This is a genomic window from Bradyrhizobium sp. 132 (assembly GCF_023074185.1).
Taxonomy (GTDB): Bacteria; Pseudomonadota; Alphaproteobacteria; order Rhizobiales; family Xanthobacteraceae; genus Bradyrhizobium.
In genome coordinates this window covers 402,213-459,883 of the sequence record NZ_JADPKY010000132.1, presented here as the reverse complement: position 1 = coordinate 459,883, position 57,671 = coordinate 402,213, and the positions used below count along the sequence as shown (strand labels likewise).

Here is a 57,671-nt window from a genome sequence, read left to right as displayed (position 1 = left end):
ACAGAGTCAATGTGCCAGCAGGCGTTATTGCCACAACGACCAACTTCCTTGGAGATAAGCATGGAAGGCGAGACCTTCCTCTGGCTGATGCGGCATGCGCCCGTCGACGGGATCGCCGGGACGATCCATGCAGCCGATGCGCCGGCCGATCTCGGCGATCGCGCGCAGTTGGAGGCGCTGCGGCAGCGTCTGCCGCAGAACGCCACGAGCTTTGCGAGCCCGTCGCGGCGCACCGTCGAGACGGCCCGCGCGCTGGGGCTAGAACCCGAGTTGGTGGGCGAATTCAGCGAGCAGGATTTCGGTGCCTGGACCGGTCGTCGGCATGAAGATCTCGCAGCGACCGGAGGAGACTCCTATGCGCAGTTCTGGAACGATCCAGGGCGCGGACGGCCGCCAGGCGGCGAAAGCTTTGAGGATCAGGTCACGCGCGTCCGGCTGGGGCTCTCGCGGATCGGAGCCGGATCGGCCACGCTCGTCGTGCATTCCGGCACCATCCGCGCGGCGCTGTGCATCGCGCTGGATCTGACGCCTCAAGCGGCCCTGCGCTTCGTCATCGATCCGCTGTCGCTGACCCGGATCGACCGGCTCACGACCGGCTGGCGCGTCGTCTCCGTCAACCAGCGGATGCTTTGATCAGGCCGGACGATCCGGCACATTGGCCTGCGCAAAGGTCGCCATGCCGTTGTGGAGAGCACAGGCGGATCGCACCAATGGCAGCGCGATGGCCCCGCCCGATCCTTCGCCGAGCCTGAGATCGAGGCTGATCAGCGGTTGCACGTTCAGCGCGCGCAGCACCAGCCGGTGCCCCTGCTCCGCCGATTGATGCGATGACAACAAGAATGGCTGGCAAGAGGGGTTGAGCCGCGTCGCCGCCAGCGCCGCCACCGACACGATGAAGCCATCGAGCAGCACAGGGATGCGGCGCTGCGCAGCCGCAATGATGGCGCCGCAGATGGCTGCGATTTCGAGGCCGCCGACGGCGCACAAGATTTTCTCGGGCGAAGCGCCCGCAACGCCATGGTGTGCAATCGCAGCGTTGATCACCCGCGCCTTGTGCGCACGGCCGGCCGCGTCGACGCCGGTTCCGCTGCCCGCGATCTCCTCGGCACCCATGCCGAGCAGGCTCGCCGCAATCGCCGCCGATGTCGTGGTATTGCCGATGCCCATCTCACCGAAGATCAGAAGATCGGGCTTGCTGGCCGCGGCGCGAGCAACTGCGCGCTGACCGGCTTCGAAGGCAAACGCCAGCTCCGCGGGGGTGAGCGCAGCTTCGACGCTGAAATCCCGCGTGCCGCTACGCGGCTTGTCGGTAACGATTCCCGCCATCTCCTGCTGCGCCAGCGTGCCGGCGTCGACGACCTCCAGGTTTGATCCCAGTTCACGCGCAAGCACCGAGATCGCGGCGCCGCCGGAGGCAAAATTCGCCAGCATCGCGATGGTCACTTGTTGCGGATAGGCCGAGACGCCCTGCGCGACAATGCCGTGATCGCCGGCGAAGATGATGATCGGCACCCGCGCCGCGCGCGGCTGCTCAGTTGCTTGCAGGCCCGCAAGCTCGATCGCGAGCTGCTCGAGCCGTCCGAGCGCGCCGGCCGGTTTCGTCAATTGCGCCTGCCGCGCGACCGCCGCCTCGCGATGGACTGCCGAAATATCGGGGCACTGTTGGTAGACCCATTCGGGGAGCATGTTGCCTCGCTTGCCTTACGGCCTGCGCTTGAGGATGTAACTGTCCATGATCCAGCCATGCCGCTCGCGCGCCTCTTGCCGCACGGCGACGATACGCGGGCCGATCTCGGCCAGCACGCCGGACATGATGACCTGATCCGGCATGCCGAGATAGGCGCCCCACCAGATGTGAAGCCCTTCCGGATCGAGCGACTGGAACGCCGTGCCGCCGTCGAGCATCACCACCACGGTATCGACACCTTGCGGCCAGCCGCCATCGCGCAAGCGGCGGCCCGTCGTCACCAGGAATGGCTCGCCGATATCATTGAGCGGTAGCGCATGCGCCGCGCACAGCGCCTGGATCGAGGTGATGCCGGGCACGACCTCGATCTCAGGCAAGGGATTGAGCCGCCGCGCAATGCGCAGCGAAGAATCATAAAGCGATGGATCGCCCCAGATCAGCAGCGCGACCTTGCCGTCAGCTTCGAGATGATCTGCGATGGCCTGCGACCAGGTCTCGGCCACGGCATCGTGCCAATCGTCCACGCCCTTGCGGTAGTCCGCTTCAGCCGCATCGCGCACGGGAAGATCGAACTCGGCGATGCGCGTCGTGTCGCTGGTGAGCACATCCGCGCAGATCGTCCGCCTGAGATCGGCGAGATCGAATTTTGCGGTCCCCTTGCGGGGGATCAGGACGAGATCGGCCGCGTTGATCGCAGCGATCGCGGCGCGCGTCAGCTGCTCGGGATTGCCGGGACCGATGCCTATCAGGGAGAGCGTGAACATCGAGGCTGCGAAGGGCGGCCATGACGGCCGCCCATTCGCTTGTCTCTCAGGCCGCGCTATGCAAACGCGGGGTGACGAGGCCGGGCGCGGTGACGCCGCGCAACGACTTTGCCAGCGCCAGCACGCCGAGATCGGCGAGCGGCTCGATCACGATGACCAGCGCGTAGGACGCCGCGAACGTCGCGATGTTGGCGAGGTTGGTCGCGCCGAAGCCGGAGCCATAGAGCGCCCAGAACGCCACCCAGGCGATGACGCCGAACTGATACGTCGTCGAAAGCGCCAGTGCCTGGCGGTACTTCAGATCGACATAGGCGGTGTTGCGCGAAATGATCCGCGTGGCGATCGCCTGGATCGCGAACAGCGGCACCAGGAGCGTGGTGACGTTCATGCCATATTGCGGCAGGTCGGGCGGCTCGAAGAAGATGCCCTGGAACAGCAGGCCGAACGCGAGGCCAAAGGCCGCTGGCGCAGCACCGAACAGCAGGAACAGGGTCGAGCCGAGGATGAAGTGCACTTCGGACACGCCGACCGGGAAGTGCGGCAGGATCTCGAAGAAGACGAACACGAGGCCCGTGGTGGCGAGCGTGCGCGCCGCGAACGACGTGATACCCTGCTCGCGCACGGTCTCGACCGCGAGCTTCAACGCAACGCCGCCGACGGCGATGCCGGTTGCGTAACTCAACACGAGCTTGGCGTCCGAGACTAGTCCGGGTTCGATATGCATGGCTCAGATCCTTCTTGCCGTCACACCCGACGGCCGTGGCCTAAAAACGTGCAGGGCCGGTCTCCTGGCTCGCGGTTCACTGGGAGTCTCCGGCCTTCCCGAACCCTGCGGCCCAGTGGCTGATCGAAGTCCCTCACCGCTTACAGTCGCGGGGGCGGCTGGGGTTTTGGGCGCCGCAACTGGGTCCGCCCATCCCCATTCCCGATTATGCTCCGGCGCTTTGCGCCGCGTCGAGCACCATGCGTCTCCTGTGTGCCCCTTTCGCAAGCCGGGCGTCAAGGGGCGAAGGGCGGCCGAGCCCGTCATGACCTATAATCCCCCGCCAGCGCGCCGAACAGGATCACGGCCGCCGTGGAGGCCGCCCCGCCCCGGGCAAGCTGCTCGCCAAGCTCCGAAATGGTGGTGCGGACCAATCGTTCATCGGGACGGCCGAGGGATTCGGCGAACAAGGCCGGCGTGGTTGGGGAGAGCCCATGCCCTATCAATTTTGCGACAAGCGCCGGAAACGTGCGGCGGCCCATATAGACCACGGTCGTCGCCTCCGGATCCGCCAGCGCCGCCCAGTTGAGGTCTGGCGGCAGCTCGCCCGTGACGTCCGCGCCGGTGATGAACTGCACCCGGCGCGAGGTATAGCGCCGGGTCAGGGGAATCCCGGCCTGGGCCGCAGCGACGCAGGCCGTGGTGACGCCCGGAATGATCTCATAGCCGATGCCCGCTTCGCGGAGCGTCTCGAGCTCCTCCTCGAGCCGGCCGAAGATACCGGCATCGCCCGACTTCAGGCGAACCACGCGCACACCGGTTGCGGCGTAGTCGACCAGGAGGCGGTTAACGTGGTGCTGCTTGGTCGAAGGCCGCCTTGCCCGCTTTCCCACCGCGACGAGATTGGCGCCGGGACGGGCCAGATCGAGGATCGCGCCCGAAGCAAGATCATCATAGAGCACGACGTCGGCCTCGCGCAGCCGCGCGGCACCCTTGAGCGTGAGGAGCTCGGGATCGCCGGGGCCGGCGGAGACGAAGGAGACAAAACCGCTCACCGGTCCTCCGCGATCAGATGAAAGAACGTGCCGGTGGCTTGTCCCCGCCGCGAGCCGGTCTCGATGATGACCGCACCTGTCGCGTCGTGCACGACCGCTAGCGGCGTGTCGGGCTGCGCGAGGATCGTCGAATAGTGGAATTCATGGCCACGCAGGCGTGCACCCGCCTGATGACCCGGCATCGGCGCTGTGAGTTCGGCCAAGCGATAGCCCAGATGCATGCGGCGTTTGGCAAAGCTCGTCTCCAGGCCGAGCAAGCCCGTCATCTCGTGGCGGATACCGTCGGCGTCGGTCAAAGCGGTACCCAGCACCATATAGCCTCCGCATTCGCCGTGCACCGGCCGCGTCGCTGCGAAGGCGCGTAATCCGCTGCGGAAGCGCGCATTGGCCGCGATCTTCCCGGCTTGGAGCTCGGGATAACCGCCGGGCAGCCAGCACACATCGGCGCCCGGATCAGGACCTTCGTCAGCCAGCGGCGAGAATGTCGATATCTCCGCACCCGCCGCGCGCCACGCTTCCAGCATATGCGGATAGACGAAGGAGAACGCAGCGTCACGGGCAAGCGCAATGCGCTGGCCGGGCGGCGTCGCGTTCACGCCGCTTGCGGCAGGTTGCGGCGACCAGCTGGCAGCCGATTGCAGCACCGCATCGAGATCGACATGCTCGGCGACGAAGCGGGCGGCCTCGTCGATCAACTTGCCGATCTCCGCTTGCTCCTCGGCCTGCACCAGTCCGAGATGCCGCTTCGGCAGGCTGATCTCGGCATGGCGCGGCAGCGCGCCGAACACGGCAATGCCGGCATCCAGCAGCGCACGCCGCACGAGGGCTTCATGGCGCGGGCTGGCAACGCGATTGAGCACGACGCCTGCAAGGCGCACGCCGGGACGATAGTCGCGAAGGCCTGCGGCGATGGCTGCCGCCGTCTGTGCCTGTCCCGAGGGATCGATCACCAGCAGCACCGGCCAGTCCAGCATCTCTGCAATGTCGGCGGTCGCCCCGGTACCGCAGACGCCCCGCGCGGCGACGCCGTCGAACAGGCCCATCGAGCCTTCGGCCAGCACGACATCGGCGTCAGTGCCGCGGCTGACGAGATGCGAGATCGTCCCGCGATCCATCGCCCAGCTGTCGACATTGACGGAGGCGCGTCCCGTAGCGGCCGCATGAAACGCAGGGTCGATATAGTCAGGCCCGCTCTTGAAGCACTGCACCCGCAATCCGCTATTGCGCCAAGCGCGAGCGAGCGCCAGCGTCAGCGTCGTCTTGCCGACGCCCGAGGCCGGCGCGGAGATGACGAGCCCTGCCGCCATCACGACACCTCCGGAAAACGCGGCTCTGCGCCCACGGGGCGATAGCGGCGGTCATAATCGGCGGCATAGAGACGGCTCTCGGAAAAATCCGCCGAGCCCAGCGTCTTGCCGACCAGGATCAATGCGGTGCGCTCCATCTCGCCGCCGACAGCGGCGTCGAGCGTTGCCAACGTGGCGCGGACGATGCGCTGGTCGGGCCAGCTCGCACGCCAGACGATCGCGACCGGGCAATCCGCGCCGTAATGCGGCGTCAGCTCGGCGACAATCTTGTCGAGCAAATGGATCGACAAATGGATCGCGAGCACCGCGCCGGTGGCGGCGAAGGCGGCGAGCTTCTCGCCTTCGGGCATTGCACTGGCACGGCCCGGCGTGCGCGTCAGCACCACGGTCTGGGCAAGGCCGGGCAGCGTCAGCTCGGCCTCCAATGCGGCTGCGGCGGCCGAGAAGGACGGCACGCCGGGCGTGACGGTGTAGGGAATGCCGAGCGCGCGCAGGCGGCGGAGCTGCTCACCCATCGCCGACCAGATCGAGAGGTCGCCCGAATGCAGCCGCGCGATGTCTTTGCCGTCAGCATGCGCGGCAGCGATCTCCGCGACGATCTCGTCGAGCGACAGCGGCGCGGTGTTGACGATGCGCGCGCCGGGCGGGCAATGCGCCAGCACGCCCTCCGGCACCAGCGAGCCGGCATAGAGGCAGACCGGGCACGTGGCGATCAGATCGCGGCCGCGCAGTGTCAGCAAATCGGGAGCGCCCGGTCCGGCGCCGATGAAATGCACCGTCATGCGCCGTCTCCTTCCGCGATCGCCGCGGTCGCGGTGCGATCCTGCGAGACCACCCGCGTCGCGATCAGTCGCGCGCGAGGTCCAGCTGCCACGAGCGCTGCGGCCTCGGCGACCGATCCCGTCCCGAACTTTTCTGCGACGAGTTCTGACTGTGTCGGCGTATCGATGCCGGCCAGCATTTCGGCGGCGATCGCCTTGATCGGCACGCCGCATTCATGCGCGAGCTGCTTCAGCACCTCCGCGTCGGCCTTGTCGCTGACAGTCGCCACCGCTGCGAGGCCCTCGGCACCACCGGCCGCCAGAAGCGCCTCGCGCAACGAAGCCAGCGTGACGCCCCGCTTGAATCCGAGCCCGGCGACCTTCATCGGACCGCACTCCATTGCACCACCGGCCGCGCCGCTTCCCAGGACCGGTAGCGGCCGAGCGGAGCGGCATGTGCGATCTCGACCCGCATCAAGTCGCCACCATGGCGCTGGTGCAGCTCACCGAGCAGCGCTTCCGTCTCCAGCGTCACCGCATGCGCAACGAGTCGCGTTCCGGGCGCGAGGCGCGACCAGGCGGCGTCGAACATCGCGACGTCGAGACCGCCACCGATGAAGACGGCATCCGGCACTTCCAGCGCAACCAGAGCTTCGGGCGCCTTTCCCGTGATGACTGTGATCCGATGTGCCAACCCGAACGCCGCAGCATTGTTGCGAATGTTCGCGGCACGATCCTCGCGCGCCTCGATCGCGATCACCGTACCGCCGCACAGCGCCCACTCAACCGAGATCGAGCCCGAACCGGCGCCGATGTCCCACAGCCGGTCACCGGGACGCGGCGCCAGCGCCGAAAGCGCGAGCGCACGGACCGGATGCTTGGTGATCTGGCCGTCATGGACGAAGAAATCGTCTGATAGTCCCGAGCTGCGAGGAAGGCCCTGCATGCCCGCCGCCTCAACGGCCACTGCAACCAGGCTCTCGGCAAGATCACCCGCAAAGCTATCGGCGCGATGCTCGTTGATACTTTCGCGCGGTCCGCCGAGCGCGGCGAGCGTCCAGAATGACGAGGCACCCCAACCGCGCGCCGTCAGCCATTTCGCGAGATCGCCGGCCGCCTTGCCGTCGCGTACGAGACAAATAATGCGCGCACCTCGCGCCAGATGCGGCACGAGACGCTCGAATGGTGCGGCGTGGAGACCGAGACAGGCAATTGCTTCGAGGCGCCAGCCTAGTCGCGCGGCGGCTAGCGAGAAGGTCGACGGCGCGGAATGCGCAATCCACTCGCCGGCATCGAGCTTCTCGGCAAGGCCCGCGCCAGCGCCGTACCAGAACGGATCGCCGGAGGCGAGCACCGCCGTCGGGCGGCCGCGGCGGCTCAGCACGACATCTGCATCGAACGGCACGGGCCATGGGCGACCCCGGCTGGTCACACCGGCAAGCGCGAGGTGCCGTTCCCCGCCGAAGACGGTTTCAGCATTGGCAAGCGCCTTTCGGCTTGCTTCGGACAGCCCGGCAAGGCCATCTTCGCCGATACCGATAATGGTCAGCCAGGGATCAGCCATGACGCGCGCGCTCGTTCTGGGCGGAACGGCCGATGCAAGCCTGCTTGCGGCGGAGATTGCGCGCGCAGGCATCGATGCCGTCTATTCCTATGGCGGCCGCACCCGTGCACCTGCCAATCAGCCGCTGCCGACCCGGATCGGCGGTTTTGGCGGCGTCAGCGGACTTGCTGACTACGTTCGCCGTGAAGGTATCACGCATGTGGTCGATGCGACGCACCCCTTCGCGGCCGGGATGAGCCGCAACGCGGTTGAGGCGTGCGCGGAAACCGGAACGCCGCTGATCGCTCTTGAGCGTGCGCCATGGACCAAGATTCCCGGCGACAACTGGATCGAGGTCGCAGATGTCAACGCAGCCGTCGCCGCGCTGCCCGACGCGCCGGCAAACATATTCCTCGCCATCGGCCGCCAGCACATCGCACCATTCGCGGCCAAGCCGCAGCACGCCTATACGCTGAGATTCGTTGATCCGCCCGAAGCGCCTCGGCCCTTCGCCGCGGACGTCATCGTGTCGCGTGGGCCGTTCACGCTTGAGGGCGAGCTGGAAATGATGCGCGCGCGAGGTATCACCCGGATCGTCGCCCGCAATTCGGGCGGCGACGGCGCGCGCGCCAAGATCGACGCAGCCCGGATGCTGGCCCTGCCCGTGATCGTGATCTCGCGGCCGGAACTCCCCGAGCGCCAACGGGTGGAGAGCGTGGCCGAGATCATGGCGTGGCTCGGTCATCGCACCTGCCTCGGCGCATAGACCCAGCGGCCGACGCGGCGGGTCTGCGAATTACCGACTATCACCAGCGTGCGCATGTCGGCCATCTCCGGCGTCGCCTCGTTCAGCCTGACGGTCTCGATGTTTTCGTCAGCAGCGCTGATGGCACGCGCGAAGATCACGAGGCGCTCGCCGCAGCCGGCCTCGTTCAGCACCGCAAGCGCACGGCCAAACCCTTCCGGCCGGTTCGCCGAGCGCGGATTGTACATCGCAATGGCAAAATCGGCATCCGCCGCGAGCCGCAGGCGCTTCTCGATCACGGCCCACGGCTTGAGATTGTCCGACAGGTTGATCGCACAGAAATCATGGCCAAGCGGCGCGCCGGCGCGCGCGGCAGCCGCCAGCATCGCAGTGATGCCGGGCAGCACACGGATCGGCAGCTCCTGCCATTGCGGCGCCTGTTCGAGCGCCTCGAACACGGCGGAGGCCATCGCGAAGACGCCGGGATCGCCGGAGGACACGACGACGACCTGGCCGCCTTCGGCCGCGAGCCGCAGCGCCTCGCTCGCACGCTGCAGCTCTTCGCGATTGTCGGACGGATGCAGCTTGAGCCCCGGCCGCGGTGGCACCCGCGCGACATAGGGCGCGTAGCCCAGAATGTCGGTCGCGGCGGCAAGCGCGGCGGAGACCTCGGGCGTCACCAGCGCATCACTGCCCGGCCCAAGACCCGCAATGGTCAGGGTTCCCGTCATTCGGCGGCGTCCGGATGCCGGCCCTTGCCGTGCACGAGCACGATCGCGAAATAGGGACAGTCGGCGGCATCGATCTCCGCGAGCCGCACCACGCGCTCTCCCGGCATGGTGCCGCGCTCGACCAACCAGGCATCGTCCAGCCGTCCGGCGGCAGCGAGCGCGCGGCGCACCTTTGCGAGATTGCGCCCGGTCTTCATGATCACAAGTGCATCGGAATCGCGCATGCGGCGTGCAAGCTCGTCCTCGGCGAGCGTGCCCATCAGCACCGTCGTCACGTCGTCGCCGAGCGCGATCGGCTGTCCCACGCCATTCCAGCAACCGACCATGCCGGGAATGCCCGCGATCACCACGATCTCGACGCGGGTTTGCAGGCGCGTGTGCAGATGCATGAAAGAGCCGTAGAAGTAAGGATCGCCCTCGCAGAGCACGACGACATCGACCCCGCGCGCCAGCCGCGCCAGGCGCTCCGCCCATTCGTCGTAGAAACCGGAAAGCAGCTGGACATATTCAGGCGCGTCGAAGGCGATCTCGGTCGTAACAGGATATTCCATGGGATATTCGGTGACGTCGGCAGCCAGCATGCCCTCGACGATGCGGCGCGCCTGGCCGGGCCGGCCCTTCTTGCGAAAATAGGCAACGTGTTTCGCGCCGCGCACCATGCGGTCGGCACGCACGCTCATCAGATCGGGATCACCGGGGCCGAGACCGCAGCAGATGATGCGTCCCATCGCTATTCGCTCCGGCTCGCCAGCGCGTTCACGGCGGCGACCGTGATCGCGGAACCGCCGAGGCGGCCCTCGACCGCGAGCGCCGGCGCCGGCGGATCGGCCATCAGCGCAGCCTTGGATTCGGTGGCGCCGACGAAGCCCACGGGACAGCCGATGATCGCCGCTGGCCGGGGACAGTCGCGGTGCTCCAGCATGTTGAGCAGATGAAACAATGCGGTCGGCGCGTTGCCGATCGCCACGATCGCGCCATCGAGATGCGGGCGCCACAATTCGAGAGCCGCAGCCGAACGGGTGTTGCGCATGGATTGCGCGAGCGCGGGAACGGTCTCGTCGCCCAACGTGCAGATGACAGCATTGGCCGCGGGAAGCCGCGCGCGCGTAATTCCTTCGGAGACCATGCGCGCGTCGCACAGGATCGGTGCGCCCTTCTGCAGGGCCGCGCGCGCGGCTGTCGCCATGCCGGGCGTGAAGCGGATATGCGCCTCCAGGCCGACCATGCCGGCGGCATGGATCATCCGCACCACCACCTGTTCCTCGTCCGGCGAAAAGCGCGCAAGATCCGTCTCAGCCCGGATAGTGGCGAAGGATTGCCGATAGATCGCAGCGCCGTCGGTCTCGTAGAGATGCGGCATCAATGCCCTCCCATCAGAATGGAGGGATCTCTGACGATATCGTCGCGGCTCAGCCCCCGCAGGATGGGCTCATCGCGTGTCGACCCAGCGCGCACGAGATCGAAGCCTGCGCCGGTCGCGACCAGAGTGATGGCGGCCGCACCGGAATGGGCGCAGCCCTTGGCGCAACCAGAGACGTGGAGCCGTGCGGCCGCGCCGATGTTCGGAGCCAGGGCCGCGGCCAGACCGCGGGTATCGGCATGCGCCTCGCGACAGCGTGGCGCGCCGCTGCAGGCTATCACGCGTAGCGCAGGATCGTAGGCCTCGGTGATCAGGCCAGTCGCGTTCGGCATCACCCGCTTGCCTTCGCTCAAAACCATCCGCCACGGCGTCATGCGCAGCGCATGTCCGAAACCGGCGAACTGGTCGAGCGTCGCATGCGCCATCTGTCCGAAGGCGACGCCGACCATCGCACCTTGCGAATAGAGGCCTGGACGCGCCGCGGCCATGATCGGCGCCGGCTCGGCATCGCCGAGCAATGCCGCCGGCAGGGTCGCACCGGCGGCCAGATGCGCCGCCATCCGCCCTCGCCCGCCCCTGGCGCCGCCTGAGATCACGAACCAGTTGGCGAGCGCGAGCGCGGTGGTCACGGCTTCGCCGCGCACGACGGAGCGGCCGAGTTTGTCGCCATCGGCCCGCACCAGCAGTCCGCCCGATCGATCGCGCTCCATTCGTACGTCCGCGGAATCGCCCGCAAGCACACGTGAGGTGCCGTCATCAATGGCGAAGCCGAACTTGGTTGGAAGTTCGAGCTTGCTGTCAGCGAGCGCCTCCTCAAGCTCGGCGGCGAGCGATTGTGTCGCGTCTCCGGCACGCCAGAACGGCGTCACAAGAATGTTGCGACGGGATTCGGTGTCAGCGTCGGGGTCGAGCAGCGCCAGTTCCGAAAGGCCGTCGAGCAGCAGCCTGTGGCTGGTGTCGCTGACGCCCCTGATCTGGAGATTGGCCCGACTGGTCACGTCGATCAGGCCGTTGCCATGGCGTTCGGCGAGACGGGCCAGTCCAGAGATTTGTGCAGCATCGAGCCGTCCGCCGAACGGACGTACACGAACCACGAGCCCGTCGCCCGATTGCATCGGGCGCAGCGCGCCGGGACACCAGCCCTTGACCACGGAAGCGCTCATGATGCCTCCCGCAGCGCAGCCGCGATCGAATTGCGGCGCGTTCGCCAGAGCGAGGCCTCATGCAGGCGCGTGAAACAGGTCTCCATCGCGGCCAGCGCTGCCGGATTTTCGCGGGCCATGAAGGCGCGGACGTCGTCGTGGCCAAGCGTCGCATCGTAGTAGAGGTCGAACAGATGCGGCGGCACCGCGCCGGCCAGATGCGCGAAGGCCGCCATGTGCTCGAGCGTTGCCGTGATCTCGGCCGCCCCGCGAAAACCGTGGCGCATCATGCCGGCGATCCAGGCCGGGTTGGCCGCGCGCGCGCGGACCACGCGCGAAATTTCCTCGGTCAGCGTACGCGCATGCGGTTGCTCGGGTCGCGTCGTGTCGAGATGATAGAGCGATGGTCCTGCCGCGCCGAGATGCGCTGCGGCCGCCGCAATGCCGGCTTCATGGGCGGCATAGTCGGCCGCGAGCAGAAGATCGGTTTCCGGCAAATCTTGCACGTGCACGAAAGCATCGGCGGATGCGAGCCGCGATTCGATGCCGGCGCGATCGGGCTTGATCGCGCCGTCCGCGGAGAATGCCCAGGACGATGCCGAGAGCCACGCTTCGCCGGCGGCTTCGCGCGTCTCGGGCGTGAAGGCGTCAGGGATCGCCGACAGGCCGACGCCGTATTGTCCGGGGCGCGGCGCGAACACGCGCGATGTGCGATGGCGATACGGATTTTCATCGCTCTCGTCGCGGGTCGCCAGAGCCTCGGAGGCGGCTTCGAACAATTGCGCGAGGCCGGCGAAGACATCGCGAAACAGGCCCGAGACACGCAGCGTGACGTCGATGCGGGGCCGGCCAAGCTCGGCCGGCGCGATGATGTCGTAGCCGGTCACACGGCCGGAGGCGTGATCCCAGCGCGGCGAAAGACCGGCCAGATGCAGCGCCATCGCAAACTCTTCGCCCGCGGTACGCATCGTCGCTGAGCCCCAGAGATCGACGACAAGGCCCTTCGGCCAGTCGCCGTGATCCTGCAGATGACGACGTAGCAATTCTTCCGCGAGCTTGATGCCTTGGGCATGCGCCGACGGCGTCGGCACCGCGCGCGGATCGACAGCAAAGAGATTGCGTCCGGTGGGCAGCACGTCCTGACGCCCGCGATAGGGTGAGCCTGACGGCCCCGGCGCGACACGCTGTCCTGCAAGCGCGGCCCGCAAAGCGTCTCGTTCCGCGTCGCCGCAGGGTCCGCGGCCGAACACGTGCAGGCCGTCGCCGAACTGGCTTTCCTTGAGGTCGCAGACGAAGCGGTCGATCCGCGGGATCGCTTCGGCCGGTGCGGCCGCAGCATCGAGACCAAGATCGTCTTCGAGGCCAGCCGCGCGTGCCTCGTCACGGATCGCGGCGATCAAGCGTTGGCGGCGGGCGGGATCGAGGCCATCGGCGGTCGAATATTCATCGAGAAGCTGTTCGAGCCTGCGCAACCCGTCCGGCACCGCTGATGCTGCCAGTGGTGGCGGCAGATGGCCGATGGTGACGGCGCCGATGCGCCGTTTGGCCTGCGCGGCTTCGCCGGGATCGTTGACGATGAAGGGATAGATAACGGGCAAATCGCCGGTCAGGGCTTCCGGCCAGCACGTCTGCGACAGCGCCACTGATTTTCCGGGCAGCCATTCCAGCGTGCCATGCGCGCCCATGTGCACGACGGCATCACAGCCCTGCCCCCGCAGCCAGAGATAGAACGCGACATAGGCGTGGCGCGGCGTGCGGGCGAGATCGTGATAGTCGGAATCGCGCGTGGTCGCATCGCCACGCTCCGGCTGAACTGCGATGATCGACCGGCCGCATTGAATCGCGGCGAAATGGAACGCGCCGTCGCGACAACACGGATCGGTCTCCGGCGCGCCCCAGGCTTGCGCGAGATCGTCCTGCAAGGATTGCGGGAGGCGCGCGAGCGCCGCGCGATAATCGGCAATGCTCCAGCTCAAGGTCTGCTTGAGCAGCGTTTCGCCGAGCCCATGGACCGGCGCGACCTCGAAGCCGGCCTCCGCGAGGTCGGACAGCAACGCTTCGACCGAAGCAAGCGCATCGAGACCGACCGCATGCGCGATCTGGTGCGGACGACCCGGATAGTTCGAGAGCACGAGCGCCAACCGCTTGTCGGCAGCCGGCTTCTCGGCAAGGCGCCGCCAGGCTACAACGCGCGCGGCGACGGCGTTCACGCGCTCTTCATCCGCGCGATGCGCAAGATGCGAGAATTGCAGATCGGGATCGCGCATCGCGGCCGATTTGAAGCTCACCACGCCCGCGAACAGGCGGCCGTCGACCTCGGGCAGCACAACATGCATCGCGAGATCGCCGGGCGACAGGCCGCGCAGCGACTCCGCCCAGTCCTCGCGCCGCACCGATGAGAGCGCGACCTGGAACACCGGACAGGATGCAGCATCGAACGGCGTCGTACCGTCCTCGCCCACCGCCGAGAACGCCGTCGCATTAACGATCGCAGCCGGAGGATTTTGCACAAGATAGTCCCGCAACCAATCCGCAACGCCCGCAGCCTTCAGCGATGTGACGAACACGCCATGCGCATCAAATCCCTTCTCGCGCAGCGCGGCAATCAGGGCATCGACCGGGCCGGTGTCCGCGGCGGTGAGATAGGAGCGATAGAACGTCACCAGCGCTTGCGGCTTCCCCTCGGAGGCCGACGGCGCCGCAATGACGCCACGCGCGGGATCGTAAAAACCCATCTCGGGAACGTTCATCTCCCCGATAACCGGACCGGCATAGAGACCGGAGGCCAGCGCGAGTTGCGCGATCGCCGCTTGCGCCGCGACGGGGCCGCCGGTGTCGCAGAGCACCTTGAGCCGCCGCAGCGTCGAGACCGGCAAGGTCGAATATGCGTCCAGCCGCGTGTCGTCGCGGCCGTCGGCCGGCAGCACGGCCAGGACGATGCCGCGATCCTTCGCCAGTTGCTGCAGAGCCGCGAGCCCATACGCCCAATAGGACTCACCGCCGATCAGACGCACCAGAATGCCGCGCGCCCGCGACAACGTACGCTCGATATAGGTGTCGACCGAAAGCGGATGACGGAGCTCTGCGAGATTGACGAGCCGCAGCGACGGCAGAGTGTCGCGGCCGCGGCGCCAGCCGGCCGCGAACGCCGCAAGATCCGAATCCGAATACGAGAGCACCACGAGATCGGCCGGATCCTGGCCGATGTCCCTTGGCGTCGCGGTCTCCTCGAGACCGCGGCTCTCGCGGAAGACGACGTGCATCAGATACCGAGTCCCGCCTTGATCGCGGCTTCATCAATATTTCCGTGCTCGCCGATCACGACGAGCTTTGACTGCCTGTGACCCGCGCCCCAGGGCTTGTCGAACTGGTGGCGCACGCGTTCACCGACCGCTTGCAGCAGCAGGCGCATCGGCTTGCCCGCAACCGCGATGTAACCCTTGGCGCGCAACACGTTCTGCTCGCGCGCGAGACGCTGGACCGATGCGACCAGCGCATCGACATCGGTGACTTCAGGAAGATCGATCACGACCGAAGCAAAATCATCGTGCTCGTGCTCTTCCTCGCCGTCGTGATGCGAAGGACGTGCGGCAAGATCGTTCTCGGCGGCAGCCCCGAGACCGAGAATGAGGCGCGCGTCGATCGCGCCATCGGTCACCGGCAACATCGGCACGCGACGCGGCATCTCGGCGGTGATCGCCGCCTTGGCCGCTTCGAGGCCTGCCGCGCCCGCAAGATCCGCCTTGGTCAGCAGCACGATGTCCGCGCAGGCGATCTGGTCCTCGAACACCTCCGACAGCGGCGTCTCGTGATCGAGATTTTTGTCCGCCGCGCGCTGCGCTTCGACAGCAATCGGGTCGGGCGCGAAGCGACCAGCGGCGACAGCTTCGGCATCGGCCAGCGCGATTACGCCGTCGACCGTGATGCGCGAACGGATCTCCGGCCAGTCAAATGCCTTCAGCAACGGCTTTGGCAGCGCCAGGCCCGAGGTTTCGATCAGGATGTGATCGGGCCTTACCGGCCGCGACAGCAACTTCTCCATGGTCGGAATGAAATCGTCGGCAACGGTGCAGCAGATGCAGCCATTGGCGAGCTCGATGATGTTCTCTTCCGGGCAATTGGCGTCGGCACACGATTTCAGGATCTCGCCGTCAACGCCCTGGCTGCCGAACTCGTTGACGAGCACCGCAAGCTTCTTGCCGTTGGCGTTGGCGAGCAGATGCTGGATCAGCGTCGTCTTGCCGGAGCCGAGAAATCCCGTGACCACCGTGACCGGGACTTTTGCGAGCGAATTCATTCGGCGGCCTCCGGCACGACGGCCATGGGGGGAATGCGGGCAAGCGATTGCTTGCGGAAGATCTCGGGACGGCTGCGCCAGGGCACGAGGCCGTCGGGCGCGGCGGCATAGGCGGCGGCGCCCGCGACCACGTCGGGCGCATTCGCATCCGACAGGCGACCATAGACATAAGACCAGCGGCCGGGCGCGCTGAGCGCGACCGAGCAGCCCTGGCTGCATGCAGACAGGCATTCGACGGGAACTACATTGACGCCGTCGGGCACGCCGGCATCAAGGATCGCACCATGCAGGCGCTTGCCGGGTGTCGCCTCGCCCTCGCCAAGCGTCTCCCCGGCACGGCAGGTGATGCAGACGTGAAGTGTGACGGTCATCGCCTCTTCCAGAATAAATAGCGGGAAGCGAAGAGGCGCACGAACCATTCTTGCGAAGGCCCGCTTCCCCGTCGCGGAACACCCCGTCCGCCGGTCCAAAATCGTCCGCGCTGGCAGGTCTCCCGGCTTCCGGAGCAGGGTCTCCCCTTCGATCCCCGCCTTCCCGATCCCCAAGGGGGTCAGTGGCTTCGGGCACCTCTCCGGTCACGGTCGCGGGGGCGGCTGCATTTTGGAACCAAATCTTGCCGATTCGGACCCTATCGCATTCCCTCTTCGCCTGTCGTAGGACAGGAACCAACGCCGGGCCACCATTTGCCCCCGGCCGCCTCTTGTCAAGCCGAAGGACCCCGTCCGATGACGCCTGAACCGGATACCCAAACGGTCGACGAGACCGACGCCCGCCACGCCTCGAAAATGGCGAAGAAGAAGGTCGCCCGCGACAAGATCATGGCGACCAAGAGCGGTGAAAAGGGCCTCATCATCGTCCACACCGGCGCCGGCAAGGGCAAGTCCTCCTCCGCCTTCGGCATGATCGTCCGTTGCGTCGCCCACGGCTTCCCCTGCGCGGTCGTGCAGTTCATCAAGGGTGCCTGGGACACCGGCGAGCGGCGCATGCTCACCGGCCATTTCGGCGACCTCTGCCAGTTCCACGCCATGGGCGAAGGCTTCACCTGGGAGACGCAGGACCGCGCCCGCGACATCGCCGCCGCCTGCGCCGGCTGGGAGAAGGCCAAGGAGCTGATTCTCGACCACAACCTGCGCATGGTCGTGCTCGACGAGATCAACATCGCGCTGCGCTACGACTATCTCGACATCGCCGAAATCGTCGATTTCCTGTCGACGCAGAAGCCGCCGATGACGCATGTCGTGCTCACGGGACGCAACGCCAAGGACGAACTGATCGAGATCGCCGACCTCGTCACCGAGATGACGCTGGTCAAGCATCCCTTCCGCTCCGGCATCAAGGCGCAAGCCGGCGTCGAGTTCTGAGAAGCTCGCATGGCGCGCGCGCTGATGATCCAGGGGGCCGGCTCGGACGTGGGCAAGTCGCTCATCGTCGCCGGCCTCGCGCGCGCCTTCACGCGACGCGGCCTGCGCGTGCTCCCGTTCAAGCCGCAGAACATGTCGAACAATGCGGCCGTGACCGTCGACGGCGGCGAGATCGGCCGCGCCCAGGCGCTCCAGGCGCTCGCCGCCGGCGTCGAGCCGCACACCGACATGAACCCGGTGCTGCTGAAGCCCGAGACAGATGTCGGCGCGCAGGTGATCGTGCAGGGGAAACGCATCGCGACCGCGCGTGCGCGCGAATATGCGGCGATGAAGCCGTCATTGATGGGCGCCGTGCTGGAGAGCTTTGGGCGGCTGAAGGTGCGCGCCGATCTCGTGCTGGTCGAAGGCGCTGGGAGTCCGGCCGAGGTGAACTTACGCGAGGCCGACATCGCCAACATGGGTTTTGCGCGCAAGGCCGACGTGCCGGTCGTGCTGGTCGGCGACATCGACCGCGGCGGGGTCATCGCGCAACTCGTCGGCATCAAGACGGTGATCGACCCGGATGATGCCGCGATGATCCAGGGATTTGTCATCAACAAGTTCCGCGGCGATCCCACGCTGTTCGACGACGGCTACAAGCTGATCGAGCAGAAAACATCATGGCGCGGCTTCGGCGTTCTGCCCTGGTTCACGCGCGCCGGCGAGCTGCCGGCCGAGGATGCGCTGGGCCTGAGCGATGCGCGCAAGCCGGGGCAATGCAAGATCGCATGTCTCGCGCTGTCGCGGATCGCCAATTTCGACGATCTCGATCCGCTAAAACTCGAGCCTGGCGTCGATCTCGTGATGGTGCGGCCGGGCGAAGCCATTCCCGGCGACGTCAGGCTCGTCATCATTCCCGGCTCGAAGTCCACCCGCGGCGACCTCGCCTTCCTGCGCGCGCAGGGCTGGGACATTGATCTCCTGGCGCATTACCGCAGAGGCGGCCATGTGCTCGGCCTCTGCGGCGGCTATCAGATGCTCGGACGCAGCGTCACTGATCCCGATGGGATCGAGGGCCCCGCGGGCGATACACCCGGTCTCGGACTTCTGGACGTAGAAACGGTGATGAGCCCGCAGAAGACGCTGACGCGCGTCGCGGCCGTGCATGCCGCGACGGATCAGCCGATCGAAGCCTACGAAATCCACATCGGCCGCACCGAAGGGCCCGACCGCGCGCGGCCATTCGCAAAGCTGAACGGCGAACCGGAAGGCGCGGTCTCGCGCGACGGACGCGTGCAGGGCAGCTATCTGCACGGCCTGTTCACGTCGGATGATTTCCGCAAGGCGTTTTTGGCAAAGCTAGACATTCCCGCCGGCGACGAGCCCTATCACGCCAGGGTCGAGAGTGCGCTCGATGCCCTCGCCGATCACATCGAGCAGCATCTCGACGTCGACGGCCTGCTCGCGCTAGCGCGCTAGAGCCTCGGCCAGGCGCGTCCATTCGGATTCGCTGCCCGGAAGCCCGAGGCGCACCCATGTCGGCTCTCGCGCGAACACGCGTGACCAGATCTGGCGACGCGCCAGCGTCTCTTGCGCGGCGAGCGCGTCGGGTGTCTCGTAGAGACGAAACAGCGGCGTCCCGCCAACGAGCGTCCAGCCTTGCGACTGCACCATGGCGTCGAGGCGAACGCAGTCTCGCGCGAGCCGCGCGGATGTGGCTTCCGCCCAGGCATCGTCACGCAGAGCGCGGCAGCCAATCGCGATCGCCGCTCCCGAGACCGGCCACGGCCCCGACATCGCCGCGAGCTTGGCAATATCGGACGAATTGCCGAGCGCAAAACCAAGCCGCAGGCCTGCAAGGCCATAGAACTTTCCGAAGGAGCGCAGGATCAGCAGCCCCGGCCGATCTGCTTCCGGCGCGAGCGACAGTTGCGGGTCCATATCGGCAAAACTCTCGTCGATGACGAGACGGCCGACGCGCGGCAGCAGCTCCAGAAAATCCTTTGACGGATGGCACCGGCCGTCGGGATTATTGGGATTGACGACAATGGCGAGGTTCGCGCCGGCCAGCGTGTCGAGCGCGCTGACCTCTTCCACCTCCCAGCCCGCAGCCGAGAGGACCCCGGCATATTCGTTGTAGGTCGGCGCGAGGATGCGCGCGCGGCCGGGTGGCGCGAGTTGCGGCAGCAATTGAATTGCGGCCTGTGCGCCGCCAAGCGCAACGACCGCCGCGCTGGTGCGGTAAGCGTGCCGCGCCGCCTGATGCAGCGCCTCGATCTCGGATCGCGACGGTAAGGCATTCCATGCGCGCGAGCTCACCTCGCCCACGGGATAAGGCAGGCGGTTGATCCCCGTCGACAGATCGATCCAGTCCTCGGCACGACCGCCGAAACGCTGCTGGGCCAGATCGAGATTTCCACCGTGCTCGCGCATGCGCTGTTCTTTCACGCGAAGACCAGGATCGCAAGGATTCCAGCGAGCAGCAGCATGGCGCGGCGATAGACCATCAGCCCCGTGCCGATGTCGGCAGCAAGCGGATCGCGCGCACCTTCATTCAGCCATGGCTCGTTCGTGGTGCTGCCGTGATAGATGCGCGGACCGCTGAGCCGCACACCAAGCGCGCCGGCCATGGCCGCTTCCGGCCAGCCGGCATTTGGGGAGCGATGTCGGCGTGCATCCCGCATCATGCACGACAGCGCCTCCGGTCGCTGTGGCGCCAGCAGCACGAACAGAAATCCGGTCAGGCGCGCTGGAATGAAGTTGGCGACATCGTCGATGCGCGCCGCCGCCCAGCCGAAGGCTTCGTGCCGTTCGTTGCGATGACCGATCATGGAGTCCAGCGTGTTGATCGCCTTGTAGCCCAAGATGCCGGGCAGACCGAACAGCGCGCCCCAGAACACGGGTGCCACGATGCCGTCGGATGCATTCTCGGCGAGACTCTCGATCGCCGCGCGCGCGATGCCGGGCTCATCGAGCGCCAGAGGATCGCGGCCGACGATGCGCGAGACCGCGTCGCGCGCGGCGGCGATGTCACCGGCCCGCATCGGGTTAGCGACGGCAGCAACGTGGTCGTGCAACGAGCGCAAGGCGACCAGCGGCCAGGCCAGGACGCCGACCAGCACGATCTGAATCCAGCCCAAGGGAAGCAAGGATTGAAGCGCCCAGCCGAGCGCGACGGCGAGCGCGATCACGACGAGTGCGCCGGCAACGCCCGCGGCCCGGCGAAGCGCCGGCGGATCGGACGCACGATTCCAAGCGCTGTCGATGGCAGAGATCAGCCGGCCCAGCCAAGTGACGGGATGGCCGATCCGCGCGAACAACCACGACGGCCAGCCCAACAGGGCATCCACCGCCATCGCCACGACCATCGCACCGGCAAAACCCACGCACGCCTCCTGTCCCGCCCCTGTTGCGCAAACCCCGGCCGGAGCGCAAGCCCCCGGCTGGCGGATTTCGGCTTTGTCTTTGCCCAAGTTTGGTGATTAGTGCTGGCCGACAGGAGACTTTATGGCCGTCATTTTGATCACCGGCGGAGCACGGTCGGGCAAGAGCAAGCGTGCGGAAATGCGCACGCGCTCCTTTCCCGGGCAGCCGGTCTATGTCGCAACGGCCGAGGCTCTCGATGCGGAAATGGAGGCGCGCATCGCCAAGCATCGCGCGCGCCGCGGAACCGACTGGATGGAACGCGAAGTACCGCTCGATCTCGTGCCCGCGCTCGTCGCAACCGACGGCGGCGGCGCAAGGCTGGTCGACTGCCTGACGCTGTGGCTCTCCAACCTCATGCATGCGCAGCGCGACTGGGAGCGCGAGGTGAGCGAGCTCGCGACCGCCTTGCCCCGCCTCAAGAGCCCCGTCGTCTTCGTCACCAATGAAGTCGGCCTTGGTATCGTGCCCGACAACGCGTTGGCGCGCAGCTTTCGCGATGCCGCCGGAATCATGAACCAGACCATCGCGGCGGTGGCCGACGAGGTCGAGTTCGTCGTCGCCGGCCTGCCGATGAAACTGAAATGACGCCGCGCGCCGAGCTTCTGCGGGACATCATCGCCGATCTCAGGATCGCCGTGTCCTTTGTCACGATCCTGCCGGTGGTATCGTCGAAGCCGGCCGGCGACGGGGCCATCGCGCGCGCGACCTGGGCGCTTCCCGTTGCGGGGCTGGCGGTCGGGCTTACCGGCGGTTTGGTTTATGCGATCGCCAGCCGGTTCGGACTGACACCGAACCTTGCCGCCCTGCTCGCGCTGGCCACGACCGCGCTCATCACCGGCGCGCTGCATGAGGACGGCCTCGCCGATACTGCCGACGGACTCGGCGGCGGCCGCACCCGCGAGCGCAAGCTCGAGATCATGCGCGACAGCCGGATCGGGACCTATGGCGTCTGCGCGCTGATCCTGTCGTTCGGTCTGCGCTGGAGCGCGCTCGCGGCGATCGCCAATCCGTGGACAGTCATGCTCGCACTGTGCGCTGCGCACATCGCTGCCCGCGCGGGCGTGCCCGCCTTCATGTCGCTGGTCGCGCCCGCACGAACTGACGGCTTGTCAGCAAGTGCGGGATCTCCGCCGGGCCGTAGCATTGCGATCGCCTTCGCTGTTGGGACGCTCGCGCTCGCCCTTACGCTCGGACCGGGCAAGGCGCTCGTCAGCCTGATCCTGCTCTCCGTCGCCGGCCTGATGCTGGCGCGACTTGCCATCCACCAGATCGGCGGGCAGACCGGCGACATCCTCGGCGCGTTCGAACAGAGCGGCGAAATCCTCATTCTGCTGGTGGCGGCATCCTTCCGGGTGGGAGGCTGATCATATGGTCGAGTTCGACGGCACCTTCCGTCAGCACTTGCGCGAACTATTCGTGTGGCGCCGCGACGTGCGCCGCTTCCGCGACGATCCTTTGCAGGACGGCGCCATCGATCGCCTGATCGAGACGGCCTGTCTCTCACCCTCGGTCGGCCTCAGCCAGCCCTGGCGCTTCGTCATCGTCGATGACGCCGCACGGCGCCGAGCCGTGATCGACGACTTCAAAGCGTGCAACGCCGCCGCGCTGAATGCCTACGCCGGTGAGCGCGCAGCGCGCTATGCCACACTGAAATTGTCGGGTCTCGAACAGGCCCCCGGCCACCTCGCCGTGTTCGCCGACAAGGCCAGCGACATAGGTCACGGCCTCGGCCGCGCGACGATGCCGGAGACGACGGAATATTCCGTGGTCGCGGCGATCACCGCGATGTGGCTGGCCGCGCGCGCCGAAGGCATCGGGCTTGGCTGGGTATCGATCCTCCATCCGGATCGCATCCACGCCATTCTCGACGTGCCTGATACCTGGAAGTTCATCGCCTATCTCTGCATCGGCTATCCCGAAATCGAATGCGACCAGCCCGAGCTGGAGCAGGCGAAATGGGAGCAGCGCCGCGGCGCGGAAGAATTCACGCTGCGGCGTTAAGCGCGTCCCATACGCCCTACGACTTGCTCCTGCCGGCAATTGCCGCGACCGGCGCGGGGCTTTCCTGCTTCTGGAACATCAACAACGGCCGGAGAATGACGCGGCCATAGGCTTCGTAGTGGTTCTGGGTCGAGACGGCCATCTTCAGCGGCGTCGCGTAATTGGCCTCGAACGTCAGGAACGACGCGTAGGTCCAGGAAAAGCCGACGCCGACCGAGCCCAGTTCGGTGATGCCGGGAAATGTCGAATATACCGCGCCCCAGTCGGTGAAGATGTAGGTGTCGAAACCCCTGAGCCATGACGACCAATTGTAGTGCAGCTCGGCGTTGAAGTAGTAGCCGCTGTCACCGGACGCCGAGTTGGAGGGATAACCGCGCACGGTGGTGGGGCCACCGATCGAAAAAATCTGGTCGCCCGGCAGCAGCTTTTCCTGCGTGTATTGCCAGCTCGCCAGCACATTGGTGCTGAAATTCGCCGGGCCTGCGGCGCTGGTCGCGATCAACGAGCCGGTATAGGTGTTGAACGCGCGGTTGTTGCCAAGCACATGGTCTTGCCACTCGATGTAGTTCACGGCCGGCGAGACCGTGATCGAATAGGTGTTGCCGGAATTGGTCACCGAGAGGCCCGCCGTGGCCTTGTCGTAATGATCCTGGGTCACGGCGACCGTGGCGAAGCGGCTGACCGTCTTGCCCTCGGTCTCCGCGGCGTTGAGCAGCACCAGCCAGTTCTGCGTCACCCAGACCGGTTGGCTGAAATTGACCGCGGCCTGGCTTGAGCGTCCGGTGACGTCGAGCGCGACGAACGGGCCCTGGATGATCTTGATCTTGCCTTCGGTGTAGCTGACACCGACGCGGCCACCCCAGGGATTGACCGGAACGCTGTAGGCGGCGTTGCCGTTGAGATTACCGTCGGAACGGACACCGTAGAAGGTCAAGCGGTCGTCGACGCCGAACAGACCGTGGCGCTTGTAGAAGGCCCCACCCTCCCAACGCCCGGTGTTTTCCGCGCCCTGGTTGTCGGTGAAGAGCTGCAGGGTGTCTATCGGCGGCTCGATCACCGCGAACTGGAGATCGGTGAGGCCGAAGCTCGTGCCGGGCTGGAGCAGCGCCTTGATCTGCACGTCGTTGGTTCGGTTGAACCAGATCACATCGCGATTGAGTTTTGGAACGTCGAGGACCTCGCCTTCAGGCTCCTTCACGCGCTGAAGGATGTAGTCGGTGCGGGTCTGCTTGTTGCCCTCGATGGTCGTCTTCTGGAGCCGGCCTTCGGTCAGCTTGACGCGGACGATGCCGCCCTTGGCATCCTGCTCGGGCAGCGTCGCTATGCCCGTGACGATGCCGCGCTCGGTGTAGATGGCATTGATGTCGGCGACGAGCTGCAACAGCGAGGCGATGTCGACGTTCTTGCCGACATACCTCTTCGCGATCTCGTCGAGCTCGGCCGGCGTGATGAACTTCGAGCCGTCGAACTCGACCTTGCGCAGGCGGAATTTGGGGCCGCCCGGCTTCAGGAGCTGGGACTTTTCCCGCTCACCGCCGATCACCGCCGGCCCGTTGAGCTTCGGCGGCGCGCTCTGCTGTTCGAGCTGCCGGCGCTGCCGGTCGACGTCGTTCTGGATCACGCCGGGATTGATCGAGGGCACCTGCGCGCGTGCGGGAGCGATGCAGCAAGCTGCCAGCCCAACCCCAAATGCTGCCCCCAGAATCCGCATTCCAAATCCCGTTACCATGCCTGTGCCAGACGGCCAATCGCCGGCCTCGCCGTCTCGACCGCCGCATCCTTCCAGCCCGTGCGCCCCACGCGCTGCCCCTGGCGGCGCAGCTTGCGCATGTCGTTCAGTCCTTCGATGTTGACGGCCGGGCCGGCCCCGACGGTCTCGACCGGCCGCGGCGTCAGCAGCGCGTCGAGCCGCGCCTGGCCGGACAGACCGAGCAGGTAGAACGTCCCGCCGTCCTTTTTCGCGAGCCAGGTCTCGATGCTCTCCTTGCCCTCGCCGTCGACCGGGATGTTGCGCACCATGCTCGCGCCGGTGAAGTCGTTGCAGCAGGTGTGGGTCGAGCCGTAGTTGGTGACGGTCGCCGAGACGTCGCCGGTGTAGAACACCACATAGGCGTTGCTGACATTGGCGTTGCCGACCTGGCTCATCGTGAACACGCCGCCCGGCTGATAAAGCTGGAGCGACGGCCCGTTCGTCGGTGCCGGCGAACGGTTGTCCAGCAGCACCTGCTGGGTGGCGGTGGTGAGCATGAGCTGGCCCGGCACATAGCCGTTCAGGATCGTCACGGAGTGCGCATCGGTCAGGAAGTTCGCGTCCACCACCTTGAACTGGTTGATGATGATGGTGTCCGGATCGATCGAGATGTTGGCGTATTTCGCGGTACCGCCATTGTAGCCGGTGATGTTCATGATCAGCGGAACCGACGGGTTCGAGTGGACCTGCTCGCCCTTGACGTTGATGGTATCGGCTGCGAGGTCGAGCTCCTTGACCACGCTGACCCAATTGATGGTCAGGTCGCCCGACGAAATCAGCTTGATCACATTGCCGCTGATCCGGTCGAACGAGACCCCTCCGGCCACATCGAAATGCGTATCGCCGTTGGCGGAGATCGATCCGCCGCGGAGCGAACCGGTGTCGGACTTGACGTCGATGCCGCCGGCATCGCCCGGGATCCCCGTCGTGGTCAGCTGGCTGAAGACGATGTCGTCCACGGCATGCAGGGTCTGCGTGCCGCCGCTGGTGGCGGTGCCGAGCGTGATCCCTCCAGCCGTCGCAGTGATGCCGAGCGTGCCGCCGACATTGAGATTATCCCACCTGACAAAGGTGCCCTGCAGAAGCGCGTTGCCGGTCGAAGCCGTGAGGTTATGACCGGTGTTCGCGCCCGCCGCCAGCAGTCTTGCCGAGCCGTTGGCCGAGACCGAACCCAGCGTCGTCACGCCGCCCGAGATCACCGTCTGCGCCAGGATGAAGCCGTTATCAGCCGTGACATTGATGTTGCCGACGTCGCCGCTGTAGCCGGTTGCCGCGAGCGACTTGAACGTCACGTTCTGGGTGGCGTGGACCGTCTGCGACCCGCTGCTGTCGGCGGTGCCGATGACGATGCTGCCGTTGTTCGCCACGGCGCTGAAGGAGCCGCTCGCGCCCGCCGCCGTGCCCGCCAGCACCTGGTCGAGCGTCAGGCCACCGGTGCCGAGGATGTCCACGCTACCCTTGACCGCGGAGAGCAGGCTCGCCTCGGTGTCGGTCAGAGCCTTCAGGTAAATGCCGCCGGCACTCGTGCTTGCCGACAGCCGCGCGGCGCTGAGGATGAACCGGCTTGTCGCGTTGCCGATGCCGTTGGATGCGCTCAGTGCGACTTCGGCGCCTGAGCCGGACGCGACGAACTTGATCTGGCCGTCGCCGTTGTCGATGATCGCCCCCAGCGAGGCGACGCCGCCGGCGGTGACGATGATCGAAGGCGCATTCGAGGCCGCCGCATAGGACAGCGACGAATTCAGCTGGCCGATGGTCGCGTCGCCGGTGGTGGTCACGGAGATCACGCCGGCCGCGTTGATGGCGGCGTAAGCTCCCATCGACAGTGTCGCGGCCACCAGTGTCACTCCGTCCGAGCTGCTGGTCGCCGTCACAGGCGCCGTGCTGGTGCCGGCCGTGAAAGTCATGCCGCGGTTGGCAAGCAGTTGCATCAGGCCGCCGCTGGTGATGTCCGCATTGATGGTGAGCACGCCGCGCGGAACGTTCAGCGTCAGTGCTCCGCCAGCCGTCAGCGTTCCATAGGTGCCGCTCGCGCCGACCACGAGATCTCCGGTGACCGCGAGGATGCTGAGATCGCCGACCGCCGAGCCGGTCACGGCGCCGGAGATATTCACCTGCACGGGCTGGAAGGTCGAGCCGTTGAAGCTGATGCTGCCGCCGGCACGCAGATCGAGGTCGGTGCCCAGAATGTGGATCGCGGTACGGTCTGAGAAGCCGGATTCGGCGTAGATGCTGCCGGTCGCCGCGAGCTGAATTGCATTGCCGGCGGCAATGTTGCCGAGGATGAGATCGCCGGTGGTCTGCTTCACATAGATGCCCTGCGCCGACGAGACCTGGTCGAGCTGATCGTTGCTCGGATCGGCGAACGCGATCTGGATCGCGTTTGCATTGGCTGCGGGATTGCTTCCGGCGGCCCCGGGGGCACCGACATTGCCGTGCTCGGCGATCAGGGTCAGGTTGCCGATATCGCCGGAGATCACGGGCGTACCGGTCACGCCGGCGGCGGCGGTGATGCTGGTCACGGCGTCGAGCTTGACGTCGCCACGGCCGGTCACTTCGATGCCGTTGGCCTGCGCGGCCGCGATCGGGCCGTAGTTCGCAGTGACGCCGCCTAGTGTAAGGCTGTTCTTGCTGCCGAGATAGACATTCGTCAGCGACTTGGCCGAGATCGCGATCGGGTTGTCGACAACGACGAGGTTCTGCTGCGACAGGCTGACCGTATATGTCACGACATGGGTCGTCGGGTCGGTGACCGCGCCGACAGTGAGCTGACCGGGGCCGGCGGTCGCGAGCAATCCCCTCTGCTCCGGCGTCAGCGACGAGGAATCGACGCTCGTGAAAGTGAACGCCTGCGGCGCGGCCGAATTGCCGACCGAACCGTGCGGCGCGTAGAGCATGATCTGGTTGGCGCTGACATTGGCCACGACGTTCTCGTCGATCGGCGGCGGTGCGGCGCCGACGGCCGACGACGAGACGGTGTAGGCGAGCTGGCTCTGTGTCCACTGCGCGCCCGCGGTGATGATGCCGTAGACCCTCTCGGTCGATGCGAGCGTGTAAGTGTAATTCGCACTGTAGGTCGTGAGCGCCGTTTGCAGCGCCGTATTGCTCGGCAGGCGCTGATTGGCTGTCGTTACGCCGTCGAACAGCTTCGTGAACAGGGTCGACGACAACGAGCTGCCGAACACGGTCGCCAGCGGATCTGCCGGTGCGGTGCCGAGCAATGTCGTCAGCGAGGTCTTGAGCTCGTCGGTCGTGATCCTGCCGAGCAGGAACTGATCCCTCAGGAACCGCGTCGTGGCCTCGACCTTCATGTCCGTCGTCGAGACGTTCGCGGGGTCGATGCCGAGCTTGGCGGCCACTTGCGCCCGCAGCACCGTCAGCCCCACCGAAGTCGGGTTGTAGGTGCTGCCGTTCGTGAACGCGATGTTCTTGAGCTGGAAGTAGTCGTTGTAGGCCGACGTCACCATCGACTGGTAGCTGTTGACGGCGTTGGTGGCGGCGTTGCCGCTGAGCAGGTCGAGGCTGGCCCAGACATCCTGCAGATGCTGGCTCTGCGCCTGGGTGAGACCAACCGCGGTCCTTCCGTTCAGGATGCTCGCCTGGTTGCCGTCCGAGCCGGCGGCCTCCAGGAACACCGGGCCGCCGCTCGACTGGACCGTGCCGAGGCGCAAATCGCCCTTGGACTGCACGATGTAGGTGCCGGTGGCCGAGGCGCTGTCGAGAACCCCGCCGTCGACGCTGCCGCCGGCCTGCGTCGTGCCCGTCGCCTGGATCACCAGCGGATTGATATTGGTAAGCGTGCTCGCGCCATTGACGACGCTGCTCGTCGCGCCGATCGCGCCGGCGGTGGAGTTGATCTCGACGTTCTTGCCGATCACGACGGGGTTGGCGACGTCGTAGGGCGAGGCCGAGTAGATGTCCCCGGTCGCCGAGATAAAGACACTGCCCTGCGGCGTGCTGCCCGCCGAATTTACCTTCACCTGATTGATCGAAAGCGAGCCGATGGCCGCGATCGCGATGTCGTGGTCAATCGAACTCGCCGTCAGGCTGCCGCCATAGACCTGCACCTGGACGGGAACACCGTTCGCGCCGATCGTGCCGATGCCGCCATCCGCCGAGAGAATTACGCTCCGGCCCGATATCATCGGGTTGTTCGCATTCGTGCCGCTAGTGATGGCCGAATTGGCCCCGGTGGCGTTGACCGTCGTCGTGCCCGAGAGGTTGTTGATCGGACCGTTGACGACGATGCCGGAGTTCGAAGTGACCAGAACCGTGCTGTTGCCGCCGCCGCTGAACGAGATGTTGATCGGGTTCGACGCCTTGACCGTATTGGTCAGCGTCAGTGTCAGGTGATCGTAGATCTCCTGGTACCAATTGTACTGACCGTCCGCGCCGCAGCACTTCTCGGGATGGGTGTTGCCGCCGCCGGTGTGATAGGAACCGGTCGCGGTGACGACTTCCTGGAAGTTGGAGGTCTGTGGGCCAGTGCTGCCGCCGCCGCCCTGGGCCTGCTGCACGTCCGAAACCAGGCTGATGGTGCGGGTCCAGTTCTGCCCGGTGGCCGCGTTGGGCGTATAGTGCCAGCCGTAGTCGAACTGCGTTGAGTCCGTCGGACGATCCAGCGTAGCCGTATCGACCCACTGGTAGAACATGTTTGCCTTGGTCGCGTACTGGATGCCTGCCGTGCCACTGAGGCTGGTCAGCATCGTGTCGGTGTACTGGCTCGCATTGAAGCCGCTCGTTTGATACGTCGATACCTGCTGGCCGCCCGCAGCGGAAGGATTGTAGACGTACCACGTCGTCTGCTGCTTGAGCTGATCGACGATCTCGATCACGCTCGGTGCGCTGACGCCGGTATTGATGGTGTTGGTGACGAGCTGCAGGCCGGTTGTGTTGTTGACCGTGATCGAGCCGGCGCCACCTTTGACCGCGATAGTGCCCTGGGAGACACCATCCTGGGTCGACGTCGAGATGATTTTGCCGTTCAGATAGACGTAGCCGCCCGAGCCCTGCACCACGCCGTTCACGAGGATCTGGTCGGTGAGCGCGTTGTACTTGACCCCGATCTTGATGTCGCCTGCGGCCTCCGTCGTCGCGGAGGCCGTGATGTCGTAATAGCTGCCGTTCCGCGCGTTGACCTGGGCCTGGGCAAAGTCCGCTCCCGCATTGCGGCTCTTGAGGTCGTTGATGGCGGTCAACGTGGTCCCGCCGATGTCGACCGAGTAATCGCTGCTCGTGCCGCTCTGGATCGTGCCGTTGATGTTGATGACCCCCGCCGAGATGATGATCGCCTTGCCGAAGATGAAGGGCGCGTTATCGGGCGTTTGGTACCCCGTGGGCGCGGTCGAGCTCCAGTTCGAGGACGAGTTGGATTGCGCGGTCCTCGGCGTGATCACGTCGGGCTGGATATTGACGACCTGGAAATAGGCAGAGCACCCCGCGCAATTGAATGGCGAGTAGAACGTAGACGTGTGGTTGGTGGTGGTGGTGTTGCCCTGGGAATCTGTCGAGGTCGTGGTGTAGTCGTAGGTCGAGTTGCTGTAGACGCCCTGGCCGGTATAGGTATCCCGCTCCCACGGCGCGGTGGTGATGGTCTGGCGCGTCGGCCCTTCCATCTGCCCGAGCACGGTGGTGCTCCCAACGCTGCCGGCGTTGGGGTTGCCGCTACCCGGCGCCCCCGATCCCATCGGCAGGAAGATCGCCGAATAGAGCGACAGGCCGTCGTAATACAGTTCCAGCATGCGCGCAGTGAAGATCGTGCTGTTGGCGGCCGTTTGCTGAACGCCGTTGTTGCCGTCGACGCAGCAGTAGTAGAAATACGGGTGACCGGCTCCCCCTGCGATATGCGGAGCGGTCGCGTAATCGCCATAGGCGCCGAGATAGGTCGCCGCCGCCATCACCGCCGTCAGCGTGTCGTCGTCAGCCGGCTTGAATTCGACGCCGGCCCATTGCGAGAGAACATCGTGGTTGGAGGTGTAAAAGCTGCCAATGCCGCCGAGGAAGACGAACGAGCCGTTGGGCGCCACCATCTGGACGGTCGCGGCATTGAGTGACTGCGACGCGACGATGCTGCCGAGATTGTTGGTGATCTTGAGCAGGCCGTTCTCGTTGTTGACGGCACCGTCGAAATAGATGTCGGGCGTGCGGGTCAGCTGGTTGCCGTTCTGGTCGACGCCGAGCCCGCTGGAGGGATCCAGTCGGTTGTAGGTGGCCGAGATGTCGATGATCGGCGTCGCGCTCGGCGTGGCGGTGAAGGTCACGTTGGAGTGCGAATCCGGGTCGACATGGTCGATCTGGCGGTAGGTGATGTTTCCTCCGGTTACATTGGTGACCGTGAGGTTGGCCAGGTCCATGAAGTCGAGACCCCTGTTCTCGATCTTGATCATCGGCGAGCTGCGCGCGATCACCGCCGGCGCAGTCGGATTCGTGCCGCTGTTGCCAGTCAGCTTCTGCGCCAGGATCGAGACGTTGCCGGCGGACACCAGCATATCGCCGAATGCGAAGGCATTGCCGGTGGAGTCGGAGGTGTACGGCGCCTGCTGGATCAACGCGTTGATCTGGCGCTGGAAGTCGCCGGTCGGATCGGTGCCTGACGGCGACATCGTGGCGGGCGCCGCGGGCGTCGCCGCCGCCAGCTGTGAGCGAATTTGCGTCTCGGTCAGGCCGGTCAGCGTGACGAGCTGGTTGACGACGCTCTGGTAGGGATTGAAGCCGCCGACGATGGTGTACTGGACCACCTGGTGGTTCCAGCTCATCATCGGGTTGAAGTGGTCGACGTCGGCGACATATTCGAGGGTAGGTGTCGACGAACCGCCGGACAGCAGTGACGAGTAGGGACTCGTCGTGCTCGCGGTCGGCGTGCTCGCACCTATGTCGATCGTAATGGTGATATCGTTGTTGATGCCCGCCGCCACCAGGCCATTGAGCGCGACATCGCCGGTTCCGCTGGTGTGGCTGTGGTTATCGCTGTTCTTGGCGCTGAAGATGTCCAGATACGGATTGTAGTTGCTGCCGTTGCCGGAGGCCGTGACCTGACTCTGGGTCGCTCCCAGGGAAATGTTCTGTACGCCGAGCACGCTCGAGGTGTTGGCGAGCGTCAGGCTTGTGGTGTCATCTGCATTGGCCGTGCCGCGGTAGAGCGTCGAGATCGGAATCGCGGTGTTGTTGTAGACAACCGTCGTTGCGGTTGCCTGCACGCTGCTGAAGATGATGGTATCGCCCGACATGCCGGCAAAAATGTTGATCTGGCCCCAGGCCTCGACCTTGGCGTTGTTGCCGACATTGACGGCCTGGTTGGCGTGCGCCCAGGTATTGGTGCTGGCGCCGACGCCGGCGATCGCGCCGTAGAGGCTGGCATTGGCATTGTTGGCCGCCGCCATCTTCGCCGCCGAACCAATATAGATCTTGCCGGCGCTGAAGAGTTCGCGGGCGTTGATGTTGACCGCGAGCGTGGCGTTTGCCGTCATGTTGGATTCGGCGCCGCCGCCCGCGAAGAAGCTGGCCGTGGCCAGGCTGGCAGTGTCGTTGGTGTTCAGCGTGTTGTAGGCCTCGATGTTGATCACCGCCGCCGAGGTCCGCGGATCGCCGTTGAGGCTCAGGACCGTGCCGGAGCCGATGTTGGTGGTGACGGTCTGGGTGACATGGGAGTCGCTGAGTGCGGCAGCGCCCGAGAACGTGCCGCCGGAGCCCGAACGCGCGCCGCCACCGGCCTGGTTGACGATGTCGTTGGAGATGACGACCATGTTGCCGCCGGCCGAATTGATGATCAGGTGGTTTCCGATCTCGGCAGTGGTGGTCGAGTTGACGTCGTTCTGCGCCTTGCCGGCGGAGACACCGGCCGTGGACGCCTGATAGGCGTCACCGCTGGCGGCATAATTCGTGGTGTGCTTGGCGTTGATGCTGAGGCCGCCGAAATAGACCGTGTCATCCGTCGTGCCACCGTCGAACCGCGCATCGGTCACGGCGGTCGAACTCGTGGTTGCGACCGCAGCGGCGCCGGCGTAAGTGCCGCCCGCGCCGACCGTCGCGTTGGAGACGTTGGTATCCTTGCCGGTGGCCGTGATCTGGAGGATGCCGGTGTAGTCAGTGTGATTCAGATGAGCCGTGTCCATATCCACGGGCGCGCCCAGATAGGCGTAAGTGTGCGCGCTCGACGACGTCTGGGCGACGGTCGCACCCAGCGCCAGGAACCCGGTCGAAAGGCCGGTCGCCTGGGCGTATTGGCTGCTGTCATTTTCGGCCGCAATGACCACGTCGCCGTTGGGAAGCGTAATCCCCGTTCCGCCGTACGCGCTGACCGTCGCGTTCTCGGAAGCCATGGCCAAGCTGCCCTGCGCGCCGATCAGCGAGCCGCCGCCACCTGCGAGCGCCCAGGCATAGGTCGTCGTGCCACTGGTCGGGACCAGCGCCATGGCGGTCACGGCGAGCGCACCGCCCGAGAAGACGGCATTGTCGCCGACATCGGCCGTGACCATGGCTCCGACCGTGGACTTGGCGACGGCGACGCCGACCGCGCCGCCGCCGACCGAGACGCCGATCGCGGTGCTCGACAGATTGGGCGTGATCGACGCCGTCACGAGCGTACCGACGCCGGCCGCGGAGGTCGTGATCGAGGAGCCCGAACCGATCTCCGCAAGCACCGTCGAATTTTCGTGAGCCTCGGCGTCCGCACCGACGCCGGCGACGATACCGCCGCCAAGCGCCGTCGAGGTCGTGGTCAATTGGCCGGCGCCGGACGCGCCAACCGCCAGGGTCGAGGTATTGACGACGGCGTCGTCAAGAACCTTCGCCGCGACCGAGCTCGATCGTCCCGCGGTGGCGATCGAAGCGCCGACCGCCACGGCACCGCCGGTGACGCCGCCCGTGAAGACGACCTGGGTCGACGAGTCCAGCGCCATGACGGCGACGCCGTCGCCGCCCGTGCCGGTGATTTGGCCGCCGAGCTGCGCGGTCACAGTGTTGGCAACGTTGCCGACCGCCACGGCTGCGTCGGCGCCGAAGTAAAGCGCGGCACCGCCGGCGATCGCCTCGGTGTCGATGGTCTTGCCGGCATAAGATCCGGTGCTGGCGTCCTTGACCACCGCAGCAACAGCCACGGAAGGCGCGGATACGACCGCGCTCAGATTGGCGAGCACGCTGCTGCTGACGCTGGTGTAGCCGATGCCGGCACCGATACCGACGTTCTTCGCAAAGCCGGCGCCGAGCAGATACATCTTGGCCGCGTTGGCGCTGGTGGCGGCGACATTGACCTGCGTGCCCGTGACGTTGCCGCCCGCGATCTGCGCCGTGACGCCGTCATTGCCGCCGGTCAGCACGCTGCTGACGTCGTAGGTCGAGGTCACGTTGGCATTGTTCGGATTCCCGGCGGTGCCGCTCGCGACCGCGTTGCTGCCATGCGAAGAATTGGTGCCGGCGTTCACCGACGCGATGGTGCCGTTGCCGCCCTGATTGAGCTGGCCGGTCTGCTCGCCCTGCGTATCCGGATCGGCGGTATTGGTGCCGATGATGATGACGCCGACGGTCGCACCGATGCCGACGCTTCCGCCGATGCCGGCGGTGACCGCGTAGGACAGCACCTCCTTGGTGCTGAGCGCCCCGACATTGATCGCGCCGGATGAATTCAAATTGCTGTTGCGGCTTTCCGCAATGGTCTGGCTCTTGAAGACGATGACGTTCGCCGCGGCACCAACGCCGACGCCGCCTCCGCTGGCCCCGATCGCGAGTGCACCCGCGATCTCCTTGATCGCCACGTCCTCGTTCGCGTTGATGGTGACCGCGCCGGCCGCGCCTCCCGTGGGCGATTGCAGCGTGGTGTCGTAGACGCCGGCGATGGTGGTGTTGTTTGCGATCTCGACGTTCGCCATGCCGGCGATCGCCGCCGTCCCTGTCGAAAGCGCGCCGCCTACTGCATAGGCCTCGAAGCGGTTCTTCGTTTTGGCCTCGACGTCGAGCGCGCCGGTCAGATTGACCGCGGTCGTATGCGCCGCGCCGTTGCCCTGGTAGTGGAATTCGTCGCCGACATAGGCCTCGGTCCGGTTCGCCGAGACCTGGACCAGAAACGCCGCGCCGATCGCGGCCTGGCTGCCATAGGCGCCGGAGCCGTTCGCAGAAAAGATGCCGGTGTTGTTGTTGGCGTTCACCGTCAGTGACGCGGCCGTCAGCGCGCCGCCGTCGACATAGGCTTCCGTCGTGGCCTGGAACACGTTCAGCCCGACCGAGCCGGTGTTGAACCCGATCGCGATCGAGGACGCATCCTGCTCGGCGTTGGCCTTCACGGTGACGGCGCCGACCGTCGGGCTCGGCGACTGGACGCCGCCGACGGTGGCATTGGTGATGTAGGCGCGCGTGTCGCGCGACATCGTCGTGCTGATGATCGTGGCGCCGCCGCCGCCGTTGCCGGTGGGCGGAATGATGCCGGCGCCGAGCGTGCCGGAATAGGAGAAGCTCGACGCGGCCACCTCGATCTGCGGCGCCAATGTCGAGGAGGTCAGGCGCGTGTCGATGGCTGCGCTGTCGATATAGGCCCTGGTCGCCCCGCTCATCACATTGGTGATCGGGTTGATCATGATGGCGATGCCGCTGCTCGCGGCGAGCGACGCAACGTTGGCCACGACCGCCTGGTGCGAGCTTGCCACGACGGCGAGGCCGCGCAAAGCGTCCTGGTTTTCAGAGAGGTCGGGCGTGCTGTCGCTCGGCGCCTGGGCGGTGCCGAGATCGAAGGCATGGACGAGCGTGCCGTTGTTGACCGACAGCGCATCGGTCGCGCTGGTTCCGCGCGCATCGACCTTGGTGTTCGCCCCGCTGATATAGGCCGCGGTGGCCCCGGTGATCTTGTTGGTCACCAGCGAACCGGCGCCGCCGCCCGCGCCCTTGCTGATCGACACGGCGCCCGCGAACACCGCCGCCTTGTCGTTGTTGCCGGCGATCACGGCAACGTTGTTGGCGGCGATCACGTCGGCGCCGTTGATACCGTTGGTGCCGGCAGCGGTGATGTTGGCGGTGACGTTGGTCCCCATCAGATTGGTGGCGACCGAACCGGCCAGGCCGACCTGCGAGGACATCGCGATACCAACGGCGATGGTCGAGATACTGGCGTTCGAGTTCGCGCTGACGGCGACGCTGCCGGAGGCGGTCAGCTTGGAGCCGGTGACGCCGGCGCTGACATTGTTGGCGATGCTGCTGTAGACAAGCGCCAGGCCTGCGGCGCTGCCTTGCGTCGAGGCGCCAGCGATAGCGGCGGCTCCGGTGATGCTGGAATTGTCGCTCGCGCTGACGGAGATGTTGGAGGCCGTCACGGTCGATTGCGTCGGGTCGGACTGGTTGTTGCCGATAGCCGCCGTAACGGTATTGGCGATCGAGCTGATCGTCATGCCGCCGACGCCGGCAAACTGGCTGGTCGCCAGGCCGAATCCGATCGTGACCGACTGGATCTTCGTGGTGTCGAGCGCACTCACACTGACACTGCCGAGGGTCGACATCCGGACGTTGGCGATATAGGCCGAATGCGTCGTCGCGATGGTATCGTACACCATCGAGGCGCCGACATTGTTCTTGCCGGCCTGGATGGTGCCCGCAACGGAGACGATGCTGGCGCCCGGACCGTTACCCGTGCCACCGTTGAGCGCCGCCACGCTGAAATCGATGCAGTTCTGCGTGCCATTGCCGGCGGCAGCCGTGCACGTGTCCGATGCGAGATGATTGTTGTTCGACTTCTTGACGAGATTTCCGAGCGCCGTATCGAGGTCCGACACAGCGCCGCTGTCCGCCAGCACCGTCACGCGCCCGACGTTGATGTTCACCGTCGAGCTGCTGCTGATATAGGCCGTCGTCGTGGGCGTAATCTCGTCGACGACGATCGCACCGGCAAGCCCGTTGCCCCCTGCCCCGCCCGTGGCCGCACCGGCGGCAATGACGCTGGCGCTGTCGGCCAGCACCAGCAGACTGTCATAATTCGAGATCGACGTGCTGCGGATATGCGCGTCGGTGGCATTGCCGCCCGCGGGATCGGCAATCGACGCGTAAGTCAGCCCAATGCCGACACCGGCCTTGCCGCCGGACACGTAGAGCGAGCCGCCGCCGATTGCGATGTTCGTAGTCTGGTAGGCATCGACCTCGATCGCGCGATTGGTCCCCGTCGCGTAGCCCGTGATGGTCGAGCTCTCGATATAGGCGTTGGCGCTGTCCGTCATGATGCCGACCGACCCCGACAGCGCGGCCGCATTGGCTGACGTTCCGCCCGCCACGCCGATGGCGACGACGGTTTCCGACCCGCCATTGAGCGCCTGCACCGTCACAGACATCTGGTTCTGCATCGTGGTGCCGTAGATATAGGCGAGCGTGGCATTGTTGGACATCGCAGCCGCGATGGCGGCGCCGATCGCGGCTCCCTGAGACGACGACCCGGACATGTTGGCCGCGGCGGAGCCGGAGCCGTTGCTGAGGATCGTGTCGTTGAGCGCCTGCACGATCGTATTCGTGTTCACCGCGGTCGCCGTGGTGAATTTGTTGACCGACGTATTCCTTACATAAGCACTGGTTCCGAGCGAGACGTCGCTCACGGACGAGCTGCCCGCAAGGTCCATGGTGAAGCCATTCGTGCTCGATCCCGAGCCCGAGCTGATCTTGTTCGCAGCCAGCGCAATCCCGGCCGGACCTCCGGTCGCGGCGGCACCGGCGGCGCCCGCCTTGTCGGCGAAGCTGGACAATGACGGCTCGGAAATCGAAGCCGCGACGGCCGCTGCCGTGATCCGGCCTGAGGTGGTGGCGCTGATCGTGAGGTTGTCGGCGTTGACCGAGCCGCTTCCGCCGCTGTTGCCGGCAAACGGATCGTCGGTGCTGAACGGCCCGGGCCGGATGTCGGAATGATTGTCGCCGATATAGGCGGACGTATCCATATTCGCGCCCAGATAGGCAACGGACAATCCAACCGCCGAACCGCCGCCGACATTGACCGCGCCGGCGATCGTCACGACCGACAGATCCTGCTGCGCCAGGATGTTGAGGGTCGGAGAAAAGACGCTGGCCTGGCTTGAGATCGAGGCGTGCGTCGTGTTGTTGAGGAAGCCGAGCGAGGTGATGCCGTTCAGCGCCAGCGCGCCGGCGGCCTTTCCGGACGACGGCGCGACGGCGATGAACTGATCCGAGGTGATCGCGTTGACGGCGATGTCGTCCGCCGCCCGCAGCGACGCACCGTCCGAAACGCCGGCGATCGTGCTGGTGTTGAACTGGACGAAATTGAGCGAGCCGCCCACCGAGGAGCCGCCGGACGTGTTGCCGGGCAGGAAGCCGAGTGTACCGACATTGCCGGCGGCGTCGATCGACGCCGTCGTCGTCGTCGCCGCGATCTGGATGCTGGCGTCGTAGGTGTGGACGTCGCCGTTGTTCACCGTCGCGGACCAGCTGCTGCCGCAAGCCGCCGTGCATGTCGCGGTCAGGCTGGCGCTGCTGGCCACCCACGCCGTGGTGTCGTTGTTCACGACGAAATGGTTCATCGAGCCAGCGACGGCGGCGGTGTCGCCCGCGTCGGCCGTGGCGTTGGCATAGCTGGTCAGAATGTTGCCGCCGACGCCGAGATTGCCGTTGAGATGACTGAGAACCTCGGTCAATCCGTCCCACTTCAGCCAGGTATTGGTGATCGGCATCCAGGTGCTGGCGTCGACGGCGATGTTGGCCGCATTGATCACGGTGCCGCCGCCGATATAGGCGTTCGAATTGTGGTTGAAATTGCCCCATGCGACCGCGGCGCTGATCGCGACTCCCTCGCCGCTCGTGGGGTCCGAGGCGATCGCAGAAGCCGTGGCGTTGCTGCGCACGCCGCGGTCGACGAGAGTGCTGACGACTGCGACATTGCCGCTGACATAGAGGCTGGGCGCGCCGCCGCTCGGATTCTGCCCGATCGACGCGGTGGCGTTTTCGGTGCTGTTGGCCAGCGACAGCGCGGCGGCGGCCTTCAGATCGAAATTCACCGGCATCAGCGGGATCATATGCTGGGCGATGATCGAACCCGGGCTGGCCGTGGAGACCATGAAATCCTGGATCGCGCCGATCACGGCCGGCGTACCGACGATGGTCGAGGCCATGGTCGAGTTGCTCGTGGTATTCGACGTCGCCTCGACCATCACGGAGCCGTTCATCCGGGACGACGCGCTGGTGCCCAGTGACGAGCCGAGCTTTGCGGTGGCGGACGTGGTGACGTCGCTGATGGCGAGCGCCCCGCCGATGCCGCCGCTCGCGTTCGGCGTGCTTAGCGCGACCGCCGTGGCACTGGTCGAGAACGAGTTGTTGTTGATCGCACGTACCGTCAGCGAGTTGCCTGATGCAATCACGTTGCCGACGGAAAGGTTCGCACCGGTCGCGACATTGGCCGAGGTCGAGACCGAGCCGGTGGAATAGGCAACGGTCGCGACGAATTGCGCGCTGGACGTCGCCGCGACCGCAGTCACGTTCAGCGTGGCGTCATTGATGGCGTGGATGTTGAGGTTGCCGCCCGCGCTGATCGTGGCGCCGGAGGCCACGTTGGTGGTGACGTTGCCGTCGAGCTTGCCGACGACAGCGGCGGCGCCGATCGGCGAGCCGCCGAGCAAGGTGCTCGCCAGCGCCGGATCCTGCGCCGTTTCCGAGCCGTGCGACGTGATGTCGACGTTGCCGGCGCCGTTGATGTTGGCGTTGCCATTGATGTTGACCACCGCCGTGGCGCTCGCGGCCACATAGCCGCCGTTGAGGCCGAGCAGCGAGGCCGCAAGCGTGGTGCCGACCAGCGTGAAGAGGCCAGGGACCGAGCTCGTGAAGCTCGATGTCGCCGTCGAGGTCGCGCCGATCGAGATGTCGCCGCCAGTGATCTGGCCATCGATCGTGATTCCAGTGGTCGCGGTGGCTTGGCCCGACAGCTTGGTGTCGTTCGCCGTCGCCGTCAGCGTGACACTGCCGCTGGTGTAGGTCGTTCCACTAATATTGATCGCCTGGGCGAGAATCTTCGCTCCGTTGACGATGCTGATGGTCGGCGCGTCGATCTCGACATTGATGGCGTTGCCGACGGAATGAGTCTTGGCGGCGTCGAGGTTGCGGGCATCGATCACCGCATGCGCGGCCAGCGTGACCGAATGGTCGGCCTGAACCAGATAGGTGCCGCCAGCGCTCAGCGCCGCGATGGCGTTGGCGACGGACGTGTTCCCGAGGGTTACGCCGGCGTCGCCCTGGCTCATGTCGCCGATCACCACATCAGTCGGGTCGATCAGCAGCGTGCCGGCCTGGCCGTTGGGCGCGGCAAGGTTGATGGTAACACCGCTGCCCACGTCAATGACGCCGTTTCCGCTCAGCTCGACCAGACCCGCGTTGCCCGCTTTCGAGCTGGCATTGATCTTGGCGCCGCTCTTGACGGTCACGGCGTTGCCGGCCTTGACGAGAACGCCGCCGGCATCCGCAGTCTTGCTCGCCGTGCTCAACCGCGCATTCTTGCCGAGCTCGGCCTTGTTGCCGGCCACAACGGTGATGCTGCTCGGCGTCGTGCTCTTGCTGCGTGCCGTCAACCGTCCGTTCACGGTGGCGTTGTTGACGGCGCCGATGTGAATCGAGCCATTGCGCACGGTAATCGCCGCGGCGCTGCGCAGCCCCTTCGAATTGACCGAGGCGGAAAATTTGGCGGCGTGATCGAGATTGGCGATGTCGCGCTGGCTCGCGCCCCCGCCGACGAAGATGTTCTGCCCTGTCAGGCGGACACCGTCCTGGGCGTTGATCCGGCCGTAAATACGGATATTGCCGTCAGGCGAGACCGGGAACGACCCCGCCATCAGATTGCCGACCGCCGAGCCGTTGATCTGGCCCCCCGCGCCGATCAGGCTGTCGGTGAACTCGCGCGTCGGTGTCGAGACGTTGAGGCTGCCGACGTTGACCGTGCCGCTGCGGCCGACCACGAAACCCTTGGGATCGGCGAAATAGACGTTACCGCCGATCGCGCCGTTCATGTAGGAGTTCAGTGTGCCGTTGACGTAGACCGGAGCGTCGCGAACGATATTGACGAGATTTTGCGTCCCGGTCGGCAGCTGCAAATTGACGGTGTTGCCCTGGCCGACGCTGAACTGCGAGAACGAGTTGAAGGCGTTGTTGCCGGACACTGTCGACGTCGTGACGTTGGTTACGCTGCCGGAGGTTTGAAGGCTGGTCCCGGTGCGGCCGTCCGGCGTGATCACGTTCGCCGGCTGCGCCTGAAGGCGGACGCTGAACACCGGCAGGAAGACCATCTGCATCGCACAGAGCAGTGACATCGAACGGAAACGCGCAAGTCGGCGCAGCGTCAGCTCGTCATTGTCTCGCTTTGCAGATGGTCGGCGCATTTCAGATCCTCTTCATCGGCATTGGCGCCGATCCACAACCGTGTGGGAGAATGTCGTGGAAACGTTCCGGCATCAGAACTGGCCGGGCGGCAGCTTGAAGATGTCAGGGCTCTTGGCATCGGCGACGTAGAACAGCAGCAGGCTGGTCGGCGTCAGCACACGCTGGTTGTTCTCCTTGTTCTCGAACGTGCCCTGGAGAAGCAGGATGACCGAACGATCCTTGGCGTCGCTGCCGCGGAACATCACGATGCCGCCGCTGACGGGCATGTTGACCGCGATGGAGTCGGGCTTGAAGCCCTCGCTGAGGAAATGGGCGCGCAGGATGTTGGCATTGGAGAACAGCTTCTCCGCCGTGATCGCCGCGTCGGTGCCCTTCGACCAGACCGCGCCGATCTGGATCAGCGACTTGGACTTGTAGCCGAACACGTAAGACAGCTCGGCGGTGCCGCCGTTCGGCAGAAGCTCCGGAACGGAGAGCAGGACGCTCCGCGTCAATTCGGACGCGTTGTCCTGAACCTTGATCGCGTCGGACTTGGCATTGAAGTCCTTCGTCATCGCCGCGCGCACGTCGGCCTCGTTCATGCCGAACTTGGCGGAGCGGAAGCCGTCGATCGCCTTGATCTTGTCGTCTGGGGTTGGCGTCTCGGCGGCGGCGGCCGACGTCGCGCCGGCAGCGACCGGCGTACCGGCAGCGGCCCTCGGTGCCGGCGCAGCTTTCTGCTTCGGCACGGCGCCCTGGGCCGCAAGGGGCCCGGTTGCAACAGAGGTGAGCAGGCCAACGAGGGCCGGAACGAGATAGATTTTGCGCATCGAAAACCTTCGAAAAAACTTGAAACAACGCTTTAAAAATCGGCAGCTACGAATCGGCTTCCCCGAACCGTCATCGCAACCGAGACGGAAAATGTTGCAACGCCGCAATGCGTTACAAGGTGTCACGGAGTAGACAGGGTTCGAAACAGCGACTCTTTGGCGGCGTAGGAATACGGTATCAGGCTGCCAAACGCTGCGAATGAACAGTCACAAACGCATTTTTTCATCAATTGTGGATGCCGGCCGTTCGCGCTAAGCATCGGCTTGGGGCAAACCATCATGCAAAGACTTTTATGACCGAACGGCCTTCCGCTCTCGCGGTCGATCGCCGCGGGTTCATTCGCCTTGCGGGCACAACCGCTGCGGGATGGCTGGCGCTCGGCGCAACATCTGATCGCATGCGGGTGGTCGCATCGCTGACCGCATTGCGGCTCGACGACGAATTGACCAGAAGAAGCATGATCGACAGCCCGACCTCTCGCCTGGGTGGCCTCATCGTGGGCTTGAGGCAGCGAGGTTGGGTCGAAGGCGTCAATTTCCGCTTCGAGCTCCGTTCGACTTTCGGCGCACCGGATAGACTGAAGACCGCGGTCCAGGAGTTGCTCGAGCTTAAGCCGGACGTGATCCTGACCGGCTCGACAGTCGAAACCGGGGCCGTCCTCGCAGTCACCAAAACCATCCCGATCGTCTTCGCGACCTCGAATGACCCTGTCGGCAATGGCTTCGTCCAAAGCCTCGCACATCCCGGCGGCAACGTCACAGGCTTCACCAGCAGCACCGCCGAGATGGGCGGCAAATGGCTTCAGCTCGTCCGGGAGGCCGTGCCGGATATCGCGCGCGTTGGTGTCCTGTTCAATCCGGCGACCACGCCCGGCGCCGGACGATTCTACCTCGACTCCCTCGAACAAGAAGCCGCGGCGTCCGGAGTGGCGGTGGTGCTCGCGCCCGTCAGCACGGCAGCGGACATCGACGGGGCGATCAGCCGCTTTTCCGAACCGCCAAGGGCGGCGATGATCGCGCTCGTCGACAGCTTCCTGGTGGTCAACCGGCAGGCGATCGTCGCGGCAACCGCGAAATACCGCGTGCCCACGATTTACCCGTTCCATTATTTCATGGATGCGGGCGGGCTGATGAGCTATGGGCCGACGCTTGAAGTGCGCTCAGCCGACTATGTCGATCTCATCCTGCGCGGCACCAAGGCCGGCGATCTTCCGGTGCAATCGCCGCGGAAATACGAGCTCCTGATCAACCGCACGGTCGCCCGCGCGCTGGATTTGACGATCCCATTCACGCTGCTCGCACGCGCCGACGAGATCCGCGAGTGAACGAGACGATCGACCACGGACATTTGCGGACACCTCCCGGCCGGCTGTTCCGAAAATACCTCTACTCGATCGCCGCCCTCGCCTTCGCCGCGCTTGCCATCAACACCGGCTTGGACGTCTGGTTCTCATATCGCGAGCAGAAGCAGCTTCTGGCGGCGACCCAGCGCGAGCAGGCAGCGTCCGCGGCCATTCAGATCGGCCAGTTCATCGGCCAGATCGAAAGCCAGATCAGATGGCTCTCCCGCCTGCCCCCCGAGCTGTCCACGAACGAGGACGATCGTCTGAACGCCATCCGCCTCCTGCGTCTCTCGCCCGCGATCGCGGAAATCGCCGAGCTCGACGCGCAGGGCCGCGAGCAGGTGCGCGTGTCGCGCCGTGTCGCGGACAGGATCGGCAGCAAGGCCGATCTCTCCACCTTGCCCGCCTTTCGCGGCGCCAACGAAAGCCGCGCCTATTACGGACCGGTCTACTTCCTCGGTGACACCGAGCCGTTCATGACGCTTGCCACACGCGGAACGGGCCTCGCGCCGAATGTGATTGTCGCCGAGGTCAATCTTCGCTTCATCTGGGACCTCGTCGCCGGAATCAGGGTGGGCAACACCGGCAAGGCCTACGTGGTCGATCGGATGGGGGTGTTGATCGCACATCCCGATTTGTGGCCGGCACTGCGTCGCAGCGACCTCTCCAGCCATGCGGACGTCCGCGCCGCACTCGATGGCGTGGGGCCGCCCTCGGGCGGCCTGGTCAAGGAGGATCTGTCCGGTCAACGCGTGCTGTCGACCTATGCGACGGTCCCTTCACTGGGCTGGCTGGTGTTCGTCGAGCTCCCGCTCAGCGAAGCCTACGAGCCGATCTATGCATCGATCGGACGTTCGACATTTCTCCTGGTCATTCTGCTGGCCTGTGCGGTGCTCGTCTCTTTGTTTCTCAGCCGGCGCATGACCGTGCCGATCCAGATCCTGACGCAGGGCGCGCGGCGGATCGAGAGCGGCGACCTCGGCCTGCGGCTCGCGATCAAGACCGGCGACGAGCTGGAGGCGCTCGGCGATCAGTTCAACCGGATGGCCGCTCACTTGCGCGAATCCTATGCGACACTCGAACGCAAGGTGATCGAGCGCACCTCGGAGCTGGAGAAGACCCGAGACCAGGCGCTTGCCGAGCACGACGCCGCCGAGCGCGCGCGCAGCGCGGCGGTGGCGGCCAACGAGACAAAATCGCGCTTTCTCGCGGTCGTCAGCCACGAGCTGCGCACGCCGTTGAACGGCGTCATGGGCGTGCTGCAACTGCTCGACGACGGCAGCCTCGGTGAAGCGCAGCGGCGCGGCCTCACGACCGCGGCTGCGTCGGGGGAAACGCTGATCGCGCTGGTCGATGCCATCCTGGAATATGCACGCCTGGAGGCCAGCGCCGAAACTCTGGAAACGCGTGATTTCCGGCTCGACCAGCTCATCGAAACGGCCGTCGATCTGATGCGGCCGCAGGCCTTCGGCAAGGGACTGACCTTCGACCTCGCCTGCGATGCGACAGTCAATACCTCGGTGCACGGCGATCCCGTGCGGCTCAATCGCATCCTGCTCAATTTGATCGGCAACGCGATCAAGTTCACCCCGCGCGGCGGCATCGGCCTGAACGCCGCCGCCGAGCATCATGACGATCGTGCCCTGCTGCGCATCACCGTTCGCGATACCGGCATCGGCATCGCGCCCGACATGCACGAGCGGATTTTCGAGGATTTCGTCCAGGCCGACGACAGCATCGCGCGGCGGTTCGGCGGCACCGGCCTGGGGCTCGCAATCGCACGCCGCCTTACCCGCCTGATGCGCGGCGAGTTGACGGTGGCGAGCACGCCGGGTGCAGGCAGCTCATTCATGCTTGAAGTGCCGCTCGGTATTGCCGCGAGCGGCATCGCACAAGGCGCGGTTCAGCCATCATCGCGGCAGCTTCGCGTGCTGCTGGTCGACGACGATCCCGTCAATTGCGAGGTCGGCGAAGCCATGCTGAAGAGGCTCGGCCATCACCCCACGATCGCCACGAACGGCGCGTCGGCTATCGCACTCGCCCGCGACCAGGCGTTCGACATCATCCTGATGGATCTGCACATGCCCGACATGGACGGCGTGGAGGCGGCGTCACGGATCGGCAGGCTTGGTCTGCCGAGAATGCCGCGCATCATCGCCGTGACGGCCGACGTGTCGCGCCGCGCCCGCGAACGGCTTGCAGGGGCAGGCATCGCCAAGATCGTCAGCAAGCCTATCCTGATCAATGCGCTGCGCGAGGCGATCGAGGACGAACCGCGGGACGAGCCGGCAGCAGTGCAACTTGCCGCGGGCGCGTTGATCGACCGGCATTTCATCGACGACCAGAAGGAGCTGCTGGGCGCCGCGCAAATCGAAAAGCTCCGCCGGCTTCTGCATCAAACGAGCGAGCAACTGATCGGCGACATCGCCAAGGCCGCCGAGATTGGCGAACACACGCAGTTCGCGCGTTGCGCGCATCAACTCGGCAGCGCCGCGAGCGCGCTCGGCCTCGTCCGCCTGTTCGAGCGCTGCCGCGAGATCGAGCTGGCAGCAGCCACGATGTCACCGTTCGAATGCCAGAGTGCCGCCAGCGAGCTGGTCGCGCTTCGGCAGGCCTCGATGAGCGCGCTGGACGAATTGCTCCGGCCGGCCTAACAGCGTCCGGTCAACTGGCCGCGGCGGGTTTGCGCTCGCCTGCTTCGTCGTCCTCTCGCCCAAAGCGTTCGACCAGAAAGTCGATGAACAACCGCACCTTCACCGACAGGTGCCGGGTCGGCGGATACACCGCATAGAGCGCGAGCGGCGGCGCTGAATAGTCGTCCAGCACCGTCCGCAGCTCGCCCTTCCTCAAGGCATCGGCGGCGATGAATTCGGGGAGCAGCGCTAGCCCCCTGCCCTTGATTGCGACGTCGCGCAGCACCTCGGCATTATTGACGCAGAGCGACCAGGCCGGCTGGATCCAGTGATCGCCATCGGCGCCGGTCAGCTTCCACTGATTGCCCGTGAGCAGGAAGCCGTAGGTCAGCGAGGCGTGCTCGCGCAGATCCTGCGGATGTTTTGGCGTGCCGTGACGTGCGAGATAATCGGGCGAAGCGCAGATCATGCGCGCCACCGGCATGATTTTCCGCGCGATCAGGCTCGAGGACTCCAATTCCGCGATCCGCAACGTCACGTCAAAGCCGTCCTGGACGGGATCGAGCAGGTCGTCGCTGAGGACCAGTTGGAGCTGCAGCTCCGGATACCGCGCCATGAAATCGGCAAGCACCGGCCCGAGCCGCATCGTGCCGAACGACATCGGCGCGTTGACGCGCAACAAGCCGCGCGGCGCCGACTGGGCTTGCGTCACCGCCTGATCGGCGGCCTCGATTTCCGAGAGGATCACGACCGCGCGCTCGAAATAGCGCTGGCCGTTCTCGGTCGGACTCGCATGCCGCGTGGTCCGATTCAGGAGCTGGACGCCGAGGCTCTCCTCGAGGTCGGCGATGTATTTGCTGATCGCCGAGCGGGACAGCCGCAACTGGCGGCCGGCCTCAGCAAAGCTGCCGCTTTCGACAACTTTCACGAAGGCCCGGAGGCTGACCACCTTATCCAAGGACAGGCCTCCGGGATTGTTTCCAAATTGTAGACATAGACGTCATATTTGCATGGATTGTCGACAATCCAAAGCGGCACGATATTGACGGCCAGAGCAAGACCGCTCCCCGAATTTTGGAGGACGACAATGTCTGGACTGCACCACGTCACCGCGATTGCCGGCGATCCCATCAGGAATTTCGGGTTTTACACCAGGGATCTGGGCCTGCGCTTCGTCAAGAAGACGGTCAATTTCGACGATCCCGGCACCTACCACTTCTATTATGGTGACGAGACCGGCCGCCCCGGCACCATCCTGACCTTCTTCCCGTGGGCCGGCGTGCCGGCCGGGCGCCGCGGCGTCGGCGAAACGCACCAGACCGCCTTCCGGGTGCCGCAACGCTCGCTCGGCTATTGGACGCAGCGCTTCACCGAGAAGGGCGTTGCTTACGAGGCGCTGGAGAAGCGCTTTGGCGAGTCCGTGCTGCCGTTCACCGACCCTGACGGCATGGCACTCGCGCTTGTCGGCGTGCCCGGTGCTGAGAACGAGCCCGGCTGGAGCAACGGCGACGTGCCGGCCGAGCACGCGATCCGCGGCTTCCACGGCGTGACGTTGCTGCTCGATAGCGCGGCGAAGACGGCCGCCGTCCTCACCGACGTGTTCGGCTTCAAGGAGACCGGTCGCGAAGGCTCCGTGATCCGCTTCAAGGCACCGGGTAATGTCGAAGGCAGCGTCGTCGACATCTACGAGGCCAAGGGATTTTTGCGCGGGCATCAGGGTGGCGGCTCCGTGCACCACATCGCCTTCCGCGCGGTCGACGACGCCGAGCAGGGCAAGATGGCGCAAAAGCTCGTGAGCAATCACGGCCTGCATCCGACCGAGCAGAGGGACCGCAACTACTTCCGCTCGATCTACTTCCGCGAACCCGGCGGCGTGCTGTTCGAGATCGCGACCGATACCCCCGGTTTCGCCGTCGACGAGCCCGTCGCGACGCTGGGACGTGACCTGAAGCTGCCGAGCTTCCTCGAAGCGCAACGCAAGCAGATCGAGGGTGTCCTGCCGAATTTGGAAGAGAGGGTGTCGTGACCGGGAATTCATTCATCCACCGTTTCGAGCCCGCGACCAGCGCGGGCTCGCCCCCACTCCTGTTGCTGCACGGCACCGGCGGCGACGAGAACGATCTGCTCGGGCTTGGCAAGATGATCTCGCCCGGCTCGGCCCTGCTCTCGCCGCGCGGACGCGTGCTCGAGCACGGCATGCCGCGCTTCTTCCGCCGCCTCGCCGAGGGCGTGTTCGACGAGGAGGACGTTCGCCGCCGCGCGCTCGAACTCGGCGACTTCGTCACGGATGCACGGCAGCGCTACGGCCTCGCCGCGCCTGTCGCGGTCGGCTTCTCCAACGGTGCCAACATCGCCGCCGCGCTGTTGCTGCTGGAGCCGGATGTGCTGGCAGGAGCGATCCTGCTGCGCGCGATGGTGCCGCTATCCGCGCCGCCGAAGGCCGAGCTTGCGGGCAAGCCAGTCCTACTGTTGTCAGGGCAAGGCGACCCGATCGTGCCGGCGAGCAATTCGGCACGGCTCGCCGAGTTGCTGTTGCAAGCTGGCGCGGGCGTGACACACAAGATCCTGCCGGCGGGCCATCAATTGTCGCAAGCCGACGTGACGCTCGCCCGCGACTGGATCGGCAAATTCGCCGCCGAAGTCGCCTGATCCCGAGAAGCGGCGCATCGTTTTCGGACGCCGCGCCGCCGCTTCACTCGAACCAGCCGCGCCGCCTGAACCAGATCAGCGGCAGCACGCCGCTTGCAATGATGGCGAGCCACGCCAACGGATAGCCGAACGTCCAGTCCAGCTCCGGCATGTGCTTGAAGTTCATGCCCCAGATGCCGACCAGGATCGTGGGCGGCACACCGACGACCGAGACGATCGTCAGGATCTTGAACAGCTCGTTCTGCTGGATGTTGATGAAGCCGAGCACGGCATCGAGCAGAAGCTGGATTTTGTCCGACAATCGCGTCTCGTAGTCGCCGAGCGAAACGACGTCCTTCGAGACGGCCTCGAGGCGCTTCTTCGACGCGGCGGTGATCCATTCACTCCCGACATCGCCGGCAAACGAGGCGATGCGGCCCACGCCCAGCAGGACATCGCGCGCCTTTGCGAGCCGATCGGCCAACTCCCCGATGTTCTCCAGCGCCTCGCGCATCCTGCGGCTGCTGCGCACAGGCCGCTTGCTGCGAACGAGCCCGCCTGTGAAGACGCCCCGCGAAAGCCTGTCGACCTTCGCGCCGAGATGCTCCAGGATATCGGCCCCGCGATCGACCATGGCCTCGATCAGGCTGGTGAACACGCACATGCCGTTCTCCAGGCTGTCATCGGAACCGATACGCTTGCCGATGTCGTCGAAGATCGGCAGCGGCGCGAAGCGAACGGTCACCAGCACGTGCGGGCCAATGACGAAGCCGACCGGGGTGATCTCGGCCTCGTTGTCCTCGTTGAGCCGCACCGCCGGTGCGCTGAGATAAAGCGTGCCGTGCTCGAAGATCAGGCGGCTCGACGCCTCGATCTCGCTGAGTGACTCCGCGGACGGAATGCGTATCTTCAGCAATCGCTCGACGAATTGCTTTTCCTCCGCGGTCGCATCCAAAAGATCAGCCCAGATGATCTCGGACGGCATTTCCGCGCCGATGTTCTGCCAATCGTCGGATGGCCACCTGTACAGTTTGAGCAAGAACGAACTCCGCATACCTTCGCGCCGGATCGCACGGCATGCGGCCATCCTGCGCTGACCTAACGCATGAAGGTTCCGAACGTTCAAAGCCGGGGGAGCATCAGAGGCGGCGTAATCCAACCAAGAGGGCGCGGCCTCCTCCGACGATGCCATCATGCCGGTGTTTTGCCCGACGGGTCAATGGCATCGCGGAACGCGCAGCGCGCAAACCGGTGAATCACGCTACGCGCAAACCATTGAAATGATTATCCCCGGCTACTGTGCATGGGGTTGTTTTTCAGGTTTTTGTTTGGACCGCTCTTCAGCGGAGCTGCCCACTCCCACATGGGGAGTGGGCACAGTAACGGACGCCGCGCTAACGCAGCCCCTACTCCCACGCCCATGTCGAGAAATCATTCTCGTACTGCGGGATGTCCTTCCAGACGCCCTTCAGCTTCTTGTTGGTGATGGTGATCAGCTGCGGCTGGTACAAATAGCCGGAGACTGCGTCGGTTGCCAGCATGCGCTGCGCATCGCCGAGAAGCTTTGCGCGGGCGGCCTCGTCCGGCGTCGACACGATCTGCTTGTAAAGCGCGTTGAACGCCGCGTTGTTGTAGCCGAGGTAGTAGTCCGGCTCGGTGATCTTGACGAGGTCGATCGGCTCGACATGGCTGACGATGGTGAGATCGAAATTGTGCGGCCCGTTGCCGGCGAACACCTGCGACAGCCACTGCGCCCATTCAACGTTTTCGATCTTGGCGATGATACCGACCTTCGCGAGCTGAGCCGCCAGGATCTCGCCACCCTGCCGCGCATAGGACGGCGGCGGAAGTTTCAGCGACAGCTCGAGCGGCGTGATGATGCCCGCTTGCGCCAGCAGCTTCTTCGCCTTCTCGGGGTCGTAGGGGTTGATGCCGGTGGTGTCGATGAAGCCGAGCGCGCCCGGCACGTAGAAGCTGCCGATCGGCGTGCCGAAACCGTCAACCGCGCCGTCGATCATCGCCTTGCGGTCGATCGCGGCGAGGATGGCACGGCGCACGCGGACGTCGTCGAGCGGCTTCTTGCGCTCGTTGATGCCGACGATGGTCTTGGCGCGGGAGCCGCCGACCATGACGTTGAAGCGTGGATCGGCCTTGAACTGGGCGATAGTGCGCTGGGCCGATACGCGCGGGAACGCATCGACATCGCCGGACAGCAGCGCCGCGGTCTGCGCCGCCGGATCGGAAATGAAGCGGATCGTCACCTTCGACAGCTTGATCGCGGCGGCGTTGCGATAATCGGCCCACTTGTTCAGTGTGATCGAAGAGCCCTTGGCCCAGGCCCCGAGCTGATAAGGCCCGGTGCCGACCGGCTGCGTACCGTTGGTGGGTGCGCTCTTCGGCTCGACGATCGAGCCGCTCGCCTGCCCCAGCAGGAACGGCAAGTTCGGCTCGGAATATTTCACCGAGATCACGACCGTATCGGCGTCGGGCGCATCGACCTTCTCGAAGGCCTGGAACAGGCTCTTGTCCTTGTTGGTGCTGGTGGCGACAGCGTTGCGCTCGAACGAGAACTTGACCGCCGCGGAATCGAACGCCTCGCCGTTGTGGAATTTGACGCCCTTGCGCAGCTTGAACGTATAGGTCTTCAGGTCGGGCGAGGCGGTCCAGCTCTCCGCCAGCAACGGCGCGACGGTGCCATCCTCGTTGATCTTGGTCAGCGTCTCGTAGATGTTGTAGAGCGTGACTTCGGCGATCGCGGCAGCGGCGGCGTTGGTGGGATCGAGGCCGGGTGGCTCCAGCGCCATCGCCATGACGACGCTGTCCTTCTTGCTCTGCGCCAGCACCGGCAAAGGGGCCACGGCAAGCGCGACGGCGAATGCGACGATCGATAATTTCCTCAACATGCGTAACTCCCGGCCTTCTCTATTCCCAGCCTACGCTAATCCCGCCGCGGACGCTAACCTTCCACAGGCAATGGCGGCAACGCCATCACGGCCTCCGCCTTGTGGCAGGCGGCGAGATGCGTCTCGCCCACCTTGCGTAGCTCAGGCAGAACCTCGCGGCAATGCTGGTCGGCGAGCGCGCAACGGGTGACATAGGGACATCCGCTCGCGGCCGCCGATTGCGAGGCGATCGCCTGGGCTCCGCGCCGGCGCCGGCCACCGCCGGCGCGCGCCCGAGGCACGGCATCCAGCAATGCTCGTGTATAGGGATGGGCACAGCGCTCGAACAAATCCTCGGGACGGCCCTGCTCGACGATCCGGCCGAGATACATCACCGCGACCTCGTCGCAGAGATAGTCGACGACGGCGAGGTCGTGGCTGATCAGGACGTAGCTCAGGCCGAACTGCTCCTGGAGATCCTGCATCAGGTTTAAGACCTGCGCCTGCACGGAGACGTCGAGCGCGGAGACCGGCTCGTCGGCGACGATCAGCTTCGGTTGGGTGATCAGCGCGCGCGCAATGGCGATGCGCTGGCGCTGGCCGCCGGAGAACTCGTGCGGATATTTCTCCATGTCGGCATCGCGCAAACCCACCTGCCGCAGCACCGCAGCGACGCGCGCGCGAAAAGTCCTACGATCGGCGTCTTCCAGCACGGTCAGCGGCTCGGCAACGATGCGCGCGATGGTCTGGCGCGGGTCGAGCGATCCGTAAGGGTCCTGGAACACCATCTGGAAATCGCGGCGGGCGCGGCGCAATTCGTCGGCGGAGATGCGGTTGAGATCGCGGCCAAGCAGCGCGACCTGGCCCGAGGTCGGCCGTTCCAGCGCCATCACCACCCGCGCGAAGGTCGACTTGCCGGAGCCGGACTCGCCGACGATGCCAAGGCTCTTGCCGGCATCGACCCGCACACTGACACCATTGAGCGCGCGCACCTGCCCCGGCGGACGGAACAGGCTCTCGCGCGGCAACGTGTAGCGCTGCTCGAGATCCTTCACGTCGAGAAGAGGCGCCGTGCTCATGCGGACAGCGCTCCGACATTCGCGGCCATGGACACGTCCGTCCGGATGCAGCGCACGAAGTGGCCAGGTCCGACGTCCACCATCGGTGGAAGCGCGGTCCGACACGGCTCGATCACGAGCGGACACCGATCGGCGAAGGTACAGCCGGAAGGCAGATCCGCGAGCTCCGGCACCGTGCCCGAGATCGTCGTCAGCCGCGTCCCCTTGCGTGCGCCGAGCTTCGGCCGGGCGCGGAACAGGCCCTGCGTGTAGGGATGTCCCATCCGCCGGAACACCTCGTCGGTCGGCCCGCTCTCGACGACCGTGCCGCCATACATCACCATCATCCGCTGCACGTTCTCGGCGATGACGCCGAGATCGTGCGAGATCAGGATCATCGACATGCCGCGTTCATCGACGAGGTCGGCGATGAGGTCGAGGATCTGGCCCTGGATAGTGACGTCGAGCGCCGTGGTCGGCTCGTCCGCGATCAGAAGGTCCGGCTCGCAGGCGAGCGCCATCGCGATGGTGACGCGCTGGCGCTGGCCGCCGGAGAATTGGTGCGGATAGGCATCGATGCGCCTGGCCGGATCGGGTAGCCCGACGCGGTCGAGCAAGGCGATCGACTCTTTACGCGCCTGCGCCGCCGAGTATTTCTTGTGACGGCGCAGCGGCTCGGCGACTTGATGGCCGATCGTGTGCATTGGGTTGAGCGCGGTCATCGGCTCCTGGAAGATCATGCTGATGCGGTTGCCGCGCAGGCTGCAATAATCCGCATCCGAAAGCCCGACGAGTTCGCTTCCATCCAGCTTGATGCTGCCGGTGACGATCGCGCTGTCGGGCAGCAGTCCCATCAGCGACAGCGCGGTCACCGACTTGCCGCAGCCGGACTCGCCGACGAGCCCGAGCGTCTCGCCGCGTTTCAGGACGAAGCTGACGCCGCGCACCGCCTGTGCCGGCCCGCGGCTCGTGTTGAGGTGCACGCCGAGATTTTCGACCTCGATGAGCGGCATGGTCGAGCGCTCGCTCATCGTCATCGCTCCCGCGCCAGTCGTGGATCGAGCAGATCGCGCAATCCGTCGCCGAGGAGATTGAGGCCGAGCACGGCGACCGCGATCGCAGCGCCCGGATAGACCGCGAGCATCGGGGACTGGAACAACAATGTCTGTGCGTCGTTCAGCATGCGGCCCCAGGACGGCTGCGGCGGCTGCGTACCGAGCCCGAGATAGGACAGCGCGGCCTCCGCGAGGATCGCGAGCGCGAACTGGATGGTTGCCTGCACGATCAGGATCGACAGGATGTTGGGCAGGACGTGCTCGATGGTGATGCGGAAAGATCCCTTCCCCGCCGCGCGCGCGGCCAGCACGAATTCGCGCGCCCAGATCGCGTTGGCCGAGCCGCGCGTCAGCCGGATCAGCGTCGGAATCTGAAAGATGCCGATGGCGACGATCGAGGTCACCATGCCGGGCCCAACGACCGCGGAGAGCATGATCGCGGACAGCACGGCCGGAAAGGCGAAGGTGAAATCGGAGAAGCGCATGATGATCTCTTCGGTCCAGCCGCGCCGGGCCGACGCCACCAGGCCGAGGCAGACGCCGAAGGTGAGACCGATGCTCACCGCGATGATACCGACCATGATGGTGGAGCGGGCACCCGCGAGCAGCAGCGAGACGATGTCGCGGCCGAAGACGTCGGTGCCGAGCCAGTGCGCGGCCGAGGGCGGCCGGAGCTTCGAGGCGATGTCGATCTCGTAGGGTGACCACGGCGTCCACACCAGCGAGAGCAGTGCGGAGGCGAGCACCAGCAGGCTCAGCGCACCGCCCAGCACAAAACTGCGATGGCGCAGCGCGCGGCGCCAGAAGGTCCGGGCCGGCAGAGCACGCGTTGCGGCCGGCGCGTCGACGAGGGTGGTCAGTGGCGCGCTCACAGGTCGTGGACCTTGATGCGGGGATCGACGAAAGCATAGAGCACGTCGACCACGAAATTGACGATGACGACCATGGTCGCGAGCAGCATCACGCAGTTGCGCACCACGATCAGATCGCGGTTGGCGATCGACTGGAAGATCAGGCGACCGAGGCCGGGCAGATAGAACACGTTCTCGATCACGATGGTGCCGGCGAGCAGATTGGCGAATTGCAGCCCAATCACCGTCATCACGGGGATCATGGCGTTGCGCAGCACGTGGCGCCACAGCACCTCGCGCTTGCCGAGACCCTTCGCCCGCGCCGTGCGGACGAAGTCTTCACGCAGCACTTCCAGCACCGCCGAACGCGTGACGCGAGCGAGGATCGCGGCCTGCACCACCGCCAGCGAGAGCGCAGGCAGCAGCAGCGATTTGATGCCGAGCCAGATGCCGTCCTCCCAGCCGGGAAAGCCGCCCGCGGACAGCCATTGCAGCCGCACCGAAAACAACAGCACCAGCAGGATCGCAAACCAGAAGTTCGGCAGCGCGATGCCGATCTGCGTCAGCGACATCACGCCGACATCGCCGAGCTTGTTGTGATTGGCCGCGGTGTAGATGCCGGCCGAGAGCGCCAGCGTCACCGTGATCAGCATCGCCATGATCGCAAGCGGAATGGTCAGCACCAGCCGCTCCGCGATCAGGCTCGCGACCGGTGTGCCGTAGACATAGGAGTTGCCGAGATCGCCGACGAGAAGGCCCTTGATCCACTGCAAATAGCGAACCGTCAGCGGCTGGTCGAGCCCGAGCTTGACGGTGAGCGCGCGCACCGCGTCGGCCGAGGCGTCGGCGCCCATCAGCATCTGCGCGGCATTGCCCGGAAGAGCATCCAGCACCAAAAAAATGATCACGGATGCGCCGACCAGCGTCGCCAGCAAAGTCAGCAGACGGCGGAGGACAAATACGCTCATGCGCGCTCGGATTCAGGGCTCATCCGCGGCACGATCAACACGTCCGGGCGCCGGAGGCAAGTCCTTTGCAAACAAGTCCTTTGCTGCATGCCCATCTGCTCAATCCGGCCAGCGGGACAGAAGGTCGTGCGACGCCTCGAACAGCGCGCTCACGCGCAGCAAGTCCGCATCGCTGCGGAAGCGGCCGACGAGTTGAAGGCCGATCGGCAGGCCGTCGCGGCCGAAGCCGCACGGCAGACTGATGGCGGGGTGTCCGGTCATGTTGAACGACATGGTCCAGGGGAACCAGTGCGGCCGGACGCTGTCAAAGTGCTTGCCGTCGATCTCGATGGTGCCGAACAGGTCTTGATCGATCGGCAGCGCGGTGCGCGTGAGGGTCGGCATCGCCAGCAGGTGCCCGCGCGCAAGCAGGGATTGCACCCGGCGGAACAACGCCGTGCGCGCGAACATCGCTTCCTGATAGGTGACGCCGCTGACGTTGGTCGCAAGCGCGACCTGCTTGACGAAGGCTTCGCTGAGGGCGTCGCCGTGCTCGGCCACGAGCTTTGAAAAGCGCGTGCGCCAGACGGTGTGATTGATGGCGCGCCAGATCGGTTCGATGTCGAACCCCTCGCCGGAAAATTCCTCGAGCTCGGCACCGAGCCCGGCGAGCCGGTCGAGACTCGCCTTGAAGCCGGCGTCGACATCTGCAGAGACAGGGCGTCCGGGCGGCGACAGGCAGTACAAGATTTTCTGCCCACGCAGATCGCCGCGCGGCAGAGCGGTGCCGATGAAGTCAGGCACGGGAACGCCGATCGACCAGGGATCGCAAGAATCCTCGCCGGCCATCGCCTGCATCATCAGCGCGGTGTCGGCAACGGTTCGCGTCATCGGCGTGACATAGGTCTGGTTGCCGAAGGCATCGAGCGCCTGGCTGTGCGGGATGACGCCGTTGCTCTGCTTCAGCCCGACCACGCCGTTGCAGGCGGCGGGAATCCGTGTCGAGCCGCCGCCATCGGTCGCGATCGCAAGCGGCGCGACGCCGCTGGCAACGGCGACCGCCGCGCCGCCGCTGGAGCCGCCCGAGGACCGCTCCGCGCTCCAGGCGTTGCGGGTGCGGCCGAACAGCGGCGAGTCGGTCAGGCACTTGCTCCCGAATTCCGGCGTGGTGGTCTTGCCGATCAGGATCGCGCCTTGCGCACGCAGCCGCGCGACCGCCACGGCATCCTCATTCGGCACATTGTCCTTGTAGGGAACGGCGCCGAAAGTGGTCTTCACGCCTCTGGTGTTGACGATGTCCTTGACGGTGACGGGGATGCCGTGCAGCAGGCCGAGTGGTTCGCCGGCCATCATTTTGCGCTCGGCCGCGCGCGCCTCTGCCATCGCCTCGCCGCCACAGAGCGTGATGAAGCAGTTCAACTGGGGCTGGAGCGCCTCGGCGCGCGCGAGCACGGCGCTGACAAGTTCGACGGGGGAGACTTCCTTGCGGTCGATGCGCGCGCGTATTTCGGTGGCGGACAGGAAACTGAGATCATCGTTCATAGAAGGACCGCCTCGCGTCAGGATGCGCGGACCTTGCCAGCGTGCACCGATCCTGTCCAATTCGGCTTGCGCATGGCCGCAGTCCACCGAGACAACTCGGAAATGGGGGCGAGGCCTGACGCGCTAGCTACTAGCTCCAATTGATCTCGTGGCTCCACGGCGGATCGGCACCGGGACGGGTGCAGGTCAGGCCGGCGCAATTGGCGGCAAAGGACAGCGCACGGCGAAGCTCGTCCGCGCCGATGTCCTTCAACTGTTGTCGGGCGAGACGCCCCTGCTTGTGCAGGGCGAACAACAGCGCCGCCTGAAAACTATCGCCCGCGCCGATGGTGTCGGCCACCTCGGCCTTAGGTGCAGCGACCTCGATCTGCCCTGCCCCCGCATGCCACGCGATGGCGCCGCTGTTGCCGCGGGTGACGACGACAAGGCTCGCGCCCCGTGCGAGCAGCGTGCCGGCGCGCTGGTGATACGGCTCGTCGCCGAACAGGTAGGCGAAATCGACGTCGGACATCTTGATGAGATCTGCGCTGTCGGCGAACTCCGCCATGCGCGCGAGATAGGCGGGCTTGTCCTTGACGAGGTTGGGCCGGCAGTTCGGATCAAAAGAGATTGTCGACAACGCCCGTGCGTCCGCGATCAGGGCCTTGGTCTCGGCGGCACCCTGGTCATTGACAAGCGTGGTCGAGCCGACATGGACGGCTTCGACGGTCGCGAATGGAATGGTGCCGCGCCGATAGGTCCAGTTCCGCGTCGCAGTCTCGGCATCGTAGAACGCGTAGTGCGACTCGCCCGCGACGATGCGAACGAAGGCGAGCGTGGTCTGGTGATCGCTGCTTGTGGCGAGAGCGAGTTCGACATTCGACGCTGTCGCGTGATCGGCGATCATCTGCCCGAACAGGTCGGTCGAGATGCCGCCGACGAAGCCTGTCGGCGCGCCCAGCCGCGCCATGCCGATCGCGACGTTGAGGCAGGAGCCGCCGAC

Annotated in this window: 40 protein-coding genes and 2 riboswitches (1 of these 42 only partly in view); of the genes, 11 read left to right on the top strand and 29 right to left on the bottom strand. The window is 65.8% G+C overall.

Going from position 1 to position 57,671, the window contains the following annotated elements; translation table 11 throughout:
* Positions 1-60: 60 nt before the first annotated feature.
* Positions 61-633, top strand: coding sequence for a histidine phosphatase family protein (locus tag IVA74_RS30010; RefSeq protein WP_247350191.1), 573 nt, complete (start codon positions 61-63; stop codon positions 631-633).
* Here the strand turns inward: IVA74_RS30010 and cobT are convergent, their stop codons facing one another.
* From cobT to cbiT, 8 genes are all read right to left on the bottom strand, one after another.
* A complete protein-coding gene (gene cobT, locus IVA74_RS30005; protein ID WP_247350189.1) occupies positions 634-1,686 on the bottom strand; it encodes a nicotinate-nucleotide--dimethylbenzimidazole phosphoribosyltransferase in 1,053 nt (350 codons plus the stop codon). It abuts the gene before it with no gap.
* Positions 1,687-1,701: 15 nt separating this feature from the next.
* On the bottom strand, positions 1,702-2,451 hold the full coding sequence (gene cobF / locus IVA74_RS30000) for a precorrin-6A synthase (deacetylating) (protein ID WP_247350187.1): 750 nt from the start codon (positions 2,449-2,451) through the stop codon (positions 1,702-1,704).
* 46 nt (positions 2,452-2,497) lie between these two features.
* Positions 2,498-3,175, bottom strand: coding sequence for an energy-coupling factor ABC transporter permease (locus tag IVA74_RS29995; RefSeq protein WP_247350185.1), 678 nt, complete (start codon positions 3,173-3,175; stop codon positions 2,498-2,500).
* Between the two features lie 36 nt (positions 3,176-3,211).
* Positions 3,212-3,432, bottom strand: a riboswitch (cobalamin riboswitch).
* 45 nt (positions 3,433-3,477) lie between these two features.
* On the bottom strand, positions 3,478-4,209 hold the full coding sequence (cobA, locus tag IVA74_RS29990) for a uroporphyrinogen-III C-methyltransferase (RefSeq protein WP_247350183.1): 732 nt from the start codon (positions 4,207-4,209) through the stop codon (positions 3,478-3,480).
* Positions 4,206-5,516, bottom strand: a complete 1,311-nt coding sequence (locus tag IVA74_RS29985; protein WP_247350182.1) for a cobyrinate a,c-diamide synthase — start codon at positions 5,514-5,516, stop codon at positions 4,206-4,208. The genes cobA and IVA74_RS29985 overlap by 4 nt, the downstream gene beginning before the upstream one ends.
* Positions 5,516-6,298 carry a precorrin-4 C(11)-methyltransferase gene (gene cobM / locus IVA74_RS29980; RefSeq protein ID WP_247350180.1) on the bottom strand — a complete coding sequence of 261 codons (783 nt, stop codon included), beginning with the start codon at positions 6,296-6,298 and terminating at the stop codon, positions 5,516-5,518. The genes IVA74_RS29985 and cobM overlap by 1 nt, the downstream gene beginning before the upstream one ends.
* The gene (locus IVA74_RS29975) at positions 6,295-6,663 is read right to left on the bottom strand and encodes a cobalamin biosynthesis protein (RefSeq protein ID WP_247350178.1); all 369 of its coding nucleotides are present in this window, start codon (positions 6,661-6,663) and stop codon (positions 6,295-6,297) included. Before IVA74_RS29975 ends, cobM begins: the two co-directional genes overlap by 4 nt.
* On the bottom strand, positions 6,660-7,841 hold the full coding sequence (gene cbiT / locus IVA74_RS29970) for a precorrin-6Y C5,15-methyltransferase (decarboxylating) subunit CbiT (RefSeq protein WP_247350176.1): 1,182 nt from the start codon (positions 7,839-7,841) through the stop codon (positions 6,660-6,662). Before cbiT ends, IVA74_RS29975 begins: the two co-directional genes overlap by 4 nt.
* On the opposite strand from cbiT, the gene IVA74_RS29965 reads away from it, so the two are divergent.
* The gene (locus IVA74_RS29965) at positions 7,840-8,586 is read left to right on the top strand and encodes a cobalt-precorrin-6A reductase (protein ID WP_247350174.1); all 747 of its coding nucleotides are present in this window, start codon (positions 7,840-7,842) and stop codon (positions 8,584-8,586) included. The two genes, cbiT and IVA74_RS29965, sit on opposite strands and share 2 nt — an antisense overlap.
* Here IVA74_RS29965 and cobJ read toward each other — a convergent pair.
* From cobJ to IVA74_RS29930, 7 genes are read right to left on the bottom strand one after another with little or no spacing between them, the layout of a single operon-like run.
* Positions 8,562-9,296: a precorrin-3B C(17)-methyltransferase gene (gene cobJ, locus IVA74_RS29960; protein WP_247350171.1), complete on the bottom strand. Its 735-nt coding sequence runs from the start codon at positions 9,294-9,296 to the stop codon at positions 8,562-8,564. The two genes, IVA74_RS29965 and cobJ, sit on opposite strands and share 25 nt — an antisense overlap.
* Positions 9,293-10,024 carry a precorrin-2 C(20)-methyltransferase gene (locus tag IVA74_RS29955; RefSeq protein ID WP_247350169.1) on the bottom strand — a complete coding sequence of 244 codons (732 nt, stop codon included), beginning with the start codon at positions 10,022-10,024 and terminating at the stop codon, positions 9,293-9,295. The genes cobJ and IVA74_RS29955 overlap by 4 nt, the downstream gene beginning before the upstream one ends.
* Before the next feature lie 2 nt (positions 10,025-10,026).
* Entirely contained in the window at positions 10,027-10,656 is a 630-nt protein-coding gene (locus IVA74_RS29950; RefSeq protein WP_247350166.1) for a precorrin-8X methylmutase, read from the bottom strand.
* A complete protein-coding gene (gene cobG, locus IVA74_RS29945; protein ID WP_247350164.1) occupies positions 10,656-11,819 on the bottom strand; it encodes a precorrin-3B synthase in 1,164 nt (387 codons plus the stop codon). Before cobG ends, IVA74_RS29950 begins: the two co-directional genes overlap by 1 nt.
* Positions 11,816-15,061 carry a cobaltochelatase subunit CobN gene (gene cobN / locus IVA74_RS29940; protein WP_247350163.1) on the bottom strand — a complete coding sequence of 1,082 codons (3,246 nt, stop codon included), beginning with the start codon at positions 15,059-15,061 and terminating at the stop codon, positions 11,816-11,818. Before cobN ends, cobG begins: the two co-directional genes overlap by 4 nt.
* The gene (cobW, locus tag IVA74_RS29935) at positions 15,061-16,095 is read right to left on the bottom strand and encodes a cobalamin biosynthesis protein CobW (RefSeq protein WP_247350162.1); all 1,035 of its coding nucleotides are present in this window, start codon (positions 16,093-16,095) and stop codon (positions 15,061-15,063) included. Before cobW ends, cobN begins: the two co-directional genes overlap by 1 nt.
* Complete coding sequence (locus IVA74_RS29930; protein WP_247350160.1) at positions 16,092-16,466, bottom strand: DUF1636 domain-containing protein; 375 nt, start codon at positions 16,464-16,466, stop codon at positions 16,092-16,094. Before IVA74_RS29930 ends, cobW begins: the two co-directional genes overlap by 4 nt.
* Positions 16,467-16,560: 94 nt before the next feature.
* Positions 16,561-16,780: riboswitch (cobalamin riboswitch) on the bottom strand.
* A 40-nt stretch (positions 16,781-16,820) separates the two neighbouring features.
* Between IVA74_RS29930 and cobO the strand changes: the two genes are divergently transcribed.
* Positions 16,821-17,456, top strand: a complete 636-nt coding sequence (cobO, locus tag IVA74_RS29925) for a cob(I)yrinic acid a,c-diamide adenosyltransferase (RefSeq protein WP_247350158.1) — start codon at positions 16,821-16,823, stop codon at positions 17,454-17,456.
* A 9-nt stretch (positions 17,457-17,465) separates the two neighbouring features.
* Entirely contained in the window at positions 17,466-18,914 is a 1,449-nt protein-coding gene (locus tag IVA74_RS29920) for a cobyric acid synthase (RefSeq protein ID WP_247350156.1), read from the top strand.
* Here the strand turns inward: IVA74_RS29920 and cobD are convergent.
* Both cobD and cbiB read right to left on the bottom strand, forming a co-directional pair.
* The gene (cobD, locus tag IVA74_RS29915) at positions 18,903-19,868 is read right to left on the bottom strand and encodes a threonine-phosphate decarboxylase CobD (RefSeq protein WP_247350154.1); all 966 of its coding nucleotides are present in this window, start codon (positions 19,866-19,868) and stop codon (positions 18,903-18,905) included. The genes IVA74_RS29920 and cobD overlap by 12 nt on opposite strands.
* A gap of 11 nt (positions 19,869-19,879) precedes the next feature.
* Positions 19,880-20,821 (bottom strand): adenosylcobinamide-phosphate synthase CbiB, encoded by a 942-nt coding sequence (cbiB, locus tag IVA74_RS29910; protein WP_247350153.1) that lies wholly within the window; start codon positions 20,819-20,821, stop codon positions 19,880-19,882.
* Between the two features lie 121 nt (positions 20,822-20,942).
* On the opposite strand from cbiB, the gene cobU reads away from it, so the two are divergent.
* The 3 genes from cobU to bluB are packed head-to-tail and all read left to right on the top strand — an operon-like array spanning position 20,943 to position 22,862.
* Complete coding sequence (gene cobU / locus IVA74_RS29905) at positions 20,943-21,446, top strand: bifunctional adenosylcobinamide kinase/adenosylcobinamide-phosphate guanylyltransferase (RefSeq protein WP_247350149.1); 504 nt, start codon at positions 20,943-20,945, stop codon at positions 21,444-21,446.
* Positions 21,443-22,225, top strand: a complete 783-nt coding sequence (gene cobS / locus IVA74_RS29900; RefSeq protein ID WP_247350147.1) for an adenosylcobinamide-GDP ribazoletransferase — start codon at positions 21,443-21,445, stop codon at positions 22,223-22,225. Before cobU ends, cobS begins: the two co-directional genes overlap by 4 nt.
* Positions 22,226-22,229: 4 nt before the next feature.
* A complete protein-coding gene (gene bluB / locus IVA74_RS29895; protein WP_247350145.1) occupies positions 22,230-22,862 on the top strand; it encodes a 5,6-dimethylbenzimidazole synthase in 633 nt (210 codons plus the stop codon).
* A 16-nt stretch (positions 22,863-22,878) separates the two neighbouring features.
* Here bluB and IVA74_RS29890 read toward each other — a convergent pair whose 3' ends face one another.
* From IVA74_RS29890 to IVA74_RS29880, 3 genes are all read right to left on the bottom strand, one after another.
* On the bottom strand, positions 22,879-24,573 hold the full coding sequence (locus tag IVA74_RS29890; RefSeq protein ID WP_247350143.1) for a ShlB/FhaC/HecB family hemolysin secretion/activation protein: 1,695 nt from the start codon (positions 24,571-24,573) through the stop codon (positions 22,879-22,881).
* Positions 24,574-24,584: 11 nt separating this feature from the next.
* The gene (locus IVA74_RS29885; RefSeq protein ID WP_247350141.1) at positions 24,585-40,940 is read right to left on the bottom strand and encodes a leukotoxin LktA family filamentous adhesin; all 16,356 of its coding nucleotides are present in this window, start codon (positions 40,938-40,940) and stop codon (positions 24,585-24,587) included.
* Positions 40,941-41,012: 72 nt separating this feature from the next.
* A complete protein-coding gene (locus IVA74_RS29880; RefSeq protein ID WP_247350140.1) occupies positions 41,013-41,750 on the bottom strand; it encodes a hypothetical protein in 738 nt (245 codons plus the stop codon).
* Positions 41,751-42,043: 293 nt separating this feature from the next.
* Between IVA74_RS29880 and IVA74_RS29875 the strand changes: the two genes are divergently transcribed.
* Together IVA74_RS29875 and IVA74_RS29870 are read left to right on the top strand one after the other, a co-directional pair.
* Entirely contained in the window at positions 42,044-43,075 is a 1,032-nt protein-coding gene (locus IVA74_RS29875; RefSeq protein ID WP_247350138.1) for an ABC transporter substrate-binding protein, read from the top strand.
* Positions 43,072-45,747 carry a hybrid sensor histidine kinase/response regulator gene (locus IVA74_RS29870; RefSeq protein WP_247350136.1) on the top strand — a complete coding sequence of 892 codons (2,676 nt, stop codon included), beginning with the start codon at positions 43,072-43,074 and terminating at the stop codon, positions 45,745-45,747. Before IVA74_RS29875 ends, IVA74_RS29870 begins: the two co-directional genes overlap by 4 nt.
* Positions 45,748-45,757: 10 nt before the next feature.
* On the opposite strand, the gene IVA74_RS29865 is transcribed toward IVA74_RS29870, so the two are convergent.
* Complete coding sequence (locus IVA74_RS29865; RefSeq protein ID WP_247350135.1) at positions 45,758-46,684, bottom strand: LysR family transcriptional regulator; 927 nt, start codon at positions 46,682-46,684, stop codon at positions 45,758-45,760.
* Positions 46,685-46,813: 129 nt separating this feature from the next.
* On the opposite strand from IVA74_RS29865, the gene IVA74_RS29860 reads away from it, so the two are divergent.
* Entirely contained in the window at positions 46,814-47,752 is a 939-nt protein-coding gene (locus IVA74_RS29860; RefSeq protein WP_247350133.1) for a ring-cleaving dioxygenase, read from the top strand.
* The gene (locus tag IVA74_RS29855; RefSeq protein WP_247350131.1) at positions 47,749-48,375 is read left to right on the top strand and encodes an alpha/beta hydrolase; all 627 of its coding nucleotides are present in this window, start codon (positions 47,749-47,751) and stop codon (positions 48,373-48,375) included. Before IVA74_RS29860 ends, IVA74_RS29855 begins: the two co-directional genes overlap by 4 nt.
* Positions 48,376-48,418: 43 nt before the next feature.
* Here the strand turns inward: IVA74_RS29855 and IVA74_RS29850 are convergent, their stop codons facing one another.
* The 8 genes from IVA74_RS29850 to IVA74_RS29815 all read right to left on the bottom strand — a co-directional run.
* Positions 48,419-49,393, bottom strand: coding sequence for a magnesium transporter CorA family protein (locus IVA74_RS29850; RefSeq protein WP_247350129.1), 975 nt, complete (start codon positions 49,391-49,393; stop codon positions 48,419-48,421).
* Positions 49,394-49,760: 367 nt separating this feature from the next.
* Positions 49,761-51,257: an ABC transporter substrate-binding protein gene (locus IVA74_RS29845; protein WP_247350127.1), complete on the bottom strand. Its 1,497-nt coding sequence runs from the start codon at positions 51,255-51,257 to the stop codon at positions 49,761-49,763.
* A gap of 53 nt (positions 51,258-51,310) precedes the next feature.
* A complete protein-coding gene (locus tag IVA74_RS29840; protein WP_247350125.1) occupies positions 51,311-52,315 on the bottom strand; it encodes an oligopeptide/dipeptide ABC transporter ATP-binding protein in 1,005 nt (334 codons plus the stop codon).
* A complete protein-coding gene (locus tag IVA74_RS29835; RefSeq protein ID WP_247350123.1) occupies positions 52,312-53,325 on the bottom strand; it encodes an ABC transporter ATP-binding protein in 1,014 nt (337 codons plus the stop codon). Before IVA74_RS29835 ends, IVA74_RS29840 begins: the two co-directional genes overlap by 4 nt.
* Positions 53,326-53,327: 2 nt before the next feature.
* Positions 53,328-54,221 carry an ABC transporter permease gene (locus IVA74_RS29830; protein ID WP_247350121.1) on the bottom strand — a complete coding sequence of 298 codons (894 nt, stop codon included), beginning with the start codon at positions 54,219-54,221 and terminating at the stop codon, positions 53,328-53,330.
* Complete coding sequence (locus tag IVA74_RS29825) at positions 54,218-55,168, bottom strand: ABC transporter permease (RefSeq protein ID WP_247350120.1); 951 nt, start codon at positions 55,166-55,168, stop codon at positions 54,218-54,220. The genes IVA74_RS29830 and IVA74_RS29825 overlap by 4 nt, the downstream gene beginning before the upstream one ends.
* 99 nt (positions 55,169-55,267) lie before the next feature.
* Positions 55,268-56,689 (bottom strand): amidase, encoded by a 1,422-nt coding sequence (locus IVA74_RS29820; protein ID WP_247350118.1) that lies wholly within the window; start codon positions 56,687-56,689, stop codon positions 55,268-55,270.
* Positions 56,690-56,819: 130 nt separating this feature from the next.
* Positions 56,820-57,671 carry the 3' portion of a carbohydrate kinase gene (locus IVA74_RS29815; RefSeq protein WP_247350117.1) on the bottom strand. It continues 81 nt past the right edge of the window, so only the last 852 of its 933 coding nucleotides appear in the window; its start codon lies off the right edge, out of view — the gene reads right to left on this strand; the stop codon is at positions 56,820-56,822.

Excerpts from the sequence above, each read along its gene's own strand:
- IVA74_RS30010 (WP_247350191.1), top strand. The coding sequence starts at position 61 with ATGGAAGGCGAGACCTTCCTCTGGCTGATGCGGCATGCGCCCGTCGAC.
- cobT (WP_247350189.1), bottom strand. The coding sequence starts at position 1,686 with ATGCTCCCCGAATGGGTCTACCAACAGTGCCCCGATATTTCGGCAGTC.
- cobF (WP_247350187.1), bottom strand. The coding sequence starts at position 2,451 with ATGTTCACGCTCTCCCTGATAGGCATCGGTCCCGGCAATCCCGAGCAG.
- IVA74_RS29995 (WP_247350185.1), bottom strand. The coding sequence starts at position 3,175 with ATGCATATCGAACCCGGACTAGTCTCGGACGCCAAGCTCGTGTTGAGT.
- IVA74_RS29985 (WP_247350182.1), bottom strand. The coding sequence starts at position 5,516 with ATGGCGGCAGGGCTCGTCATCTCCGCGCCGGCCTCGGGCGTCGGCAAG.
- cobM (WP_247350180.1), bottom strand. The coding sequence starts at position 6,298 with ATGACGGTGCATTTCATCGGCGCCGGACCGGGCGCTCCCGATTTGCTG.
- IVA74_RS29975 (WP_247350178.1), bottom strand. The coding sequence starts at position 6,663 with ATGAAGGTCGCCGGGCTCGGATTCAAGCGGGGCGTCACGCTGGCTTCG.
- IVA74_RS29965 (WP_247350174.1), top strand. The coding sequence starts at position 7,840 with ATGACGCGCGCGCTCGTTCTGGGCGGAACGGCCGATGCAAGCCTGCTT.
- cbiT (WP_247350176.1), bottom strand. The coding sequence starts at position 7,841 with ATGGCTGATCCCTGGCTGACCATTATCGGTATCGGCGAAGATGGCCTT.
- cobJ (WP_247350171.1), bottom strand. The coding sequence starts at position 9,296 with ATGACGGGAACCCTGACCATTGCGGGTCTTGGGCCGGGCAGTGATGCG.
- IVA74_RS29955 (WP_247350169.1), bottom strand. The coding sequence starts at position 10,024 with ATGGGACGCATCATCTGCTGCGGTCTCGGCCCCGGTGATCCCGATCTG.
- IVA74_RS29950 (WP_247350166.1), bottom strand. The coding sequence starts at position 10,656 with ATGCCGCATCTCTACGAGACCGACGGCGCTGCGATCTATCGGCAATCC.
- cobG (WP_247350164.1), bottom strand. The coding sequence starts at position 11,819 with ATGAGCGCTTCCGTGGTCAAGGGCTGGTGTCCCGGCGCGCTGCGCCCG.
- cobN (WP_247350163.1), bottom strand. The coding sequence starts at position 15,061 with ATGCACGTCGTCTTCCGCGAGAGCCGCGGTCTCGAGGAGACCGCGACG.
- cobW (WP_247350162.1), bottom strand. The coding sequence starts at position 16,095 with ATGAATTCGCTCGCAAAAGTCCCGGTCACGGTGGTCACGGGATTTCTC.
- IVA74_RS29930 (WP_247350160.1), bottom strand. The coding sequence starts at position 16,466 with ATGACCGTCACACTTCACGTCTGCATCACCTGCCGTGCCGGGGAGACG.
- cobO (WP_247350158.1), top strand. The coding sequence starts at position 16,821 with ATGACGCCTGAACCGGATACCCAAACGGTCGACGAGACCGACGCCCGC.
- IVA74_RS29920 (WP_247350156.1), top strand. The coding sequence starts at position 17,466 with ATGGCGCGCGCGCTGATGATCCAGGGGGCCGGCTCGGACGTGGGCAAG.
- cobD (WP_247350154.1), bottom strand. The coding sequence starts at position 19,868 with ATGCGCGAGCACGGTGGAAATCTCGATCTGGCCCAGCAGCGTTTCGGC.
- cobU (WP_247350149.1), top strand. The coding sequence starts at position 20,943 with ATGGCCGTCATTTTGATCACCGGCGGAGCACGGTCGGGCAAGAGCAAG.
- cobS (WP_247350147.1), top strand. The coding sequence starts at position 21,443 with ATGACGCCGCGCGCCGAGCTTCTGCGGGACATCATCGCCGATCTCAGG.
- bluB (WP_247350145.1), top strand. The coding sequence starts at position 22,230 with ATGGTCGAGTTCGACGGCACCTTCCGTCAGCACTTGCGCGAACTATTC.
- IVA74_RS29890 (WP_247350143.1), bottom strand. The coding sequence starts at position 24,573 with ATGCGGATTCTGGGGGCAGCATTTGGGGTTGGGCTGGCAGCTTGCTGC.
- IVA74_RS29885 (WP_247350141.1), bottom strand. The coding sequence starts at position 40,940 with ATGCGCCGACCATCTGCAAAGCGAGACAATGACGAGCTGACGCTGCGC.
- IVA74_RS29880 (WP_247350140.1), bottom strand. The coding sequence starts at position 41,750 with ATGCGCAAAATCTATCTCGTTCCGGCCCTCGTTGGCCTGCTCACCTCT.
- IVA74_RS29875 (WP_247350138.1), top strand. The coding sequence starts at position 42,044 with ATGACCGAACGGCCTTCCGCTCTCGCGGTCGATCGCCGCGGGTTCATT.
- IVA74_RS29860 (WP_247350133.1), top strand. The coding sequence starts at position 46,814 with ATGTCTGGACTGCACCACGTCACCGCGATTGCCGGCGATCCCATCAGG.
- IVA74_RS29845 (WP_247350127.1), bottom strand. The coding sequence starts at position 51,257 with ATGTTGAGGAAATTATCGATCGTCGCATTCGCCGTCGCGCTTGCCGTG.
- IVA74_RS29840 (WP_247350125.1), bottom strand. The coding sequence starts at position 52,315 with ATGAGCACGGCGCCTCTTCTCGACGTGAAGGATCTCGAGCAGCGCTAC.
- IVA74_RS29835 (WP_247350123.1), bottom strand. The coding sequence starts at position 53,325 with ATGAGCGAGCGCTCGACCATGCCGCTCATCGAGGTCGAAAATCTCGGC.
- IVA74_RS29825 (WP_247350120.1), bottom strand. The coding sequence starts at position 55,168 with ATGAGCGTATTTGTCCTCCGCCGTCTGCTGACTTTGCTGGCGACGCTG.
- IVA74_RS29820 (WP_247350118.1), bottom strand. The coding sequence starts at position 56,689 with ATGAACGATGATCTCAGTTTCCTGTCCGCCACCGAAATACGCGCGCGC.